The sequence below is a fragment of the Streptomyces sp. 2P-4 genome (assembly GCF_030167965.1).
GTDB lineage: Bacteria > Actinomycetota > Actinomycetes > Streptomycetales > Streptomycetaceae > Streptomyces > Streptomyces globosus_A.
In genome coordinates this window covers 6,083,125-6,137,755 of sequence record NZ_CP095011.1, presented here as the reverse complement: position 1 = coordinate 6,137,755, position 54,631 = coordinate 6,083,125, and the positions used below count along the sequence as shown (strand labels likewise).

At 75.3% G+C, this 54,631-nt stretch carries 59 protein-coding genes and 1 pseudogene (2 of these 60 running past the window's edge); 28 read left to right on the top strand and 32 right to left on the bottom strand.

Annotated features, from left to right (window positions below; all coding sequences use genetic code 11):
* On the top strand, positions 1-430 hold the final stretch of the coding sequence (locus MUK52_RS27390) for an acyl-CoA thioesterase (RefSeq protein ID WP_114056465.1). The gene continues 488 nt to the left of window position 1, outside the view; only the last 430 of its 918 coding nucleotides appear in the window; its start codon lies off the left edge, out of view; the stop codon is at positions 428-430.
* Between the two features lie 8 nt (positions 431-438).
* Positions 439-840 (top strand): YchJ family protein, encoded by a 402-nt coding sequence (locus MUK52_RS27385; RefSeq protein ID WP_114056466.1) that lies wholly within the window; start codon positions 439-441, stop codon positions 838-840.
* Here MUK52_RS27385 and MUK52_RS27380 read toward each other — a convergent pair.
* From MUK52_RS27380 to MUK52_RS27350, 7 genes are all read right to left on the bottom strand, one after another.
* Positions 804-1,655 carry a DUF6397 family protein gene (locus tag MUK52_RS27380; protein ID WP_284580934.1) on the bottom strand — a complete coding sequence of 284 codons (852 nt, stop codon included), beginning with the start codon at positions 1,653-1,655 and terminating at the stop codon, positions 804-806. The genes MUK52_RS27385 and MUK52_RS27380 overlap by 37 nt on opposite strands.
* A gap of 114 nt (positions 1,656-1,769) precedes the next feature.
* Positions 1,770-2,168 (bottom strand): roadblock/LC7 domain-containing protein, encoded by a 399-nt coding sequence (locus MUK52_RS27375; RefSeq protein ID WP_114058781.1) that lies wholly within the window; start codon positions 2,166-2,168, stop codon positions 1,770-1,772.
* Between the two features lie 156 nt (positions 2,169-2,324).
* Entirely contained in the window at positions 2,325-2,975 is a 651-nt protein-coding gene (locus MUK52_RS27370) for a GTP-binding protein (protein ID WP_281277947.1), read from the bottom strand.
* Positions 2,975-3,370: a DUF742 domain-containing protein gene (locus MUK52_RS27365; RefSeq protein ID WP_114056469.1), complete on the bottom strand. Its 396-nt coding sequence runs from the start codon at positions 3,368-3,370 to the stop codon at positions 2,975-2,977. The genes MUK52_RS27370 and MUK52_RS27365 overlap by 1 nt, the downstream gene beginning before the upstream one ends.
* Positions 3,367-3,813: a roadblock/LC7 domain-containing protein gene (locus MUK52_RS27360; RefSeq protein ID WP_114056470.1), complete on the bottom strand. Its 447-nt coding sequence runs from the start codon at positions 3,811-3,813 to the stop codon at positions 3,367-3,369. Before MUK52_RS27360 ends, MUK52_RS27365 begins: the two co-directional genes overlap by 4 nt.
* A complete protein-coding gene (locus tag MUK52_RS27355; protein WP_114056471.1) occupies positions 3,810-6,224 on the bottom strand; it encodes a sensor histidine kinase in 2,415 nt (804 codons plus the stop codon). The genes MUK52_RS27360 and MUK52_RS27355 overlap by 4 nt, the downstream gene beginning before the upstream one ends.
* A 32-nt stretch (positions 6,225-6,256) precedes the next feature.
* Positions 6,257-7,045, bottom strand: a complete 789-nt coding sequence (locus tag MUK52_RS27350; protein ID WP_284580927.1) for an MHYT domain-containing protein — start codon at positions 7,043-7,045, stop codon at positions 6,257-6,259.
* Positions 7,046-7,203: 158 nt separating this feature from the next.
* On the opposite strand from MUK52_RS27350, the gene MUK52_RS27345 reads away from it, so the two are divergent.
* Positions 7,204-7,863: a class I SAM-dependent methyltransferase gene (locus tag MUK52_RS27345; protein WP_114056473.1), complete on the top strand. Its 660-nt coding sequence runs from the start codon at positions 7,204-7,206 to the stop codon at positions 7,861-7,863.
* A gap of 46 nt (positions 7,864-7,909) precedes the next feature.
* On the opposite strand, the gene MUK52_RS27340 is transcribed toward MUK52_RS27345, so the two are convergent.
* On the bottom strand, positions 7,910-8,824 hold the full coding sequence (locus MUK52_RS27340) for an oxygenase MpaB family protein (RefSeq protein WP_114056474.1): 915 nt from the start codon (positions 8,822-8,824) through the stop codon (positions 7,910-7,912).
* Between the two features lie 138 nt (positions 8,825-8,962).
* Here MUK52_RS27340 and MUK52_RS27335 point away from each other — a divergent pair, with 138 nt between their 5' ends.
* Together MUK52_RS27335 and MUK52_RS27330 are read left to right on the top strand one after the other, a co-directional pair.
* Positions 8,963-9,769, top strand: a complete 807-nt coding sequence (locus MUK52_RS27335) for a hypothetical protein (RefSeq protein ID WP_114056475.1) — start codon at positions 8,963-8,965, stop codon at positions 9,767-9,769.
* 19 nt (positions 9,770-9,788) lie between these two features.
* Positions 9,789-10,259 carry an SAM-dependent methyltransferase gene (locus tag MUK52_RS27330; protein WP_284580924.1) on the top strand — a complete coding sequence of 157 codons (471 nt, stop codon included), beginning with the start codon at positions 9,789-9,791 and terminating at the stop codon, positions 10,257-10,259.
* Positions 10,260-10,305: 46 nt separating this feature from the next.
* On the opposite strand, the gene MUK52_RS27325 is transcribed toward MUK52_RS27330, so the two are convergent.
* Positions 10,306-10,488, bottom strand: a complete 183-nt coding sequence (locus tag MUK52_RS27325; RefSeq protein WP_114056476.1) for a tail-anchor membrane protein — start codon at positions 10,486-10,488, stop codon at positions 10,306-10,308.
* 104 nt (positions 10,489-10,592) lie between these two features.
* Positions 10,593-12,011, bottom strand: coding sequence for an amidase (locus MUK52_RS27320; RefSeq protein ID WP_284580921.1), 1,419 nt, complete (start codon positions 12,009-12,011; stop codon positions 10,593-10,595).
* A gap of 342 nt (positions 12,012-12,353) precedes the next feature.
* Between MUK52_RS27320 and MUK52_RS27315 the strand changes: the two genes are divergently transcribed.
* The 6 genes from MUK52_RS27315 (at position 12,354) to MUK52_RS27290 (ending at position 18,064) form a co-directional block, all read left to right on the top strand.
* Positions 12,354-14,813 carry a nitrate- and nitrite sensing domain-containing protein gene (locus tag MUK52_RS27315; RefSeq protein ID WP_284580919.1) on the top strand — a complete coding sequence of 820 codons (2,460 nt, stop codon included), beginning with the start codon at positions 12,354-12,356 and terminating at the stop codon, positions 14,811-14,813.
* The gene (locus MUK52_RS27310; RefSeq protein ID WP_114056478.1) at positions 14,810-15,226 is read left to right on the top strand and encodes a roadblock/LC7 domain-containing protein; all 417 of its coding nucleotides are present in this window, start codon (positions 14,810-14,812) and stop codon (positions 15,224-15,226) included. Before MUK52_RS27315 ends, MUK52_RS27310 begins: the two co-directional genes overlap by 4 nt.
* Positions 15,226-15,684, top strand: coding sequence for a DUF742 domain-containing protein (locus tag MUK52_RS27305; protein WP_114056479.1), 459 nt, complete (start codon positions 15,226-15,228; stop codon positions 15,682-15,684). Before MUK52_RS27310 ends, MUK52_RS27305 begins: the two co-directional genes overlap by 1 nt.
* Positions 15,638-16,300 (top strand): GTP-binding protein, encoded by a 663-nt coding sequence (locus MUK52_RS27300; protein WP_472913083.1) that lies wholly within the window; start codon positions 15,638-15,640, stop codon positions 16,298-16,300. Before MUK52_RS27305 ends, MUK52_RS27300 begins: the two co-directional genes overlap by 47 nt.
* Before the next feature lie 75 nt (positions 16,301-16,375).
* Positions 16,376-17,008, top strand: a complete 633-nt coding sequence (locus tag MUK52_RS27295) for an endonuclease (protein ID WP_114056481.1) — start codon at positions 16,376-16,378, stop codon at positions 17,006-17,008.
* 189 nt (positions 17,009-17,197) lie between these two features.
* On the top strand, positions 17,198-18,064 hold the full coding sequence (locus MUK52_RS27290) for a CAP domain-containing protein (RefSeq protein ID WP_114056482.1): 867 nt from the start codon (positions 17,198-17,200) through the stop codon (positions 18,062-18,064).
* A gap of 179 nt (positions 18,065-18,243) precedes the next feature.
* On the opposite strand, the gene MUK52_RS27285 is transcribed toward MUK52_RS27290, so the two are convergent.
* Positions 18,244-18,570: a hypothetical protein gene (locus MUK52_RS27285; protein WP_284580910.1), complete on the bottom strand. Its 327-nt coding sequence runs from the start codon at positions 18,568-18,570 to the stop codon at positions 18,244-18,246.
* Here MUK52_RS27285 and MUK52_RS27280 point away from each other — a divergent pair.
* The 7 genes from MUK52_RS27280 (at position 18,557) to MUK52_RS27250 (ending at position 24,059) form a co-directional block, all read left to right on the top strand.
* On the top strand, positions 18,557-18,784 hold the full coding sequence (locus MUK52_RS27280) for a hypothetical protein (protein WP_284580908.1): 228 nt from the start codon (positions 18,557-18,559) through the stop codon (positions 18,782-18,784). The genes MUK52_RS27285 and MUK52_RS27280 overlap by 14 nt on opposite strands.
* A gap of 250 nt (positions 18,785-19,034) precedes the next feature.
* Positions 19,035-19,808, top strand: a complete 774-nt coding sequence (locus MUK52_RS27275; protein ID WP_284580906.1) for a thioredoxin family protein — start codon at positions 19,035-19,037, stop codon at positions 19,806-19,808.
* Positions 19,805-20,401: a TlpA disulfide reductase family protein gene (locus tag MUK52_RS27270; protein WP_246042622.1), complete on the top strand. Its 597-nt coding sequence runs from the start codon at positions 19,805-19,807 to the stop codon at positions 20,399-20,401. The genes MUK52_RS27275 and MUK52_RS27270 overlap by 4 nt, the downstream gene beginning before the upstream one ends.
* Positions 20,398-21,195: a cytochrome c biogenesis CcdA family protein gene (locus MUK52_RS27265; protein WP_114056486.1), complete on the top strand. Its 798-nt coding sequence runs from the start codon at positions 20,398-20,400 to the stop codon at positions 21,193-21,195. Before MUK52_RS27270 ends, MUK52_RS27265 begins: the two co-directional genes overlap by 4 nt.
* Before the next feature lie 68 nt (positions 21,196-21,263).
* On the top strand, positions 21,264-21,854 hold the full coding sequence (locus MUK52_RS27260) for a hypothetical protein (RefSeq protein WP_284580903.1): 591 nt from the start codon (positions 21,264-21,266) through the stop codon (positions 21,852-21,854).
* An 88-nt stretch (positions 21,855-21,942) separates the two neighbouring features.
* A complete protein-coding gene (locus tag MUK52_RS27255) occupies positions 21,943-22,659 on the top strand; it encodes a response regulator transcription factor (RefSeq protein WP_114056488.1) in 717 nt (238 codons plus the stop codon).
* Entirely contained in the window at positions 22,656-24,059 is a 1,404-nt protein-coding gene (locus MUK52_RS27250; protein WP_284580899.1) for a HAMP domain-containing protein, read from the top strand. Before MUK52_RS27255 ends, MUK52_RS27250 begins: the two co-directional genes overlap by 4 nt.
* Positions 24,060-24,099: 40 nt before the next feature.
* Here MUK52_RS27250 and MUK52_RS27245 read toward each other — a convergent pair whose 3' ends face one another.
* From MUK52_RS27245 to MUK52_RS27180, 14 genes are all read right to left on the bottom strand, one after another.
* Entirely contained in the window at positions 24,100-25,002 is a 903-nt protein-coding gene (locus MUK52_RS27245) for an NADP-dependent oxidoreductase (protein WP_284580896.1), read from the bottom strand.
* Positions 24,999-26,165 carry an acyltransferase family protein gene (locus MUK52_RS27240; RefSeq protein ID WP_284580894.1) on the bottom strand — a complete coding sequence of 389 codons (1,167 nt, stop codon included), beginning with the start codon at positions 26,163-26,165 and terminating at the stop codon, positions 24,999-25,001. The genes MUK52_RS27245 and MUK52_RS27240 overlap by 4 nt, the downstream gene beginning before the upstream one ends.
* Positions 26,166-26,276: 111 nt before the next feature.
* Positions 26,277-27,059, bottom strand: a complete 783-nt coding sequence (locus MUK52_RS27235; RefSeq protein WP_114056492.1) for an alpha/beta fold hydrolase — start codon at positions 27,057-27,059, stop codon at positions 26,277-26,279.
* A 68-nt stretch (positions 27,060-27,127) separates the two neighbouring features.
* Positions 27,128-28,327, bottom strand: a complete 1,200-nt coding sequence (locus MUK52_RS27230) for an acyltransferase family protein (protein ID WP_284580891.1) — start codon at positions 28,325-28,327, stop codon at positions 27,128-27,130.
* Positions 28,328-28,342: 15 nt separating this feature from the next.
* Positions 28,343-29,512 carry an acyltransferase family protein gene (locus MUK52_RS27225; protein ID WP_284580888.1) on the bottom strand — a complete coding sequence of 390 codons (1,170 nt, stop codon included), beginning with the start codon at positions 29,510-29,512 and terminating at the stop codon, positions 28,343-28,345.
* A gap of 36 nt (positions 29,513-29,548) precedes the next feature.
* Entirely contained in the window at positions 29,549-30,748 is a 1,200-nt protein-coding gene (locus MUK52_RS27220; protein ID WP_162793267.1) for an MFS transporter, read from the bottom strand.
* Between the two features lie 271 nt (positions 30,749-31,019).
* Positions 31,020-32,252, bottom strand: a complete 1,233-nt coding sequence (locus tag MUK52_RS27215; RefSeq protein ID WP_284580885.1) for an MFS transporter — start codon at positions 32,250-32,252, stop codon at positions 31,020-31,022.
* Positions 32,249-33,283, bottom strand: a complete 1,035-nt coding sequence (locus MUK52_RS27210; RefSeq protein WP_284580883.1) for a zinc-dependent alcohol dehydrogenase — start codon at positions 33,281-33,283, stop codon at positions 32,249-32,251. Before MUK52_RS27210 ends, MUK52_RS27215 begins: the two co-directional genes overlap by 4 nt.
* Positions 33,280-34,071, bottom strand: coding sequence for a sugar phosphate isomerase/epimerase family protein (locus MUK52_RS27205; RefSeq protein WP_114056498.1), 792 nt, complete (start codon positions 34,069-34,071; stop codon positions 33,280-33,282). Before MUK52_RS27205 ends, MUK52_RS27210 begins: the two co-directional genes overlap by 4 nt.
* Complete coding sequence (locus MUK52_RS27200; protein ID WP_284580879.1) at positions 34,068-35,162, bottom strand: alcohol dehydrogenase catalytic domain-containing protein; 1,095 nt, start codon at positions 35,160-35,162, stop codon at positions 34,068-34,070. Before MUK52_RS27200 ends, MUK52_RS27205 begins: the two co-directional genes overlap by 4 nt.
* Positions 35,159-36,175: an ROK family protein gene (locus MUK52_RS27195; protein ID WP_284580877.1), complete on the bottom strand. Its 1,017-nt coding sequence runs from the start codon at positions 36,173-36,175 to the stop codon at positions 35,159-35,161. Before MUK52_RS27195 ends, MUK52_RS27200 begins: the two co-directional genes overlap by 4 nt.
* A complete protein-coding gene (locus MUK52_RS27190; protein WP_284580875.1) occupies positions 36,172-36,855 on the bottom strand; it encodes an HAD-IA family hydrolase in 684 nt (227 codons plus the stop codon). The genes MUK52_RS27195 and MUK52_RS27190 overlap by 4 nt, the downstream gene beginning before the upstream one ends.
* 54 nt (positions 36,856-36,909) lie before the next feature.
* A complete protein-coding gene (locus tag MUK52_RS27185; RefSeq protein ID WP_284580873.1) occupies positions 36,910-37,683 on the bottom strand; it encodes an SDR family NAD(P)-dependent oxidoreductase in 774 nt (257 codons plus the stop codon).
* The gene (locus MUK52_RS27180) at positions 37,680-38,927 is read right to left on the bottom strand and encodes a sedoheptulose 7-phosphate cyclase (protein WP_284580871.1); all 1,248 of its coding nucleotides are present in this window, start codon (positions 38,925-38,927) and stop codon (positions 37,680-37,682) included. Before MUK52_RS27180 ends, MUK52_RS27185 begins: the two co-directional genes overlap by 4 nt.
* A 219-nt stretch (positions 38,928-39,146) precedes the next feature.
* Between MUK52_RS27180 and MUK52_RS27175 the strand changes: the two genes are divergently transcribed.
* The gene (locus MUK52_RS27175) at positions 39,147-39,611 is read left to right on the top strand and encodes a hypothetical protein (RefSeq protein ID WP_114056504.1); all 465 of its coding nucleotides are present in this window, start codon (positions 39,147-39,149) and stop codon (positions 39,609-39,611) included.
* Here MUK52_RS27175 and MUK52_RS27170 read toward each other — a convergent pair.
* Positions 39,608-40,819, bottom strand: coding sequence for an MAB_1171c family putative transporter (locus tag MUK52_RS27170; protein WP_284580869.1), 1,212 nt, complete (start codon positions 40,817-40,819; stop codon positions 39,608-39,610). The genes MUK52_RS27175 and MUK52_RS27170 overlap by 4 nt on opposite strands.
* Entirely contained in the window at positions 40,816-41,319 is a 504-nt protein-coding gene (locus MUK52_RS27165; protein WP_284580867.1) for a hypothetical protein, read from the bottom strand. Before MUK52_RS27165 ends, MUK52_RS27170 begins: the two co-directional genes overlap by 4 nt.
* A 404-nt stretch (positions 41,320-41,723) precedes the next feature.
* Here MUK52_RS27165 and MUK52_RS27160 point away from each other — a divergent pair.
* The 3 genes and pseudogenes from MUK52_RS27160 to MUK52_RS27150 all read left to right on the top strand — a co-directional run.
* Positions 41,724-43,055, top strand: a pseudogene (locus tag MUK52_RS27160) (DUF6777 domain-containing protein); the annotation flags it as partial.
* Between the two features lie 500 nt (positions 43,056-43,555).
* Complete coding sequence (locus MUK52_RS27155) at positions 43,556-45,991, top strand: SpoIIE family protein phosphatase (RefSeq protein WP_114056508.1); 2,436 nt, start codon at positions 43,556-43,558, stop codon at positions 45,989-45,991.
* A gap of 168 nt (positions 45,992-46,159) precedes the next feature.
* Positions 46,160-46,396, top strand: coding sequence for a response regulator transcription factor (locus MUK52_RS27150; RefSeq protein WP_114056509.1), 237 nt, complete (start codon positions 46,160-46,162; stop codon positions 46,394-46,396).
* Between the two features lie 72 nt (positions 46,397-46,468).
* Here the strand turns inward: MUK52_RS27150 and MUK52_RS27145 are convergent, their stop codons facing one another.
* From MUK52_RS27145 to MUK52_RS27135, 3 genes are all read right to left on the bottom strand, one after another.
* Entirely contained in the window at positions 46,469-47,479 is a 1,011-nt protein-coding gene (locus tag MUK52_RS27145; protein ID WP_114056510.1) for a serine/threonine-protein kinase, read from the bottom strand.
* Positions 47,480-47,573: 94 nt separating this feature from the next.
* Positions 47,574-48,029, bottom strand: coding sequence for a helix-turn-helix domain-containing protein (locus tag MUK52_RS27140; protein ID WP_284580858.1), 456 nt, complete (start codon positions 48,027-48,029; stop codon positions 47,574-47,576).
* Between the two features lie 106 nt (positions 48,030-48,135).
* Positions 48,136-48,651 carry a hypothetical protein gene (locus MUK52_RS27135; RefSeq protein WP_284580856.1) on the bottom strand — a complete coding sequence of 172 codons (516 nt, stop codon included), beginning with the start codon at positions 48,649-48,651 and terminating at the stop codon, positions 48,136-48,138.
* Between the two features lie 248 nt (positions 48,652-48,899).
* Here MUK52_RS27135 and MUK52_RS27130 point away from each other — a divergent pair, with 248 nt between their 5' ends.
* The 4 genes from MUK52_RS27130 to MUK52_RS27115 are packed head-to-tail and all read left to right on the top strand — an operon-like array spanning position 48,900 to position 51,975.
* Positions 48,900-49,547 carry a HemK2/MTQ2 family protein methyltransferase gene (locus tag MUK52_RS27130; protein WP_114056512.1) on the top strand — a complete coding sequence of 216 codons (648 nt, stop codon included), beginning with the start codon at positions 48,900-48,902 and terminating at the stop codon, positions 49,545-49,547.
* Positions 49,531-49,737, top strand: a complete 207-nt coding sequence (locus MUK52_RS27125; protein WP_114056513.1) for a CDGSH iron-sulfur domain-containing protein — start codon at positions 49,531-49,533, stop codon at positions 49,735-49,737. Before MUK52_RS27130 ends, MUK52_RS27125 begins: the two co-directional genes overlap by 17 nt.
* Complete coding sequence (locus MUK52_RS27120; RefSeq protein WP_502963602.1) at positions 49,734-50,762, top strand: iron-containing redox enzyme family protein; 1,029 nt, start codon at positions 49,734-49,736, stop codon at positions 50,760-50,762. Before MUK52_RS27125 ends, MUK52_RS27120 begins: the two co-directional genes overlap by 4 nt.
* A gap of 25 nt (positions 50,763-50,787) precedes the next feature.
* Entirely contained in the window at positions 50,788-51,975 is a 1,188-nt protein-coding gene (locus MUK52_RS27115) for a zinc-dependent alcohol dehydrogenase (RefSeq protein WP_284580851.1), read from the top strand.
* Here MUK52_RS27115 and MUK52_RS27110 read toward each other — a convergent pair.
* Positions 51,965-52,969 carry a saccharopine dehydrogenase family protein gene (locus tag MUK52_RS27110; RefSeq protein WP_284580849.1) on the bottom strand — a complete coding sequence of 335 codons (1,005 nt, stop codon included), beginning with the start codon at positions 52,967-52,969 and terminating at the stop codon, positions 51,965-51,967. The genes MUK52_RS27115 and MUK52_RS27110 overlap by 11 nt on opposite strands.
* 150 nt (positions 52,970-53,119) lie before the next feature.
* A complete protein-coding gene (locus MUK52_RS27105; protein ID WP_502963601.1) occupies positions 53,120-53,323 on the bottom strand; it encodes a CBS domain-containing protein in 204 nt (67 codons plus the stop codon).
* 111 nt (positions 53,324-53,434) lie between these two features.
* Between MUK52_RS27105 and MUK52_RS27100 the strand changes: the two genes are divergently transcribed.
* Positions 53,435-53,659: a hypothetical protein gene (locus MUK52_RS27100; RefSeq protein WP_162793080.1), complete on the top strand. Its 225-nt coding sequence runs from the start codon at positions 53,435-53,437 to the stop codon at positions 53,657-53,659.
* Between the two features lie 450 nt (positions 53,660-54,109).
* Positions 54,110-54,631, top strand: partial view of an amino acid permease gene (locus MUK52_RS27095; RefSeq protein ID WP_114056517.1) — the 5' end (the start) only. It continues 942 nt past the right edge of the window; the window shows 522 of its 1,464 coding nt (coding positions 1-522); the start codon lies at positions 54,110-54,112; its stop codon lies off the right edge, out of view.

The following is a 54,631-nucleotide window of genomic DNA, read 5'->3' as shown; positions in this document are numbered from 1 at the left end:
CGCGGACCGGCTCCGCTGGACGCCCGAGGAGCTCAAGGGCGCCGATCCGCGCAGCGCGGTGTGGATGCGCGCCGTCGGCCCGCTGGGCGACGACCCGCTGGTGCACACCTGCGCCCTCACCTACGCCAGTGACATGACCCTCCTCGACGCCGTGCGCCTCCCCGTGGAGCCCCTGTGGGGCACCCGCGGCTTCGACATGGCGTCCCTGGACCACGCCATGTGGTTCCACCGGCCCTTCCGCGCGGACGAGTGGTTCCTCTACGACCAGGAGTCGCCGATCGCGCACGGCGGACGCGGCCTGGCCCGCGGCCGCATCTACGACCTGGAGGGCAGGCTGCTGGTCTCCGTCGTCCAGGAAGGGCTCTTCCGCCCCTACCCGTCCGGGCGGCCGCAGCCGGCCGCTTCCGCCGAACCGACCCCGAAGAGCTGAGCACACCCATGCCGACCCCGGCCCACCCCTGCCCCTGCGGGCTGCCCGCCGCCTATGCGGACTGCTGCGGCCGCTTCCACTCCGGCGCGGGGCAGGCCCCGACCGCCGAGCTGCTGATGCGCTCCCGCTTCAGCGCCTTCGCCGTCGGCGACACCTCCTACCTGATGCGCTCCTGGCACCCTGCCACCCGCCCCGACCGGCTCGACCTCGACCCGGAGCAGCGCTGGGTGAAGCTGGACATCCTGGGTACCGACCGCGGCGGGCTGTTCGAGACGGAGGGCTCGGTGGAGTTCCGGGCGCACTACCGCGAGGGCCGGCACACCGGCTCGCTGCACGAGAACAGCGCGTTCAGCCGGGAGGGCGGGGCCTGGGTCTACGTCGGCCCCCTCTCCCCGGTCGCGTTCGACTGAGCCCGCGCCCCGGTGAGGGCGAAGTCCAGACTGGTGCGGTACCACCGGACCTCGTCCGGCTGGTCCGCCGGCAGCAGCCGCTGCGCCACGGCCGCGGCCGCCGGGATCTGCGGGTGCCCGTACGGCGGGGGCGGGCCGAGCGCGGCGAGCACCATCCGCTCCGCCGGGTCGGGGACGGCCCGCGCCAGCTCCTCCTCCGGGAGGACGGAGGCCAGGACGGCGGCCCGCTCCCAGGGGTCGGCGGTCCGGCCCAGCAGCAGCTCCACATGCCTTCCCCGCCAGCGGCGGGGCCGCAGGTCCGCCCCTCGGGCCATCAGCTCCCGGTCCTCCGGGGTGACGCCGCCGTGCAGCAGGGCCGGTCGGCGCTCGCCGAACTCCCGCAGCTCCGCGGCGAGGTAGAGCCACACCACCGCCCGGTACCGGTTGATGCGGTAGCCGACGGGGGTCAGGTGCCCGCACCGGGCGAGCCGCGTGAACCGGGTCGGTCCGATACCGAGCACGGCGGACGCGGCGCCCGCCCCGGCCACCGTCTCGACCTGCGCCCGAAGCGTCTCCGGGAACCCCTCGGCCGCCCGGACGCGCTCCAGCTCCGCCCGCGCGTACCGCGCCGCACCGCCCGGCGCGGGCGGTCCGGCCCGTACGATGCCGAGCTGTACGGCGCGGGCGAACTCGCTCCTGTTGAGGCCGAGTTCACCGGCGGCGCGCACTCCGCCGACCGCCGCTCCCGGCGGCAGGGGCCCCGCCGCTGCGGCCCCGCCGTCCTCCGGGCCTGCGGCTTCCCCGCCCCTCGGGTGCTCCTGCGTCGCGAGCTTCATGGCCGTCCCCCTCACACATCGCGATTACTCTGTGTGACGAAGGTAGTCTGCCGCCGCCCCTCCGCGCGAGGCCTGTGGACAACCCGCCCCGCACCGCCGCGGCCTGGCCTCCCGTCAGCCCCCGGTGATCCGCCGCTCGGCCACCCCGAGGTGCTCCCCCACCCGGTTGACCAGCAGCGTCATCTCGTACGCGACCTGGCCGACGTCCGACTCCGCCGTGCTCAGCACGCACAGCGAGCTGCCCGCCCCGGCCGCCATGACGAAGAGGACCCCTTCGTCGAACTCGACCATCGTCTGCCGTACCTCGCCCGCCCCGAAGTGCCGGCCCGACCCCTTGGCCAGGCTCTGGAGCCCCGCCGCGACGGCGGCCAGGTACTCGGCGTCCTCGCGGACCAGGCCTGCGCTTGCGCCCGTGACCAGGCCGTCGTTGGAGAGCACCACCGCGTGCCGCACCTGCCGGACCCTGCGGGACAGGTCGTCCAGCAGCCAGTCGAGCTGCTTGTCCCATGCCATGTCGAGCCCCTCCCCGTCGGCGCCGCCGCGGCCGCGCCACACCCCGCGTACCAGTGCCGCAAGCCTTCCCCACCAGTGGCTCCCCGGCAAGGAGGACACCGCGCGGAGAAGGGGAGGACTCGAAACGCCGCCCTGCCCGGCGGGACGGGCCTGCCCTCAGCCGGCGCCGGGCCCCGCCTCCACGGCCTCCAGCAGCCGCGCCGTGTGCACGCGCCCGGCGTACTCGACGAGCCTGATCAGCACTTCCTTCCCCGAGTCGCGGTCCCGCGCGTCGCACAGCACCACCGGAGTCCCCCGCTCCAGGTCCAGGGCGCGCGCCACCTCGTCCGCCGCGTAGCGCCCGGAGTCGCTGAAGCAGTTGACGGCCACGACGAACGGGATGCGCCGGTGCTCGAAGTAGTCCACCGCGGGGAAGCAGTCCTGCAGCCGCCGCGTGTCCGCCAGCACCACCGCCCCGAGTGCGCCCTGCGCCAGCTCGTCCCACAGGAACCAGAACCGGTCCTGGCCGGGTGTCCCGAACAGGTACAGGGAAAGCCCGGACCGGATGGTGATCCGCCCGAAGTCCATCGCCACCGTCGTGGTGGTCTTGCGCTCCACCCCTCCGGTGTCGTCGACCAGCTCGCCGGCCTCGCTGAGCCGCTCCTCCGTCCGGAGCGGCCTGATCTCGCTGACCGCGCCGACCATCGTGGTCTTGCCGACCCCGAAGCCGCCCGCGACGAGGATCTTCAGCGCCAGCGCAGCGGGGTCCGGGCCCTCGTCCGCCCCGGCGGCCGTCTCCGGCCCTGCGGCCACATCGTGTCGTCCCATCACAGTGCTCTCAATCCCTCGATGACTTCCCGCAGGATCCGCATCTCCGGCAGCCGGGCCGGCGGCACCGGCCGGCCGACCCGGACGTGTCCCGCCTCCAACAGGTCGCCCAGCAGCACCCGCACCACCCCGACGGGCAGGTCGGCGTCGGCGGCGAGTTCCGCCACCGACTGCGTCCCCGCCCGGCACAGGCGCAGCAGGGCCTCGTGCTCCGGCCCCGGCAGGGTGCCCGCGGCGGCGCCGGCCTCCACCGCGACCAGGGCGATCAGGTCGAAGCGGACGCCGTGCGGTCCCGGTTCCGTACGCCCGCCCGTCACGGCGTACGGCCGCACGAGCGGGCCCGCGTCGGCGTCGTACCAGCGGCCGTCGTCCGCCGGCCCGGCCGTGCCGCTCACCCTGCGGCCGGCGGACGGGCGGCGGACCGCGGCCGGGTCTGCAGGTGCTCGCCGACGCGCTTCACCAGCCGGGCCATCTCGTACGCGACCAGCCCGACGTCGGTGCCGGCGCCGCTGAGGACGGCCAGGCACGAGCCGTCGCCGGCGGCCGCGACGAAGAGGAACGCCTCGTCCATCTCCACCAGCGTCTGGCGCACGCCCCCGGCGTGGAAGTGCCGGCCCGCGCCCTTGGCGAGGCTGTGGAAGCCGGAGGCGACGGCCGCCAGGTGGTCCGCGTCCTCGCGGTCCAGTGCGCTGGACGCGCCCACCGCCAGCCCGTCGTGGGAGAGGACCACGGCGTGGCGGACTTCCCGGACCCGGACCACCAGCTCGTCCAGCAGCCAGTCGAGGCCGACCCTCCCGGGGATGCCGGCGACGCCGCCGTGTGCCTGGTGCTCGCTCATCGTGTGTCTCCTTCGCCGCCCGGGCGGGCGGGCTTCTCCTGTGCACCCCGGACCCAGCCGGCCCGGTAGGCCGCCATCCGGTCCCTGGCCTGTTCCGGGCTGGGCCCCTCGGCCTCTTCGGCGGGGCGGGCCGCGGCCTGCGGCTCCTGCGGCAGCCGGCGCAGCTGCGGCGCCAGGCCGGCCTGGCGCGTCCGGCGCGGCAGGCCGCCCCTCGAGGCTGCCGGCGCGGCGGCCGCCGCCGGGCAGGGTGAGGGCGGGCGCACGGACGGTCCCGTACGCGGCTGCGGCAGGACCGGCGGCGCCGCGCCCACTGCGGCGCCCTCCTCCGGCAGGCCGCCGGCCCCGGTGGAGCCGGGCCCCGCGGCGGACGGCACGGCCGGCTCCGGCGCGGGCTCCTCCTCCGGTGCGCCCCGGAGGAGGGGCTGCGGCAGCAGCACCACCGCGGTGGTGCCGCCGTACGGAGAGGGGCGCAGGTGGACGCGTACGCCGTGCCGGGCCGCGAGGCGGCTCACGACGAAGAGCCCGAGCCGGTCGCTGTCGAAGAGGTCCAGGGCGCCCGACTGCGCGATCCGCCGGTTGGCCTCGTCAAGGGTCTCCCGGCCCATGCCGAGTCCGCGGTCCTCGACCTCCAGGACGTACCCGGCGCCGACGGGCTCGCCGCTGACCCGGACCGCGGTGTGGGGCGGGGAGAACTGGGCCGCGTTCTCGATCAGTTCGGCGAGGAGGTGGGTGAGGTCGGCGACGGCCGCGCCCGCGACGGCGGCGTCGGCGAGCCCCCGCACCTCGACGCGTTGGTACTCCTCGATCTCGGAGACCGCGGCCCGCACCACCGCGGACAGCGGGACCGGCATGCGCCAGGCCCTCCCCGGGGCAGCGCCCGACAGGATGATCAGGCTCTCGGCGTGCCGCCGCATACGGGTGGTGAGGTGGTCGAGGCGGAAGAGGTCGCCCAGCTCGGCGGGGTCGTCCGCGCGGCGCTCCATCGAGTCGAGCAGGGTGAGCTGCTTGTGGACGAGGACCTGGCTGCGGCGGGCGAGGTTGACGAAGACGCCGCCGATGCCGCCGGCGAGCTCGGCCCGCTCCGCGGCGGCTCCGAGCGCGGCCCGGTGCACGGTGGCCAGCGCCTCCCCCACCTGGGCGATCTCGCCCTCCGCGGTCGGCCCGGGCGGGGCCTCGGCGTCGATGTCGATGTCCTGCCCGGCGCGGAGGCGTTCCATGGCGTGGGGCAGTCGGCGGCGGGCGATGTCCAGCGCGGTGTCGCGGAGGGCGGCGAGTTCGACGACAAGGCCCCGGCCGATGCGCACGGAGATCGCGAGCGCGGCGCCGACGGCGAGCAGTCCGAGCAGGACGGCCGCGCCGGCGGGGCCGCGGACACTACGGGCGACGGGGTCGCCGCGGTCCGCGGCGGCGGCGTGTGCGGCGGCTTCGGCGTCGCGCAGGGATGCGCTGACGGAGGCGTACGCGGCGTCCCAGCCGGCGGGCGGCTGCTGCGCGGTCTCCCTGGCTGCCTGCTTGGCCGCGGCCTTCACGGTGTCCTTGGCCGGGCCCCCGGACGGCTCCGGCTCCGCCGCCAGGGCGCGGTCCTCGGCGGCAGTGAGTTCGGCGTACGCGGAGCTCCCGGCAGCGGACTGCCAGGCGGCCTGCCCGGCGGCGGGGAGGTCGCCGGTTGCGACGGCGGTGAGGGTGCGGCGGGCCTCGACGAGGCCGGCGAGACGGCGAACCGATTCGGCGGTGCGCGGGCCGGGCGCCGCCATCAGCGCGTCCTCGCGGGAGAGGAGCTCCCCCGCCCGGGTGAACTCCAGCAGGACCCGGGCTTCGGTGCCGAGGTCGGGCCGGTCGCCGCCGGCGAGGGCGCCGAGGACGCCGAGGGCGGCGTCGACCACGCGGTTGTACGCCTCGTAGGCGGCATCCGGGGTGGCCCGGCGGTCGGCGGTGTCCCTGCGGACGGCGGCGAGCCCTTCGGCGCCCGCGACGAACTCCCGCAGCCGGACGGCGACCGCGGTGCGCTGCCCGCCGGATTCGGCCACGGTGTGCCGGTCGCCGAGGCGGAGCCGCCGGACCGCGGCGTCGGTGCGGCGCATCTGCTTCTCCAGGTCGGCAGCGCGCTCGCCGGCCGGTGCGGCGGCCGCGAGGAGGCGCACGGCGGCGCGCCGTTCGGCCTGGAGCTCCGTCACGGCTGCGGCGACGGGCGTGCGGATCTGCCGGTCGATGTCCTGGACGCGGCTCATGCGGGCGATGTCCCGGGCGGTGCCGACGGTGGTGAGGCCCCAGAGGGCGAGCAGCGCGACGACCGGGACCATCAGGAGCGAGACGACCTTCGCGCGGACGGTCGCCGGACGGGGGAGCCGGCGGGTGCGGGGCGCGGACTGCGGCGGCGCTGCTGCGTCCGGTTGTCTCCGGGGTGTGGGCATCTGCTCCTCGTTCCGGGGCGGGTCGGGTCTGGTCAGCGGGCAGCCGCGGCCGGGGACGCGGCGGGCGCGGAGGCGGAGGCGGAGGGGGCGCCCGCCCGCCCGGCGGCGGTCGGGGAGAGCGCGACGAACGCCGCGGTGAGGAAGAGGTACGAGCCGAGCCCCACGGCGAGCGGGAAGACGAACTGCATCGCGGTCGCCCCGGGGAGTGCCCGGTCGGAGGGGACGACCCGGACCGCGACGGCCGCCATCCCCGTGTAGTGCATGCTGCTGACGGCGGCGCCCATGACGAGCGAGGCGACCGCGTCGGCCGCGGGCGTCCTGGTGTGGAGCGCCGCCCACAGGGCGGCGGTGGCCGCGGCGACGGCGACGGCGACGGACAGCGCGACGGCGGCGGGGTCGTAGGAGACGCTGCCGTGCAGGCGCAGGGCGGCCATCCCCAGGTAGTGCATGCCGGCGACGCCGAGGCCGGTAGTGAGGCCGCCGGCCGCCAGGGCCCGGCCGCGGCCCTGCCCGTACCCGACGGCGAACACCCCGGCGCCGACGACCACGACGGCGACGACCAGCCCGAGGACGGTCAGCGGCACGTCGTAGTGGATCTCGGTGCCGGTGACGTGGAAGCCGAGCATCGCGGTGAAGTGCATGGTCCAGATGCCGGTGCCGATGGCGGAGGCCGCGGTGAGGAGCCAGTTGCGGCGGGCGGCTCCCGTCGCGGCGAGCGCGCGGACCGTGCAGCGCAGGCCGAGGGCGGCGCCCACGGATGCCATCACGTATGACAGGACGGGCGTCAGCCAGCCGTACGCCGCGTGGTCGAGGTGTCCCATGGCCCCGGGACGCTAGTCCGGGTGAGGGCGCGAACAGGGGACGCATTTCGAAAGCCGCTGGAACTGCTGGAATATGACAGAGAAACGTCAGGGTCCGACCGCAGTGCGCGACAGCCTGCCCGGCGGACCGGGGCGGGACGGTGCGGGATCATGTGCCCATGACCGAGGACCGCACGCACCCTTCCGAACCCGCAGCCCGTCCGGCTCCCGCCCCGGACGTCCCGCACACGCATACGCACGTACAGGAGTTCTTCGGTGCGCGGGCCGCCGCCTGGGACGCGAAGTTCCCCGACGACGGCCCCGCCTTCGCCGCGGCCGTGGCCGAGTTCGGGCTGCGGCCCGGCGACCGCGTGCTCGACGCGGGCTGCGGCACCGGGCGGGCGCTGCCCGCACTCCGGGCCGCCGTCGGCCCGGCGGGGACCGTCCTCGGTGTCGACCTCACGCCGCAGATGCTGGACGCCGCACGGCAGGCCGGCCGGGACGCCCAGGGGGCGCTGCTGCTCGCGGACGCGGCGCGGCTGCCGCTGCGGGCCGCGGCGCTGGACGCGGTGTTCGCGTCCGGGCTGGTCGCGCACCTGCCCGAGCCGGCCGCGGGCCTGCGCGAGCTGGCCCGCGTGGTGCGCCCCGGCGGCCGGCTGGCCCTGTTCCATCCGATCGGGCGGGCGGCGCTGGCAGCGCGGCAGGGCCGCGAGCTCACCCCGGACGATCTGCGGGCCGAGCACAACCTGCGCCCGCTGCTGGCCGGTTCGGGCTGGGAGCTGGTCTCGTACGCGGACCTCGACAGCCGCTTCCTGGCCGTCGCCGTGCGCTGCCGCTGAGGACGTACGAAGGCCCCGGGCGCGGGGTCCGCGGAGCCGCCCGGGATCACGCCGTGGGGTGGGTCCCGGCTCCGCTGGACCGGCGCTGGTGCGGTACGGGGCAGCCGCCGGAGCCGGGCAGCGGGAAGGTTCCGAGCTCGCCCACGTCGTAGCCGTCGCGGTAGCCCTTGATCTCCGGGTTCTGGCGGGCGTAGTGCGGGGCCCTGCGCGGGGGCAGCAGCCGGACGGCCCGCCCCCGCAGCCGCAGCGCGCCCCGGACGAGGCCGCGCACCCGCGGATGGGGCCGTGCGAAGCGGAAGGCGTCCAGCAGGGCGTCGTCCAGGAGTGCGAGGCTGGCACCGCGCACGGCGGGGGCGAGCCGGGCGGGGTACCAGGAGGCCAGCAGGTCCAGGGTGGCGTCGGCGACCCGGCGGCCGCCCTCGTCCCAGGCGAAGTGCTCCGCCTCGTAGGCGTCGAGGACGGCCTCGAACTCCTCGAAGGAGCCGGGGATGTCCTGGATGCCCATGTGGCGGCCGAGGGTGGCGTAGTAGTTGGCGGAGGCCCGGCGCTCGTGGTGGGTCATCTTCCGCCAGCCGTAGGCGTCCAGCCAGCGGGCCGGGATCACCACGAACGTGCACAGCACGTAGCGCATCTCGTCGTTGGGGATGTCGTAGCTGCGGTGCATCTGGTTGATGCGGCGGATCGCGGTGCGGGCCGTCTCGTGCGCGAAGCCGTGCTCGACGACGGCGTCGAGGAGCAGCGCCGTGTCGTCGTACCGCTTCTGTGCGCGCTCGGTGAACTCCGCCGTCTCGGCCAGCAGCCGGCCGATGCCGGGGACTGCGTAGGTCCGGAAGAGGGCGAGCTCCAGGGCGCGGGTGAAGTCCCAGGGGAACTCGTAGGTGGCGGTGAGCCGGTAGATGGCGAGGAAGTCCTTGTCCGGATCCAGCCGGAGGATCTCCCTCAGCCGGTCGTAGCGCTGCACCGGATGCCCCTTTCTGTGGCGGGCTCCCAACTCTACGTGCAGGTGGGGACCTTGGAAATCGGCGCCGACGGGCTCTCGACGGGGAGGTTACCGGCTGGTTAGGGTGCGCCGACGGGCGGCAAGAGACCGGGAGGCCAGGTGTCCGAGGACGAGGGCGGCGGTTCCCTGTGGGTGCTGACCGCGGTGCTGCTGACCCCGGCCGGGTTTCCGAGCGTGCTGGGCGACGACTTCCCCGAGGCGTGCGCGCTGCTCGGGGTGGCTCCCGACCCTCAGGGGTACGGGCTGGTGCTCGGGCAGGACGAGGAGGGCGCCCGCTGGACGGTCGTCGTGGACGACGTCTCGCTGGTCGCCGCCGCCGTCGCGGCCTGGGACTGCGGCATGGAGTACGACCTCTCGCCCGACGAGCGGACGGTCGTCGCCTCGCTGGCCGGGTGGCCGCTGGAGCTGACGGTGGCCGCGTCGGGACTGCCGGAGCCGCATGATCCGGAGCAGGGTGCGGACGGCACCGGGCGGGTGCCGCTGGCCCCGCCGTCCGCGGACGGCTGGGGGCCGGTGCAGCGCCGGCTGGGGGCCGACCAGGTCGCCCGGGAGTGGGCCGAGTGGAGCGGGCGCGCCGCCGCGGACGGCGGCGCGGCGGCAGCGGCGCACCCCGGGCTGGCGCGGGCGCTGGCGGAGGCCGGGGCGTACACGCGGACGCCGCCGCCGGCGGGCCGGGTGCGGTCGGCGTTCGCGGGCGAGGGCGCCCGCACCCTCCGGGCGGACGGCCCCGGCTGGTCGCTGGTCGCCCGGACGGGCGGGACCGGCGGAACCGGCGGAAGCGCCTTCGTCCTGCTGGACGAGGAGCCGGGCGAGGTCCTCCCGGTTCCGGACGGCGGGCCCGGCGGGCTCCCGGACCTGCCGGGGCTGTTGGAGGCGCTGGACCGAGTGGCTGTACGCCCCGTGTGACGGGGCGCCTGGAGGAGGGGTGAACGCCGTGCCGGTGGAATGGGAGCCGGTCGCCGTGGTGGTCGGCGGCCGGACGGACGTGGTGGACGACGACTGGGGGTGCGAGACGGCCGTGATCCGGCTGGACGCCGCGCGGTTCGGCCCCGAGGCGCTGTACGGACTGGACGCCTTCTCGCATGCGGAGGTCGTCTACCACTTCGACCGGGTCCCGCCCGAGAAGGTCGAGTCGGGCGCCCGGCGGCCGCGGGGCAACCCGGACTGGCCGCTGGTCGGGATCTTCGCCCAGCGCGGCAAGAACCGACCGAACCGGCTGGGTGTCTCCCGCTGCCGGATCGTCGCGGTCGACGGCCTGGACATCCGCGTCGAGGGTCTCGACGCGGTGGACGGCACGCCGGTCCTGGACATCAAGCCGTACATGGCGGAGTTCGGTCCCCGCGGGGAGGTCAGCCAGCCCGCGTGGGCCACCGAGCTGATGCGCGGCTACTACTGAGGGGCCTGAGGCCCGGCCCGGTCCGGCCCCGTCGGGACCGCGCCGGTCAGCGGCCCAGCTCCCTGCGGGAGACGTCCCGCACGCGGCGCCGCTGGGAGGGGTCCAGCAGCAGGTACGCCGCCGCCGGCACACCGATCAGCACCAGCAGCCCCGCCCAGAACCCGACCAGGCCGAACAACACGATCGCCGCCAGGACACCGGCAGCCGCGACTCCCGCGCGCTTGGACATGGGACACCTCCACCCGTCACCGGGGGACGGCCGCTCGCCGTCCCGCCGTCACCCCTACAACGCCCGGCCCCGCCGCCGCGTTCCCGCCCGCCCGCGCCGCCGCCTCACAGGTCCTGGATACGGCGGAAGGGCCGGTCCGCCTCCAGCTCGAACGCGATCTCCAGGAGCGTGCGCTCCGCCCCGGGCCGGCCGGCGAACATGACGCCGACGGGCAGGCCGTCGTCCGTCGCGTGCGCCGACGGGAGGGAGATCGACGGCGTCCCGACGACGTTGTCGACGGGCGTGAACGCCACGTACGTGAGGATCCGCTCGATGAGCTGCGGGTAGGGGACGGTCGGGCTGAGGTGCCCGAGCCGCGGGGTGGTGTGCGCGAGCACGGGCGACAGCAGGAGGTCGAAGCCGCGGAAGGCGGCCGCGTACGCCACGGCCGTGCTCCGCAGCCGGCGCAGCACGCCCGGGGTCTGCCGCCAGACGGCCAGGTACGACTCGCGGAGCCCGCGGCTGAGGGGGTCCATGCGGCGCCAGTCGAAGTCCGAGCCGAGGCTCCGGCCGGTGGCTCCGATCAGGAAGGACAGCATCCCCCAGTAGGCGAGGAAGTCGTCGGTGAAGCGCGGGTCGACGGCGACGACCGCCGGCTCCACGGTGTGCCCGAGCCGTTCGAGCGCTTCCCCGGTGGCGAGGACGGCGGCCCGGGTGGCGGTGTCGGTGCGCACCCCGTTCGGCGAGTCGGGCAGCAGCCCGATCCGCAGCCGGCGCTTCGCGGGGCCCTCCACGGAGCCGACGGGCGGCAGCTTCGGATGGGGCCGGTACGCCTCCGCGGCGGCGAGGAACGCGGCAGCGTCGCGCACCGAGCGGCTGACGACGCCGTCGGCGACGATGTCGAGGGGCAGCATGCGGCTCTGCGCGTTCGCGACGACCCGGCCGCGGGTCGGCTTGAGGCCGACGAGCCCGCAGCAGGCGGCGGGGATGCGGATGGAGCCGCCGCCGTCGTTGGCGTGCGCGAGGGGGACGGCTCCTGCGGCGACGAGGGCGGCGCTGCCGCCGGAGGAGCCGCCCGCCGAGTACCCGGTGTGCCAGGGGTTGCGGACCGGCTCGGCGCCCTCGTACTCCGTGGTCGGGCTGAAGCCGAACTCGGGGAGGCGGGTCTTGCCCAGCACGGTGACGCCGGTGCTGAGGAACTGCCGGGCGAACGGGGCGTGGTTGCGGGCGGGCCGCGGGCGGAAGGCGGAACTCCCGTGCCCGGTGGGCAGTCCGCGGTAGTCGGTGTTGTCCTTGACGAAGGTCGGCACCCCGGCGAAGACGCCGCCGCCCGGCGCACCGCCGGAGGCCGGAGGGCTGCTGTGCACCTCGACCGCGCGGAGCCGGGCGTCGACCGCGCGGACGCGCTCGGCCGCGTCGCGGGCGGCTTCGGCGGCGCCGACCTCGCCCCGCCGGATCGCGTCGGCGAGGCCCACGGCGTCGTGCTCGCCGAGGGCGTCGTCCCGGAAGGCGTGCACACCGGTCCGTATCTCGAATGCCGTCACCGCTACCCCCGCCCAGCCGCGTGTGTGGTCGGCCGCCATCATTCCCTACCACCGGGTAACACGCGAGGGGGCGGATGCGCCGGCCTGAAGGGCGCACGTCGGCACCCGTTGGCCGGATGACACCGGGCAACGGCCGCACGGCCGGCGCCCCGAAGGCCCCCGCGGCGCATCGCGATCGGGTTCCGATCAGGACTCCGGTTGGCAACGGGCGCGCCGCTCATAACATGCTCCGATTATCGAAACAACGTATCGGTTTCGACCGTGTGGCTGGTTATGATCAGCCCCTTCCGACTGGCTGTCGTCCCCCGCTCCCCTCCCCTGCCCAGCCGCCCCCGAGGAACGATGACTTCGACAGAACCCGAAGGCCCACCGGCGGCCATGACGGCCCGGCAGCAGGGGCCGCGGCGGCGGACCGTGCGGCTGCGCACGCTCCTGGTGTGCCTCGCGGTCGTGCCCACGGTGGCCATGGGAACGCAGACGGTGGTCACCGCCGAACGGCTCCTGGACCAATCCGCCCACCTGCGCGCCGATGTGGCGGCCAGTGAGCACACGGGCGTCCCCCTGTACACGCTCCTCGTCGACCTCCAGGCCGAGCGCACCGCCTCGGCGGCCCTGTGGGCGGGCAGCCCCGGAGCCGAGCAGGAGCTCCGGCAGCGGCGGCAGGCGACGGACCGCGCGGCGGCCGAGTTCCGCCGGGCGGCCGCCGAGGCGGGCGTGTCCGTCGGGGAAGTGGTGCGCCAGCTCGGCGACCTGGCGGTCTACCGCGGGCGCGCGGACGCCCGCACCGGCACCCCCGACAGCCTGCTCGCCTACTACACCGCGCTGGTCAACGAGATCATCCGCGTGTACCAGCACGAGTTCAGCCACTCCGAGGACGCCGAACTCACCCAGGCGAGCCGCCCCGTGGTGTCCCTGCTCTCCGCCTCCGAGATGGTGGCGCGCCAGGATGCCCTGCTGGCCCTGGCCGGGCCCTCCCGCGAGCTGGGCGCCAGCGCCTTCGACCAGTTCACCAGTGCCGTGGGCGCGCAGCGCTACCTGTACGAGACCTGGGTCGTGCCGTACCTCCCGGAGCGGGACAGGCGGTTCTACGAGCGCATCACCACCTCCCCGGCCTGGGAGACGAAGACCCGCATCGAGAACGCGATCATCTTCGAGAACAAGGACTCCGACACCGGCATCCGGCTCCCCTCCGACGTCGGCGAATGGCGCGCGGCGCACGGCAACTTCTCGATGCAGATGGCCACCCTCAACATCGACCGGGCCCGGCAGGTCCTCGCCCTGGGCGAGGCGAAGGCGGACCGGCTGCAGACCGAGGTGGCCTGGCTGATCGGCGGCAGCGGCGCCGGGCTGCTGCTCGTCGTCGCGATCGTGGTGGCGAGCACCCGGTCGGTACTGCGCCGCCTGGACGGCCTGCACCGGCGCACCGTGGCGGTCGCCGAGCGCATCCTCCCGGACGTGGTGGCGCAGCTCGGCAGCGGCCGGCCCGTCGACGAGTCCGTGCTGCCCAGGGTGACCGGGCACCGGGACGAGGTCGGCCGCATCAACGACGCGTTCGCGCGGGTCGTCGCGGTGTCCGTGGACGGGCACCGGCAGCTCGCGGCGGAGCGCCACGGCTTCGGCATGTTCGCCTCCGGCATCGCCTCGCGCACCGGGAACCTGGTGAGCCGCCAACTGGCCCTGACCGAGGACATCCAGGACGCGTTCGGCCACGACGAGTCACTGCTCGCGCAGTTGATGCGGTCCGACCAGCTCACGGTCGGCATGCGGCGGCAGATCGAGAACCTGCTCATCCTCGCGGGCGGCGAGATCCCCGACCCGCACACCGAGCCCATGCGCATCGCCGACCTGCTGCGCGAAGCCGCCGCCGAGGTCGAGGACTTCCGGCGGATCGAGCGGCAGGCGCTGGACGAGGCGAGCGTGCAGCCGCATGTGATCAGCCAGACCAGCCACCTGCTGGCGGAGCTTCTGGACAACGCCACCCGCTTCTCCCCGCCGCGCTCCAAGGTGGTGATCCGCGCCGAACTCGTCGCCGACGGCCTGTCGGTGGAGATCGAGGACCGCGGGCCGCGGGTCGCGTCGGCCACGTACGAGGAGATGAACCGGCGCCTGCACAGTGCACCGCCGTACGCCGTCCTCGCCGAGAACGCGCACCGGCTGGGCCTGTTCGTGGTCGGCCACCTCGCCGAGCAGCTCGGCGCGACGGTCACGCTGCGGCGCTCGGTGTACGGGGGCACCTCGGCGGTGGTCGTGCTGCCGGGCGGGCTCCTGGCCCCCGCGGACCGGCCCGCGGCGCAGCCCGCGCAGCCCGCGCAGCCCGGCCCGGCCGCGGAGGACACCGCCGACGCACCGGAGGCCGTGGCCTCCGCCGCCCCGGTGCGGAAGGCCGCACGCACACCCGCGCTCACGCCGGAGCCCGCCCTCACGGCGGAGCCCGTGCCCGCGCCGTCCGCCGCGGACCCCGGGGAGCCCGTACCGGCGCGCGTGACGGGGCCGCGGGCCGTGGAGCCTGCGCCGGTGCCGACCCCGGCCGGGCTGCCGAGCCGGCGCCGCACCGACCCCTCGCCGCCCGCCCGCGCAGAGGGCGTCCCGCGCCCCGCGCTCCCGGCCCGGGAGGCCGCCCGGCCGGCCCTGCCCGAACGCGTACCGCAGACGCACATGTCGCAGCAGCTGCGCGGTCCGCGGACGCCCGAGACGACCGACCGCCAGGATCCGGCCACGCCCGAAGAGGTGGCCGACGCCTGGGCGGACTACGAACAGGGGACCCGGAAAGTGGAAGAAGAGCTCCGACAGGATCAGCCATGACGACGACATCGAACGACATGATCTACAGCGTTCTGGACAACAACCTGAGCAGGATCGCCGGCATCCAGGGCGCCGTGCTCCTGTCCAACGACGGGATCGGGCTGAGCGCCTACCTGCTGGAGCGGGACCAGGCGGAGCGCATCGCCGCCGCCTGTTCCGGGGTCGCCTCCACCATGAAGGCGATATCGCGCGAGGTGGACGGCGGCCGGGTGATCCGCCAGCTCGTCGAGATGGACGAGCGCTACCTCTGCATCGTGGGATGCGGCGAGGGCAGCACCCTCATCGTGGTGACCTCCCGCAAGGCGCGCCTGGGAGAGCTGGGCGGCGAGGCCGTCCGGACGGCGCAGGCGCTCGGCGAGTGGCTGGGCACCCCTGAGCGCACGCAGGCGCAGCCTCCCGCCTCCCCCGCGTAATGCCGCAGGACGACGCGGACGCCGTACCCGACCCCGGACCGGAGCCGGAGCAGGCCGCGGACGCCGCAGCGGACCCGGCGCCGGACGGCGGCGGGCCGCTCGCGCCGCGGTCCGGCGGACGCCGCCGGACCCGCCTGTACGCCCTCACCGACGGCCGGACCGCCGCCCCCTGCACCGTCATGACCATGGACACGACGATCACGGCGGCGGTCCCGGAGGACGCCTGGAGCGGGCTGCCCAGCGAGTGGCGGGCCGTCCTCGCCATGTGCCCGGCGCCGGACGGCCGCGCGGTCGCCGAGATCGCGGCCCGCATGCACATCCGCCTGACCCCGATGGCGCTGCTCCTCGGCGAACTCGCCGACCGCGGGCTGATCCACCACCGGCCGCCCCTGGACGGGGCGGAGGCCGCCGATGTCCACCTGCTCAGGAGAATCAGGGACAACCTTGCCCGCATATGAGAACGCCGCCCGGCAGGCGGCCCCCGTCAAGATCCTCGTGGCCGGCGGCTTCGGGGTCGGGAAGACCACCCTCGTCGAGACGGTCTCGGAGATCGAGCCGCTGCGCACCGAGGAGCGGCTGACGGCCGCCGGGGTCGGCGTCGACGACCTGGACGGCATCGAGTCCAAGGCCGTCACCACCGTGGCCATGGACTTCGGCCGGATCACCCTCACCGACGCCGGGGTCGCGCTGTACCTGTTCGGCACCCCCGGCCAGGAGCGGTTCTGGTTCATGTGGGACGACCTGTTGAACGGCGCCCTCGGGGCCGTCGTCCTGGTCGACACCCGCCGCCTGGACCGCAGCTTCCCGGCCGTCGACTTCTTCGAGAGCCGCGGGCTGCCGTTCGTGGTGGGCGCCAACTGCTTCCACGGCGAACAGGCTTACACGGCCCAGGAGATCGCCGCCGCCCTGCACCTGCGCGATCCCGCGACGCCCGTCCTGATGCTGGACGCCCGCGAGCGGGAGGACGTCCGCGGCGTGCTGCTCGCCCTGCTGGACCTGCTCATCGCCAGGGCCGCGGAATCGGGCGCGGAGTCCGGGGCGGCGGTTCGGGGGGCCTCCGCGGCGAGCCGCTGACGCCCGGCCCGCGGGAGGGGTACGCGCGGGGCGTGCGGGGTAGGCGCTCCCCGCGTACGAGGAAGGAGCGCCGCGATGGGAACCGCCGAGGTGGCCGCCGCACTCCTGCGCGACCACGGCAGGACCTACGCCGACGAGGCCGGCATCCGGCTCCGCGACAAGCCGTCCCCGCTGTACCGGCTTCTGGTGCTCGCGGTCCTGTGCTCGACCCGGATCCGGGCCGACATCGCCACCGCGGCCGCCCGCGAGCTCTTCTCGGCGGGCCTGCGCACGCCCCGGGCGATGGCGGACTCCGCCTGGCAGGACCGGGTGGACGCGCTCGGGCGCGCCCACTACGTACGCTACGACGAAAGCACCGCGACCGCGCTCGGCGAGGGGGCGCGGCTGCTGCTGGACCGCTGGCGCGGCGACCTGCGCAGGCTCCGGGAGGAGGCAGGGGGCGACACCGGCGCGCTGCGGGCACGGCTCATGGATGTGCCCCGGATCGGCCCGGTCGGCGCGGACATCTTCTGCCGTGAGGCGCAGGCCGTCTGGCCGGAGCTGCGGCCGTTCTTCGACGAGCGGTCCCGCGCCGCCGCCGCAGAGCTCGGGCTGCCCCGCTCGGCGGAGGGACTCGCCGCGCTGGTAGCTGCGGAGGACCTGGCCCGCTTCGCCGCGGCCCTGGTGCGCGCCTCGCTGTCGAAGGGGTCCGCGCGCGGGTCCGGATGACGGTCGGCCGCGGCCTCCGACTCGCTGCCCGCCGGGGCGAGTTGGGCGGAATGCCCGGCTGGTCCCTGTGTTGATCCTGAGGGCTTCCTTAAGGGACCTTGAAGAACCCTTCCCGGGGGCTTTTTTCGCTGGTCACACGCCTAGGCTCGGGCGGACTCCCATCCGTCCCCCCAGTGAGGTGTCACCGGCATGAGCCGCAGCCGTACCCCCGAAACCGTGTCCCGCGCCGAGGCGCGACGCCGGAAGGCCGTGCGTTCGCGCATCGTGCTGTCCGTCACCGCGGCGGCCGCGGTCGTGGCGGTCGGCGTCGCGGTGGCCGACTCCGACGGCGACGCGCGCACCGAGCGCCGGGCGGGCGGCGCGGCGGGTGCCGCGTCCGGGTCGGCCGCCGCCGGGGCCGGGGCGGAGTCGGCCACCCCGCCGGCCCCGGGCGCCGACGCGTCGGCCTCGGCGAGCCCGAGCCCGTCCGCCACGCCCGAGGCGTCCGCGTCCGCGTCGGCGTCGGCGTCGCCCGCCGAGCCGTCGGCGGAGGGCAGCACCGAGGCCAAGGCGGCGCCCGCCTCCCCGGCGGCGCCGGCCCGCAAGCCCGCGACGGGCGGCGGCTCGGGCGGCTCCGGCGGTTCGGGCGGCTCCGGCGGTTCGGGCGGCTCCGGCGGTTCGGGCACGGTGAACACCGATGCCGAATCCGCGGTCCTCGCCATCGTCAACAAGGAGCGCGCCGCGGCCGGATGCGGCCCGCTGTCCTCCAACGCGAAGCTGAGCGCCGCGGCCCGGGCCTACAGCGACACCATGGCGCGCAGCGGTGTCATGTCGCACACCGGCCCCGACGGGTCGACCATGACCAGCCGGGTGGAGGCCGCGGGCTACGCCTGGTCCCGTCTCGGCGAGAACATAGCCCGCGGGCAGGCGGACGCCGACGCGGTCATGAAGGCGTGGATGAACAGCCCCGGCCACCGGGCCAACATCCTCAACTGCGCCTTCAAGGAGATCGGCATAGGCGTCCACAAGGGCGACGGCGGCCCCTGGTGGACCCAGAACTTCGGCGCGCCGAGGTAACCCCTGCCCCCCATGGCCGGCGTCCCCCGCACCCGTCCCCGGGTGCGGGGGACGCCGGCTTTCGGGGGGAGGCGGCTTTCGGGGGGAGGCGGCTCTCGGGGGGAGGCGGCTCTCGGGGGGAGGCGGTGACGGGCCGGGCGGCGCGTCGGCCACTATGGGGCCGTGCCTCGAACTTCGCGCTACCTGCTGATATGGCTGTCGTGCACGGCCGCCAGTGTGACTGCCGTGCTCGGCACGGTCCAGTTCGTGGTGGGTTCGACCAGGCAGACGCCCCCGGTCGCACGGTCCGCCCCCGTCGTCGTCAACACGCCGCCCGCGTGGCTGGCGGTGACGAACCCGTCGGCGAGCCCCTCGCCGTCGCCCTCCCCCGGTTCCTCCGCCGCCACGCCGCGGCCGTCCCCGTCGGCGGGCACCCCGACCCCGGCCAAGCCCTCGGCGGGCGCCTCCCGGTCCGCCGCCGTGAAGTCCTCTCCGGACTGCGAGGAGGGCGGGGTGGGGCTGCACACGGTCCCCTCCCAGGGCGGCCGGGCCACGGTGCGCTACGGCAGCCGGGGGGTGTGCCTGATCTCCGCGGTTCCGAACCGGGGCTTCAAGACCAGCACGTCACAGCCCTCGGCCGACACTCTCACCGTGACGTTCACCAGCGACGACCACCGCTCCACCATCACCGCGACGATCGAGCCCCGGGCGAAGGCCAGCGTCCGCGAAAGCTCCTTCTGAGCAACCCCGGGCGGCCCCGGGCGGCCGCAGGCGAAGCGGAAGGTGAGCTGTTCCTTAGGGCAACCTCAAGATCCGGCCGCGGGGGTTCCGGCCGCCCGGGGCGGTCCTATGCTCGCGTCAGCAGAGCGGCCGCAGGTGCCGGGGCATGCCGCCCCGACCGGTCCGGCCGCCGCTTCCACCGCGCCGGAAGGGTGTCCGGCCCTTCCGCAGTCCGACCGTGCCCTGGGGTGACTTCACCATGACTTCTCGCATGCTCCGATCCGTCCGCGCCGACCTCCGGACGGCGTCGGCCCGCTCCGCCCGGGCGCGCGGGAGGCGGCTGCCGGCGGTCGCAGCGGCGGTGCTCGCGGCCGGGCTGACCGCCGCCTGCGGACCGTCCTCCCAGCCCGCCGGGGCCGCCTTCCCGTCCGCGGCCCGGCAGTCCGCCGGATCCCTGCCTGCCGACGGCCTCCCCGCCGGGGCGGAGTCCGCGAGCGGCTCGCCCGAGGTCTCCGCGACCGCGTCGACGGCCCCCTCCGCCTCCGCGTCCGCCAGTGCGCAGCCCTCGGCCGCGCCCTCCAAGTCCGCCTCGGCGGCCGCCTCCAGGAAGCCGTCCGCGCCGCGCACCTCGGCTCCGCCCGCCCCGGCCCGGGTGCCCGGTCCCGGCTACGACGCCTCCGCCGACGCGCAGAAGCAGGTGGACGCGGCCCTGCGCGCGGCCAAGGCCGACGGGCGGATGGTGCTCCTCGACTTCGGTGCCAACTGGTGCGGCAACTGCAAGGCGGCCGACAAGGTGTTCGCCCAGCCGCCGACCACGGCGCTCCTCGGGGCCTCGTACCACCTGGTCAAGGTCGACATCGGTGGCAGCAGCTCCGCCAACTCGGCGCTGCTGGGCAAGTACAGCCCGTCCGGGGGCACGTACAAGATGCCCGTGCTGGTCGTCGTCTCCCCCTCCGGGTCGGTGCGCACCGACACCCACGTCACCGGGAACCCGCCGCTGACCGCGGACGGCATCAACGCCTTCCTGCGCCAGTGGGCGTCGTGAGACGGCCGGTCGCCGCCGTCGCAGCAGCCGCTGTGGCGGCGGCGGGCCTCGCGTTGGCAGCCGCGTGGGCCCCCGGCGGCGGGCCCGCGGAAGGGCGGGGCGGCGCCGGCGGTACGGGCACCGGGGCGGCGCCCGCGGTCGCGGATCCGGGCGCCCGGCCGGCGGCCCCCGAGCTGGCCGGAGCGGACCTCGACGGGCGGCAGGTCGACCTCGCGGGCCTGCGCGGCCAGGTCGTCGTCGTGAACGTGTGGGGCTCCTGGTGCGCGCCGTGCCGGGCGGAGGCCGACGACCTGGAGCGCGTCAGCCGGCAGACCCGCGGCGACGGCGTCCGCTTCCTCGGGATCAACATCCGCGACCGGGACCGCGAGGCGGCCCGCTCCTTCGTCCGCGCGCACGGCCTGGGCTTCCCGAGCCTGCACGATCCGGAGGGCGCGCTGCTGCTCCGCTTCCCGCCGTCCGTGCTGAACCCGCAGACCGTCCCCTCGACGCTGGTGGTCGACCGCCGGGGCCGCGTCGCGGCGGCGATCGGCGGCTCCGTCACCGAGGAGCAGCTGCGGCCGCTGGTGGCGCGGGTCGCCGGGGAGGCCTCGTGACGGCCGCCGCCGGCCTCGGGGCCGGCGCCGCCGCCCTCGCCTTGGCGGATGCGCCGTCGCTGGTCAACGGCACGCTGCTGATCGCGGCTCCCGTCGCCTTCGCCGCGGGGCTCGTCTCGTTCCTCTCGCCGTGTGTGCTGCCGCTCGTCCCCGGCTACCTCAGCTACGTGACGAGCCTGTCGGTCGCCGATCTGGCAGACGCGCGAGGCGGGCACCGCAGCCGGATGGCCGCAGGCGCGCTGCTGTTCGTCCTCGGCTTCACGGCGGTTTTCGTCTCCGGCGGCGCCCTGTTCGGCTACTTCGGCCGGACGCTGCTGGCGCACCAGGAGGCGCTCACCCAGGTGCTCGGCGTCTTCACCGTCGTCATGGGCCTGTCGTTCACGGGCTTCCTGCCGGGCGTCACGCAGCGGGAGTTCCGCAGCCGCCGGCGCCCCGCGCTGGGTCTCTCCGGGGCCCCTCTGCTGGGCGCGGTGTTCGCGGTGGGCTGGACGCCGTGCATCGGGCCGACGCTGGGGGCCGTGCAGGCCCTCGCGTGGACGGAGGCCAGTGCCGCGCGCGGGGCGCTGCTGATGGCCGCCTACTGTCTGGGGCTGGGGTTGCCGTTCGTCCTGGCCGCGCTCGCCTTCCGGCGTGCGCTGGGGGCGTTCGGGCTGGTCAAGCGGCACTACCGGTGGGTGCTGCGGATCGGCGGGGGCATGCTGGTGCTCGTCGGCGTCCTGCTGGTCACCGGCGTGTGGAACGACCTGGTGTACCGCCTGCAGTTGTGGAGCGCGGACTCCGCAGCGGCGTTCTGACCCCTCTCCCGGACCGGACCACACGACACAAAAACGCACACATGGCACACACGACACAGGTGACACACATGCCCCAGACCACCCGCTCGAACGCCGCCGCCTGGACGGGCCGTTCACGCCCGGCGCGCCTCGCCGCCGCCCTCCTCTGCCTGGCCGGGCTCACCGCCTGCGGCGGCCAGGACGCCGGGCAGGCGGACGGCGCCGCCTCTGCGCCCACGGCGAGCTTCACCGACAAGGGCGTCACCGTCACGCTCTCGATCGCCGACTGGCGCGACGCGAAGGGCACCCTCAAAGCCGTCTTCACCCCCGAGGAGAAGGGGTTCCACCTGTACAGCACCGACCTGCCGGCCACCGGCGTCGAGGGCGTCGGCCGGCCCACCGCGGTCTCCGTCACCGGAGTGCTCCGCGCCGAGGGGAAGCTGACCGCGGCCGCGGACGTGCGCACGATCAGCGTGCCCGGTGTCGGCGCCCCGGTCCCCGTCTACCCGGACGGCCCGGTCACCACGACCCTGCCGGTCCGCGCCGACGGCACCGGAGAGGCCACCGTGCTGCTCGGCTACGCCAGCTGCAGCACCGAGGAAGGCTGCACGATCCCGGTCTCCGACCGGCCCGTCCACCTGCGCATCACCGCCGACGGCCCGGTGTTCGGGCCCCGCTAGCCGTGGCCGGAAGGGCCTGCCCCGCCCGCCCCGGCCGGCGGGCGGCCTCCCCTCGGACCGCTCCGGCCCAACCCCTAAGGTGTCCCCCATGCCCAGCGTCCTGGTCGTGGAAGACGACCCCAGCATCCGCCAGTCACTGATCGAGGTCCTGGCGGAGCACGGGTACGCCGTGCGCAGCGCGGCCGACGGCTTCGGCGGCCTGCGGGAGCTCACCCAGACGCCGGTCGACGCGGTGGTCCTCGACCTGGGGCTGCCGGACCTCGACGGCGGCGACGCCCTGCGCATGATCCGCGGAATATCCTCGGTGCCCGTGCTGGTGGCCACCGCACGGGACGACGAGGCGGAGATCATCAAGCTTCTCAACGCGGGCGCCGACGACTACCTGGTCAAACCGTTCTCCGGCGGGCAGCTCATCGCACGCCTCGCCGCCGTTCTGCGGCGCACCAGCCACGTCCCGCCCGCCGGCGCCGGCGCGGCCCCGGCGGCCGCATCGGCCGCGCCGCGGCCGGCCACCGTCGGCGAGCTCGTCGTCGACCCCGGCGCCCGCACCGCCTTCCTCGCCGGCCGCGAGCTGCGGCTCACCCGCAGGGAGTTCGACCTGCTGGCGTTCCTGGCCCGGCACGCCGGCCAGGTCGTCTCCAAGCGACGCCTGCTGACCGAGGTGTGGCGCGAGCCGTACGTGGACGACCAGACCGTCGACGTGCACCTGTCGTCCCTGCGCCGCAAGCTCGGCGAACGCGCGGCGGCCCCCCGCTACCTGAGGACCGTCCGCGGCGTCGGCATCAAGCTGGTGGCCCCCCGTTGAGGCGCTCGCTGGCCGGAGTGGCGCTCGCCGTGACCTCCATGGTCGCGCTGTCCTTCCTCATACCGCTGGCCCTCCTCGTGATGTCGCTCGTCAAGGAGCAGGGGGTCAACGAGGCCGAGCAGCGCGCCGCCGCGCTCGCACCGGTCCTCGCGCTGACCACGGAGCCGGCCGCCCTGCGCGAATCGGCCGCCAGCCTGGACGGGGGCGAGCACCTCGTCGTCCACCTCCCCGACGCCGGCGCGCTCGGCAGGTCGAAGGCGCCCGCCGCGCTCCTCGAACGGGCCCGCAGGGGAAGGGAGTCGATCTCCCAGGAGGTGCCGGGCGGCTGGATGTGCCTCCAGCCGGTGGTGCTGCCCGGCGACCGGGTCGCCGTCGTGGAGAACTTCGTCCCCGAGGAGGAGCTGACCCGCGGGGTCGCGGAGTCCTGGGCGGTCATGGCGTTCCTCGCGGTCGGGCTGATCGCCGGCTCGGTCCTCGTCGCCGACCGCCTGGGCGCGAAGGTCGTACGGTCCTCGAAGCGGCTCGCGCAGGCCTCGCGCGCGCTCGGCGAGGGCGACCTGGACACCCGCGTGGCCCCGATGGGCCCGAAGGAGCTCCGCGAGGCGGGCGTCGCGTTCAACGCGATGGCGCACCGCATGACCGAGCTGCTGGCGGTGGAGCGCGAGCTGGTCGCCGACCTGTCGCACCGGCTGCGGACCCCGCTGACCGCCCTCCACCTGGCGTCGGAGCGGATGGCGGGCACACCGGAGTCCGCGCGGGTCGAGACGGCCGTCGGCGAACTGGAGGCGGAGCTGCAGGCCATCATCGCCGCGGCGCGCACCCCGCTCGCGGTGGGCCCCATGGGCCAGGGCCTCCTCGGCGCCGAGCCCGCCGCCGGGCGGGGGCCGGCCGGTGCGGCGGGGGCCGGGCCGCGCTGCGAGGCGGCCGAGGCGGTGCGCGGGCGGACGGCGTTCTGGACGGTGCTGGCGGGGCACCAGGACCGGGAGTGCTTGCTGGACCTCACCCCAGAGCCCACGCCGGTGGCGCTCTCCGAGGACGACGTCGCGGCGGTGGCCGACGCCCTGATCGGCAACGTCTTCCGGCACACCCCGCCCGGCACGCCGCTCGGCGTGCGCGTCGTGCGGTCGGCGCTGGCCGTCGAACTGGTCGTGGAGGACGGCGGGCCCGGCATCCCGGATCCCGACCGGGCCCTGTCCCGCGGCAGCAGCACCGGCTCCACCGGTCTGGGGCTCGACATCGCGCACCGGGCGGCCACCGCCACGGGCGGCTCCGTGCGCATCGGCCGGAGCCCCCTGGGCGGCGCGCACATCGCGGTCTCGTTCGCCCTGGCCCCCGCCCCGCTGCCGGGGCGGGGCCCGCGCACCTCCCGGCGCCGCCCGGCCTGGCCGCGCAGGCGCTGAGGCCCGCCCCGGCCGCGGCCGGGGTGGTTCCCGCAGGGCGTCAGGGCGCCGGGGCCAGCAGGATCTTCCCGCGGGTCCCGCCCGCCTCCAGCAGGGCGTGCGCCCGGGGCGCCTCCTCGAACGGCAGCACGCGGGCGATCCGCAGCGCCAGCTGCCCTTGCTCGACGCGGCGCGCCAGGGTGTCGAGCACGGCGGGGTCGGTCCGCACCCCGTACACCTCGACGTCGACGGACCGCTCGGGCTCCGGAACGGCGAACGGCGTCAGGGACACGAAGCGCCCCCCGTCGCGGACGGCCTCGACCGTCCGCGGCCGCCCCGCCGCGTCGATGACGGCGTCGTACGCGCCTGCCGGCGGGGGCGCGGCCCCGGTGAACACCTCGGCGGCACCCAGCCCGCGTACGGTGTCCGCGTCGTCGGGGCGGGCGAGGGCGGCCGGGTGCAGGCCGCGCAGGGCGGCGAGCTGCACGAGGTATCCGCCGACCGCGCCGGCGGCGCCGCAGACGAGGAGCCGGCCCGCGAAGCCGGGGCCGAGCCGGTCGAGGGCCTGCTCGGCCGTGAGCGCGGCCAGCGGCAGGGCTGCCGCGTGCTCCAGCGGGGCGCCGGCCGGCGCCGGGACCGCGAGCCGCTCGTCGAGGGCGACGTACTCGGCCGACACGCCGGCCCCGTCGGCCAGTGAGGGGCGCAGGGCGACGACGCGGTCGCCGGGCCGGAAGCGGCCTGCCGCGGGGCCGGTGGCGGCCACGGTGCCGGAGACGTCCCAGCCGACGACGGCGGGCAGCACCGGGGAGGGGATGTCGCCGCGGCGCACGGCCAGGTCGACCGGGTTCACGGCGGCCGCGGCGACCCGGAGGAGGATCTCCCCGCGGCCCGGCTGCGGGATGTCCCGCTCGGTGACGGCGAGGACTTCCGGCGGGCCGTGGGAACCGAAGGTGACTGCTTTCAAGGCTGTGCCTTTCGTGTGCGTCCCAGGTGGCGCATCGCGGGCTTCTCGACGGCCGCGTACAGCAGCCAGGCCACGGCGAGCGTCGCGAGGGCCTCCAGCACCAGCACGCCGATGCCGGCGGCGGTACCGAAGAACGTGTCGGGGCCGAGGAGGTGTTCGCGGACGACGTTCAGGAGGATGAGGTGGACCATGTAGAAGGCGAAGGAGACCTCGCCGAGCCAGACCGCCGCCCGGCCGCGCAGCGGCGAGGGCCGGCCCGAGACGTCCTGCAGGGCGACGGCCGGGATCAGCAGCGCCATCGGGATGACGAACACCGCGTCCAGGGCGTACAGCCAGGGCACGTACAGGGACAGGGCGTACGCGGCGAGGCACGCGGCCGCGGCGGGCAGCGGGCGGACGCCGAACCGGCGGCCGGTGACGACGATCCGCGCCATCAGCATGCCGAGCACGAAGTCCAGGGCGCGCACCGGCGGCAGCATGTACACGCTCCAGTACTGCCAGACGGAGGCCGGGGAGCCCTCGGGCATGGGCGGGTCGCCCGGGAGCAGCAGGTAGGCCAGGGTCGGCACGGCGACGACCGCGGCGGCGGTCCCGGCGGCCCAGCGCCACAGGTGCGCGGGCGGGATGCGCTTGATCCCGTGCAGGAACAGCGGGAAGCAGAGGTAGAAGAACAGCTCGCAGGCGAGCGACCAGCTGGGCGGGTTGACCCCGAGGAAGACGGAGAACTCGGGGATCCAGGCGTGGACGAGGAAGAGGTTCGGCACGGCCTGCCACCACTGGGTGGTGGCCCCGGACAGCAGCGCCAGGGCGAGCACCCAGGTGACCAGGTGGTTGGGGTAGATCTTGAAGAAGCGGCGGCGCCAGAAGTGCCGCGGCGCGTCGCCGGGCCGGACCGACCAGGTCAGGACGAAGCCGCTGAGGATGAAGAAGAAGCTGACCCCGGCCCAGCCCGCGTTGCCGAACAGCCACCGGTATCCGTCGGCGACGTCCTTCGAGGCGAACGGGTTGAGGGCGGGCAGTGCGAGCGAGGAGTGGTAGCAGAACACCAGCAGGGCGGCGATGAACCGCAGGCCGGTCAGTGAGGGGAGCCGGCCGTGCACGGCCTGTCGGTGCTCGGCGGCGCGCTCCGTCGGTGTCGCGGCGGGTTCCGCGGTGGTGGACACGGGCTCTCTCCGGAGGGTGCGTGGATGGGCGGGGCCGGCCCGCCGGGGCGGGCGGGCGCCGGCCGGTGGTGCGGCCGGGCCCGCTCCGGTCCCGCGGGGCGTGCTGCCGGGTCAGTCCCGGTCGAGGAAGCCGCCGAGGAGTTCGACGACCTCGGCCGTCTTCTCGAAGATGACCATGTGGCCGCTCTCCAGCTCGGCGTACTCGCTGCCCGCGACGGCGGCGTGGATCTCGCGTGCGTGCTCGACGGGGATCAGGGCGTCCCGGGTGGAGCCGATGACGAGGGTCGGCGCGGTGATGGCGGGGAGGCGGTCGCTGATGTCGACGCGGTGGTCCAGCTCGATCTGCCGCAGCGTGTGCGCCTCGGCCTTGATCCCGGCGACGGTCGCCTTGACGCCGTCGCCGCCGAAGCCGGCGAGGAAGGCCGGCGAGAAGATCAGCAGGGCGCTGTAGGCGGCGAAGGCCTCTCCGTCGATGTCGGGGAGGCGGCGCCACAGGTCGACGGCGAGCTGCTGGCGCGGGTCGTCGTTGCGTGCCCAGCCGTTGATGACGACGAGGCGGCGGACGAGCTCCGGGTGCCGGGCGGCGGCGGCCGCCGCGACGACCGCGCCGAGGGAGAACCCGACGATGTCGAAGGGCCCGTCGGTGACCGCCCGGGCGGTGCCGACGACCTGTTCGACGAGCTCGTCCAGGCTCAGCTCGTCGGCGTGGAGCGGGGTGCGGCCGCTGCCGGAGCAGTCCGGGGTGACGACCGTGTAGCGGTCGCTGAAGTGCTCCCGGATGTGGCCGAACTGGGCTTCGCCGTCACCGCCGGTGCCGTGGACGAAGAGCAGGGCGGGACCGCTGCCCTGCACCGTGTAGTGGACGGGGGTGCCGTTGACGTCGATCGTGGGCACGGGAGGCTCCTCACTGTCGAAGGGGGCGCGGACGGGATGCCGTCCGCGAGGGGGTCGGTGGGCGGGGTTCAGCGCAGCGCCGGGGCGGGCTCGCGCTCTTCGGCAGGTGCCCCGGGGGCCTGGGGCAGCCGCGGCCGCGGCCGGGACCAGCGCCGCATGACGGGGCGTTCGACGCACACCAGCAGCAGCCAGCCGACGAGCAGCGTCGCGAGGAAGAAGCCCAGGAGGACCAGGACGCCGGGGAGCGGTGCGAAGAGCCGCTCGTCCATCAGCGCGGTGCGGCCGTAGTACATCACCACGTACTGGGCGAGGTAGAAGCCGAAGGAGACCTCGCCGAGCCACTGCATGGTGCGGCCGCGCAGCACCGTCGGGGCGCCGTCCACGTCGGCCCGGGCCACGGCGCAGATCAGCAGCGACACCGGGATGATGGTGGCGACGTTGAGGCCGTACAGGAACGGCACGGCCATGGCTGCGGCGTAGCCCGCCAGGCAGAGCAGGGCCGCCGGGAGGATCCGCACGCGGGGGAAGGCCCCGGCGAGGACGAGCCGGGCGAGCAGCATGCCGAGGACGAACTCGAACATGCGGACCGGCGGGAAGTTGTAGCCGAACCAGAACTCCCACAGGGAGATGCCGAAGCCCTCGGGGGTGGGCGGGTTCTGCGGCAGCAGGAAGTCGGTGGCGAGCTGGACGGCGACCATGCAGGCGACCATGGCGGCGGCCCAGCCCCACAGCGCCCGCTCCCTGATCCGCAGCACGGGCCCGATCAGGAAGGGGAAGAGCAGGTAGAAGAGCAGCTCGCTGCAGAGCGACCAGCTGGGCGGGTTGACGCTGATGAAGGTCTCGTGCTGCGGGAACCAGGAGTGGACGAGGAAGAGGTTCGGCAGCCAGGCGGACAGCGGTGTCATCGCTCCGGCGAACAGCACCATGGCGAGCGCCCACATCACGATGTGGTTGGGGAAGATCTTCAGCAGGCGGCGGCGCCAGAACCCGGTGGCGGTGTCGCCGGGCTTGGCCGACCAGGTCAGGACGAAGCCGCTGAGGACGAAGAAGAACGACACGCCCATCCAGCCGGCCTTGCTGAACAGCCAGCGGAAACCCTCCTCCCAGGCCTGGTCGGCGAAGGGGTTCATGGGCGGGTCGCTGAAGGTCGCGTGGAAGAAGAAGACCAGGGCGGCAGCGATGAAGCGCAGACCCGTCAGCGAGGGCAGTTTGGCTCTGGACGGCCCGGGGGCGGTGCCGGGGGCGGCAATCGGGGACGGCGGGGTCATGGGCGGTCGGCCCTTTCAGGAGGCGTGGGTCAGGGAGCGCTGCGACGGGGCTTCGGCGGGGGCGGCCGGCTGCTTCCTCCGGGGCCGCGCCCAGCGCTGCATCAGGGGGCGCTCCACGCACACCAGGAGCAGCCGGCCGAGGACGAGGGAGGCGGCGAACTCCGCGGCGATGACGGCGATCCCGACGGGGACGGAGTACGTGCGGTGGTCCATCAGCGTGGTGCGGGTGAAGGACAGCACGATCTGCTGGACGAGGTAGAAGCCGAAGGATGCCTCGCCGAGCCACTGCATGGTGCGGCTGCGCAGCCCGGTCGGGGTGCCGTCGGCGTCGGCGCGGGCGACCGCGCAGATCAGCAGGGAGATCGGGACGATGTTGGTGAGGGTGAGGCCGTACAGGAACGGCACTTCGAGGGCGGCGGCGTAGCCGGCCACGCAGAGCAGGGCGGCGGGGAGGACCCGTACGCGGGGGAAGGCCCCGGCGAGGACGAGCCGGGCGAGCAGCATGCCGAGGACGAACTCGAACATGCGCATCGGGGGGAAGTTGTAGCCGAACCAGAACTGCCAGACGGTCACGTCGGTGCCCGGGGCGGGCGGGCTCGCGGGTGCGAGGAAGTCGGTGGCGAGCTGTACGAGGGCCATGCAGGCGGCCATGGCGGCGGCCCAGCCCCACAGCGCCCGCTCCCTGATCCGCAGCACGGGCCCGATCAGCAGGGGGAAGAGCAGGTAGAAGAGCAGCTCGCTGCAGAGCGACCAGGCGGGGGTGTTGAGGCCCATGTGGACGGCCGGGTCGGGGAACCAGGACTGGATCAGGAAGAGGTTCGGCAGCCACACGTGCGCGGGGACGGCCGTACCGGCGAAGAGGACGATCGTGGCGGCCCAGGTGACGATGTGGTTGGGGAAGATCTTCAGCAGGCGGCGGCGCCAGAACCCGGTGGCGGTGTCGCCGGGCTTGGCCGACCAGGTCAGGACGAAGCCGCTGAGGACGAAGAAGAACGACACGCCCATCCAGCCGGCCTTGCTGAACAGCCAGCGGAAGCCGTCGGCGACGTCCTCGTCGGCGAAGGGGTTCATGGAGATGAACACCAGCGAGGCGTGGAAGAAGAAGACCAGGGCGGCGGCGACGAACCGCAGGCCCGTCAGCGAGGGGAGCGGGGGTCTGGCGGGAGGCACGGGGCTGCTGGGCATGGGCGGTGCTGCCTTCCTCGTTCGGTGGGCGCGGTTTCAGGAGGCCGGCGCGGCGGTGGCGGCGGTGGCGGTGGCGGGTTCGGCTGCCGCGGCGGTGGCGGCGGCCCGGCGCCGGCCGGCGTACACGGTCTGGGCGATCAGCAGGGCTCCGAGGGCGGTGAACGCGGCGGCGCCGAGCGTGACGGCGCGGGTTCCGAGGCCCTGGTCGATGAGCCGGCCGCCGGCCCAGGAGCCGAGGGCGGCGCCGAGCCCGAAGGCGGACATGTTGGCGGTCAGGGACAGCGTCGGGGCGTCCGCCGCCGCGGAGAGGACCTTCGTCTGGAGGCCGGGGATCAGGGCGAAGGTGGCCATGGAGAACAGGAGCAGGAAGACGGCGCCGCCGGCGGCGTACGGCGCGGCGGCCCAGTACAGGAGGCAGACGGCGGCGAGCGTCCAGGACAGGCGGAGTACGGCCCGGTCCGCGGACCGGTCGGCGTACCTGCCGCCGAGGGCGTTGCCGGCGACGGAGCCGATGCCGTAGGCCACGAGGACGGCCGGCACCCAGGCGGCGGGGAAGCCGCCGACGTCGGTCAGCAGCGGCACCATGTAGGTGATCAGGGTGAACATGCCGGCCGAGCACAGGACGGTGGCGAGGACGGTGCCGACCACCTGCCACTCCTTGAAGACCCGCAGTTCGTGCGCGGCGGAGGAGCCGGCCGTGCGGCCGTCGTCCGGGATGACCAGCAGGATCAGGGCTGCGGCGGCCAGGGCGAGCACGGCGACGCTCCCGAAGGTGGCGCGCCAGTGCAGCTGTTGGGCGACGAGGGTGCCGAGGGGGACGCCGAGCACGGTCGCCAGGTTCACGCCGAGCTGCGTGGCGGCGACCGCGGATCCCTCCTTGCCCTCGGCGGCCATGCCGCCCGCGGTGACCACGCAGACGGCGAGGAAGGTGCCGTGGATGACGGCGGTCAGCATGCGGCCGGCGACCAGCAGGGCGAAGGTGGGCGCCAGGCTGGAGAGGACGTTGCCGGCAACGGACACCAGCAGCAGCGCCACCAGCAGGTACTTGCGGCGGATCCGGGTGGACGCCGCGGTGACGAGCGGTCCTGCGACGACCACGGTCAGCGCGTAGACGGTGACGAGCAGGCCCGCGGTGGGGATCGTCACCGACAGGTCCTCGGCCAGGTCGCCCAGCATGCCGCTGGGGGCGAGTTCGGCGGTGCCGACGCAGAAGATGGCCAGGATCAGTACAGCCATACGGGACCGCATGGAATGCCTCTCGTGTGCAGCGGGGCGGCGGGCGGTGGACGGGCGCGCGGGCGGTGCGCGGGCGGGCCGCCGGACTTCGACCGGTGGGGCGGCGCGGGCAGTTCGCGCTGCGCACCGCCTGTCGCCGCTACCGGTATCGGAGTCTCTATCGAAACCCAATGATCAGCTTAATGGCGACTTGGCCACTATACAAGCATTTGGGACGATGGAGGGCTCGTGCTGTCGTTGTCGCGAGCTCGTTCGCCTGTGCAGGCGGCAGCTACGTGAGGCGCGCCGAGGGAATCGGCCGCCTCAGCAGCACCACGGCCAGCACCGCCGCCGCAAGCACGGCGGAGACGGCCGGCAGCAGGGCCGTGGGGCCGCCCAACAGGGCGGCTCCGAGGGCCGATCCGCCGGCGATGCCCACCTGGAAGCCGGTGACGTACACCGAGGACGCACGGTCGGCGTCCCCCGCGGCCAGCCTCATGACTCCCGTCTGGAAGACGGGCCCGGCCGCAGCGAAGGCACCGCCCCACACCGCCACGGCGACGGCGGCCGCGGCGAGGCGCGCTGCGGGCGGCACCGGTGCGAACGCCAGCGCGAGCAGGGCCACTCCGGCCGTGAAAGCCGCCATGGTCACGGCCGCCGCGCGCTGCGGCGCCCGGTCGCCGTGCCGGCCGATCAGGTACGTCCCGACGGCCCCCGCGACACCGAAGGCCGCAAGCAGGGCGGTGACCGGTCCCGCACCGCCGCCCGCGGCGTCGGCCACGATGACGGCGAAGTAGGTGTAGCTGAGGAAGTGCGCGGTCACGAGGACGACCGCGGTGCCGCACAGCCGCAGCACCGCGGGCCAGTCCACCTGCCCGCGCGCGTCGCCCCCGGCCGCGGCCCGAGCGGTGTCCTCCGGGACCGCGGCGGCCGCTCCCGGCCGGACGGCCCACACGAGCGCGCAGGTGACGGCCGCCGTGGCGGCCGCCAGCAGCAGGGCGGTGGCCCGCCAGCCGATGAGACCGCCGACCAGGGTCGTGCCCGGGCTCCCGACGATCGCCGCGAGCGACGCGCCGCCGAACACGGCGGCGGTGGCGCTCCCCACCTGCCCGCGGGGCACCATGGCCGCGGCCGCCGGGGCGACGAGCGACCAGAGCACCCCGTGTGTCAGGGCCGCGGCGACCCGGCTGACGGCCATCATCGCGAACCCGGTCGAGGCGGCGGCCAGCACCTCGGCGGCGAACAGCACGACCAGGGAGGCCGCCAGCGCCGTGCCGCGCGACATGCGCGAGGCGAGCGCCACCGCGGGGACGGTGACGACCGCGGCGACCACCGCGTATCCGCTGATCAGCAGGCCGACCCGGCCCTCGGAGACGTCGAGGTCCCGGGCGATGTCGCGGATCAGCCCGACGGGGAAGACCTCGAAGGTGACATACACGAAGGTGGCCGCGGCGAGCACCGCCAGCCGGGCCGCGGTGGCGCCGGCCGGCCGGCGCGCCGCCGCCGTGGCCGCCGCAGGGCTCATCGGCCCGCACCGGCCGCGGCGGCGTCCATCCGTACGAGGATCTTCGGGCGGGTCCGCGCGCCGTCCGCGAGGCGGGCGAAGGCGGCGTCCGGTGCGGTGAGCGGGAAGACGCGGTCGACGAGGGCGTCCAGGTCCACGGCCCCTTCCTCGACGAGGGCCACGAGCCGGTCCCAGTGGCCGATGCCGGACAGGACGCCGTGGACGGTGGCGTCCCGGATGACCAGGGCGGCCGCGTCGAAGCCGTCGACGGCGTGGTGCGGGGTGCCCAGTTGGGCCATCCGGCCGCCCGCGGCGACGAGGCGGACGGCCGCGCGGACCGCCGCGGTGCTGCCGGAGGCCTCCACCACGGCGTCGTAGCGCTCCTCGTCAGGGCCCGCGGGTGCGGCGGAGGCGCGCAGTCCCAGCCGCCGCGCCAGGTCGCGGGCCGCGGGCTGCGGGTCGAAGACGACGGGGTCGGCGCCGAGTGCCCGGGCCACCTGGGCGGCCGCGAGCCCGAGCGTGCCGCCGCCGAGGACCGCGACGCGGTCGCGGGCGCCGACGGCGAGCCGGTCGATGGCGTGGACGGCGGCGGCGGTCGGCTCCAGCAGGGCCCCCGCCTCGTCGGAGAGGGCGTCGGGGATGCGGGTCAGGGTGTCCGCGGGCGCGGTGATCAGTTCGGCGCCGGCTCCGGGGCAGTCGCCGAGCACGCCGATCTCGCTGCGGTCGGGGCAGTAGCGGATGCGGCCGGCGCGGCAGTGCGGGCAGGTGCCGCAGGGCCGGAAGTTGTGCCCGGAGACGCGCTGTCCGGCCAGCTCCGGGTCGGCGCCGGGGCCGAGGCCGACGACGGTGCCGATCCACTCGTGGCCGGGGACGAACGGGTAGCTCTTCCAGCCGTCGCGGAGGTAGTTGCTCGTGCCGTCGTAGAAACCGAGGTCGGTTCCGCACAGGCCGAGCAGGGCCACCCGGACCAGCACCTCCCCGGGGCCGGGTGCGGGCGGCTCGACCTCGGCGACGGACACCGCGCGGGGGCCGGTGAGCTGAATGGCTTTCATCGTGGATCCTCGGGTCGGGTGGGTTCGGCCGCGGCGCGGCACAGTCTGATGTCCTCGGGCAGGCGGGCGGCCCCCGCGCCCCGGTAGTCGTTCTCCACGAGCACGGAGCGGGCCGCGGACCGCGCCAGCAGTGCGGGCAGTTCCGCGAAGGCCGAGCCGGGGGCCGCCGGGCCGGCCGCGGGGTCCTTCACGTGCAGGTCGGGCAGGAGCAGCCCGGCCGCCCCGGCCTCGCGGGCGAAGGCCAGGGGGTCCTCGCCTGCGTCGCGGAGGTTGCCGGTGTCGAGCACCAGGCGCAGGGCCGGGTGGTCGACGCGGCGGGCCAGGGCGAGGAGGTCGCGGTGGCCGAGGGGGGACTCGTAGGCGAGGACGAGGCCCGCCGACGCGGCGCGTTCGCACAGCGTGCGCAGGGCATCGGCGGTGCCGGCGCGCAGTCCTGCGGTGGCGGGCGTGCTGCGCCGGAAGCCGGGGACGTGCAGCACCCCGGCGCCGAGGCGGAGCGCGCAGTCCTGGGCGCGCTCCAGGAGGGCGAGCGCCGCCGGGTTGGCGGTGCCCCGCTCCTCGGCGAGGCCGAGGTCGTTGACGTGGTTGACGGCGAGGACCGGCACCGGGATGTCCCCGGCGATCGCCGCGGCTTCGCGCAGTGCGGCGGGTTCGCCGAGCGGGGTGCCGCGGTGGGCGCCGCCGTAGTCCAGGTGCAGCAGGTCCGCCCCGGCGGCGAGTGCGGTGCGGGCGGCGCGGCGCCGGTCGGTGCCGATCCGCCACTGGGGTGCGGCGACGGCCGGGGTCATGCCGGCCCGCCGATCAGGATGGCGGCCTTGAGGACCCGCCGGCCGCCTGCGGACCGGTCGTCCGCGTCGAGGACGGAGTTGACGAGGCCGGCGGCGCCTTCCAGGTCCACGGTGTGGGTGAGGACGCCGGCCCCCGCCGGTGCGGAGCCGCCGGCCAGGAGGAGGTCGAAGGCCTGCCGCAGGTGCTCTCCGCCCACCCCGCGGTGCCCGTACAGCAGCAGGGGGCCGGCCGGGCGGTCGAGGCGGTGCACCCGGGGCGGCCAGGGCCGGCCCCCGCAGTTGTCCGCACGCAGCGCCGCGACGTCGACGGGCCCGGCGGTCAGTGGGACGGGGCCCTCCGGCAGGCCGGCGTGCACGTCCACGAGGAGGGTGCCCCGGACGTGGCGGTCGAGGGCGGCCAGCGCCTGCCGCGTTCCGGTGCGCGGGGTGGCGATCACGGCGGCGACCGGCCCCGGGAGCCCGGCCAGCATGTGCGGCAGGCCGGGGTCGAGCGGGTGGACGGCGTCGGCGCCGTGCCCCACGAGCAGGGTGCGCAGGCCGGGGAGTTCGCGCTGCCAGGCCTCGCGGGCGAGCCGGCCGACGGTTCCGTCGCCCCAGACGGCCAGGGCGGCGGGCCGCACTGTGTGCCGGGCGATCCGCAGCCCGTACAGGACGGACGCGAGGGGCTCGGCGAGGGCGGCGGCCCGGGGCGCTGCGGCGCCGTCCGGGACGGGAAGGACCAGCCCGGCGCGGACGGCGGCGGCGGGGATGCGGGTGCGCTCGGCCCACAGGCCGGGCAGGTTGTGCCCGAGGAGGAAGGACGGGTCGCCGGGGTGGGTGGGGTTGACGGTGACGAGCCGGCCGGCGGGCAGCCCGGAGTCGCCGGGCTCGACGACGCGGGCCACGCCCTCGTGGCCGGGGACGGGGCTGGGGTCGCGGCGCAGGCCGCGCAGGATCTGCCAGTCGGTGCCGCAGATGCCGGCGGTCAGCGGGGCCAGCAGCATGTCGCCGGGCGCGGGGGTCGGCGTCGGCACCTCGGCCACTTCGACGCGGGTACGGCCGCGGGCGTCCGGGGGCAGGCGCCGCAGGGCGCGGTGGGTCGCCGCGCTCATCGGACGATCCCCGGCAGCCAGCGCCCGATCCGCTCGGCGCCCTGGAGCGGGTCCACGGCGCCGGGCCCGCAGAAGACGAGCCGCTCGGCGAGCCAGGCGCCGTCCCTGCCCGGGTCGGCGTACGAGGTGGGGGCGGCGAGTTGGCGGCGCAGCTCGTCGGCGTAGCGGGCGCCGAGCCCTTCGACGACTCCCCCGCCGAGGCCGAGCAGGTCGAGGTGGGGGTCTAGGCACCACAGGGTGCGCAGCAGGTTCGCGACGGGTTCGACGCAGAGTTCGAGGAGGCGGCGCGCGGCGGGGTCGCCGTCGGCGAGTGCCGCGGGCAGCCAGGCGGGGAGGCCGGGGCCCGCGTCGATGCCGAGGCGGGCGGCGACGCGGGCGATGCCGGGTCCGGAGGCGACGGAGGCGAGGTGGTCGGGTGCCCCGCATTCGCACAGCAGGCCCGTCCGCTCCGGCGCAGCGCCGGTGACCATGGCGGGGAGGTGGCCGACCTCGCCCTGGAGGCCGCGGTCGTCGACGGGTATCCGGCGGCTGTCCAGGTCGGCGACGCGCAGGGCGATGCCGCTGCTGATCGTCAGGTAGCCGATGCGGCGGGTGCCGTGCCGGGCGTGTTCGACGACGAAGTCGGCGAGGGCGGCGGTGACGTCGTTGACGAGGCTCCAGGCGACGTCGGGGCGGCGGCGGCGCAGTTCCGCCCCGAGGTCGTAGGGCTCGGCCTCGGCTCCCCACAGGGGGGCCGATCCGTAGACGGTGCCGGTGAGGTGGTCGATGGCCGCCCCGAAGGAGAGTGCGGCGGCGGCGCCTCGGGGGGCGGCCGCGCACAGCATGTCGACCATGTCGGCGCGGAGTTCGGTGACGGGCCGGCCGGGGTGGTTGAGCCGGCTCGGGGAGCGGAGCCGTTCGACGGGGGCTCCGGGCCCGCCGGTCCGCAGCCGCGTCCAGGTGCCGCCGATGTCGGCCGCGAGGGTCGCGCGTGCGGCCGTGGTCCCGGGGGGCGCAGCCGGGGGCGCGGTCACCGGCCCTCCCCCGTACGGGCGGCGGCCGGCTCGGGGGTGGTCAGGACCAGGCGGGCGGGGCCGGCCGGGGAGGCGGCGGCCCGGAAGCCGCGGAAGTCTGGGTACCGCTCGGCTTCGCCGTCGTGGGCGGTGAGGCCGCCGATGACGATGGTGCGTGCGCCGCTGTCCAGGCCGGCCCGGACTCCGGCGGGCGAGTCCTCGAAGACGAGGGTGGAGGCCGGGTCCGCCCCGAGGGCTGCGGCGGCGCGCAGGAAGCCCTCGGGGTGGGGCTTGCCGTGCTCGACGTCGTCCGCCGTGACCATGAGCGCGGGCAGCGGCAGTCCGGCGGCGGCCATGCGGACCTCGGCCAGCCTGCGGCCGGCCGAGGTCACGACGGCCCAGGAGCCGGGCGGCAGGGCGGCGAGGAGTTCGGCGGCGCCCGGGACGGCGGTGATGCCGGCGGTCTCGGACTCCTCGTGCGCGACGAGCCGCCGCGTCTCGGATTCGGCGAGCGGTGGGTCGGCGAGGAAGCGGCCGACGGTCTCCCGGGTGGGGCGGCCGTGGGCGTAGGACAGTACCTCGGCGAGGTCCAGTCCGTGGCGTGTGCAGAAGCCGGCCCAGGTGGACTCCACGAGTCCGGTCGAGTCGACCAGCGTGCCGTCCATGTCGAACAGCAGCGCCGAGGTGGGTATGTCTGACAAGGGTCCTCCTGGGTCGTGGTCGCCGGGCTGCCCGGCCGTGCTGGGGGTGGCGCCCTACTGGCGCGGGGCGTCCAGGGGCTGCGACTGGGACGCCGGGAGTCCTTCGCGGACCGGCGACCAGCTGCCGTCGGGCTGCACCACGAGTGCCTCGCCGTGCTCGGCCGCTCCGCGGGTGCGGGCGAGCCGGTCGGCGAGCGGGGCGAAGGCGGCCGGGGCCATGTAGCCGCTGTAGTCGAAGTCCTGGGGGCGGCGGGCCCGGATACCGGGGGTGTCGACCATGCCGGCGGGCAGCGCCTGGACGAACCGGACCTCGGCGGGGTCGGTCTCCTGCGCGAGGGAGCGGACGAGGGAGTCGGCTGCGGCCTTGGTCGCGGCGTAACCGGCGCGCCCGGGGCCGGCGTTGTAGACCACCTCGGACGAGACGTGCAGGAACAGGCCGGGGGCGGCGGCCCGCAGCAGGGGCATGGCGGCCCTCAGCGTGCGGGCCAGGCCGTGGACGTTGACGGCGAACTGGTCGAGCCAGTCGGCCTCGCCGGTCTCCAGGAACGGCTCGCGCCGGGAGGTGAAGTAGACGGCCGAGTAGCAGACGAGGTCGGCGCGGGCGGGCAGGCCGGAGCGGAGCGCCTCGGCGGAGGCACCGGCGTCCCTGAAGTCCAGGGGGTGCCAGACCAGGGCGTCGCCGCCCGGGCCGGCCGGGCGGCTGCGGCTGAAGACGTGGGTCTCGATGCCGCGGGCGGCCCAGGCGTCGGCGATGCCTCGGCCGATGCCCGTGGACCCGCCGACGACGACCGCGGTGGCCGGGGGTGCGGTGCGGTCGGGGGAGGTCATGCGCCCACCTGCTCGGGGACGCGGGCCGGCGCCGCGGCGGCGGGCTCGGCGGGGCGGTGGTGCTCCCACAGCAGGGCGGCGGCGTCGCGGAGTTCGCCGGGGGTGACGTCGTTGACGAAGCGGTGGCGGCCGATGCCCATCGGCAGCGGGAGCCGCTGCCGGCCGTCGCGGTGGCGGACGGTGTCGCGCAGCGCGTCCTCCAGCAGGGCGGTGTCGTGCAGGACGTCGTTCCAGGCGGGCAGGCCGAGGCCGCGGATCGCGGAGTGGATGCGGTCGGCCTGGGCGGCGGTGACGTCTCCCCGCAGTGTGGCCATGGCGGTGGTCAGCGCCATGTCGATGACGACGGCCTCGCCGTGGAGCAGCTCGGGCAGGGCGTGCATTTCCAGGGTGGGGCTGAAGGTGTGGCCGTAGTCGACGCAGCGCTCCAGCTCCGACTCCCACAGGTTGGGCTGGAGTTCTTCGAGCATGAGGTGGATGGCCTCGGCGACGATGGCGTCGGAGGCGGCGGCGAGTTCCGGGGTCGTGCCCTGGAACCGGTCGGCGCGGACGGCCGGGCCGTGCTCCTCCAGCAGGCGGAACAGGTCCTCGGAGCGGATGAGGGCCATCTTCAGGATCTCGGCGAGGCCGTTGCTGACGTGCCGGTACGGCAGGCTGCGCAGGAAGGTCCGGTCGAGGAAGGTCGCCGTGGCCGGCGCGTAGGTGCCGAGCCGGTTCTTCCCGCGCTCGTAGTTGACGCCGGTCTTGACGCCGACTCCGGCGTCGACCAGGCCGATCAGGGTGGTGGGGATCCGGATGTAGGGCGTTCCGCGCCGGTAGAGGCTGGCGGCGAAGCCGACGATGTCGGTGAGCACGCCGCCGCCGATCGCGAGGACGGGCTCGCGGCGGCGGTCGATCCCGAAGTCGTTCATCGCGTCGACGACGCGGGAGACGGCGTCCCACTGCTTGACGGTCTCGTCGGCGCGCAGCGGGACGACGGCGGCCTCGATGCCGTGGGCGGCGAACCAGTCGCGCACCCGGGCCCCGTAGAGCACGTCGACGTTCTCGTCGATGACGACGAGGCGCCGCTCGCCCCGCTTCATGGGCACGTCGGGGCACCCGTCGAGCAGCGCCGTGTTGCCGGGTTCGAAGAGGCCGTCGGAGCTGACGACGTGGTAACGCACCTGGCGGACGGCCTCGACCGTCCATGCCGGGCCGTCGCCGACGGCCTGGCGGAGCCCCTGAGTGAAAGCAGTACCGCTGCGCATGTCCCCTCCAGTTCGAGCGCCATATGACAGGGCAAGAGAAGTTTCCATCGGCGCCTCGTCGAGTATAGTAGCAGCAACGCTTGCAGGGCGTCATGTGTGCTATACTTTCCGCAAGCGCCGCTGTGACAAGCGAGAGTGCGCGTGCACGGGAAGACGGTCGAGCGTGAAGGCCTCTGTGCTCACTGACGAAACCCGACGAAAGCACCGGAGGTCGGTCGCATGGCAACGCTGGCGGAACGCCTGAACGCATGGTTCGCCGATGCCGCCACGGCGGACGCCGTGGGCCGGCTGCGCGAGCCGTCGACCGCCGAGGTCGCCCAGGCCATCTCGGAGGACCCCCGGCACAACGTGACGATCTCCCGGAGCTACCTGACGGCCCTCCGCAACGGCTCGCAGACCAACCCCACGGTCAGCGTCCTGTCGGCGATCGTGACGTACTTCCAGGGACGGGACATGACCCTGCCCGTCTCGGTCAGCGCCCTCATCGACGAGGAGCCTCCCGCGCGCACCTCCGAACTGCCCGAGGAGTGGGCGGCCCTGGCCGACCGGCAGGTCCGCTCGATCGCCCTGCGCGCCGGGCAGTTCACGCCGGAGCTGCGCGACCAGCTGCTCTCGATCATGGACGTGCTGGACGCCTCGCGGAAGCAGCAGCCGTCCGGGCGCGACGGCGCACCGGACTCCTAGACCGTATCGGGCGCAGGCCCGCCCATGCCCCCGCAGAGGCCCGCCGGGCGCGGCGCCGCCCGCATCGTGCGCAGTTCGAGGGAGAGCCTGACCAGGGCGCCCAGGTCCTCCTCGTAGTCGGTGCCGCCCGCGCGGCCCCCGGAGCCGGGGGCGAGGACGAAGACGGACGCCGACGACGGCGCGCCGCCCGCGCCGTCCTGCTCGCGGAGCCGGCGCAGGGCGCGGTCCACGAGGCAGGCCGAGGTGCGCGGGTCGTCCTCCCGCACCGCCCCCTGCGACTCCTCGGCGACGAGCCGCAGGTAGGGGCCGAGACGGGTGAGCCCGTCGCGGCACTCCACGTACCGGCGGTAGACCGCCGAAGCGCTGACGAGCAGGCGGTTCCGCCGCCGCCGGTGGTGGTCGAGGACCAGCTCCGGGTGGATCTCGACCAGCCGGTTCCACAGCTCCTCCAGGCCGAGGAACTGCGCGCGGTGGTCCAGCCGCTCGCGCACGATCTGCACGACGCTGACGAAGCAGGGCAGGCTGAGCCCCGCGCACACCACGATCGTCGCGACCTGGCCGAAGACGAAGTCGTCGGCGTACGTGATCGCCCGACCCGGCTCGCGCAGGGTCGGCAGGTTCACCCACAGGAAGCGGAACACGCAGGTGAGGGCGAGCGCTGTCAGACCGCCGGAGATGACACTCAGCGAGAGCCGGCGCAGCGAGCGGCCCTTGCGGGCGTGCCGGGCGGCGAGCAGTGCGCAGGCGGCGTACCCGAAGAAGAGGTAGAAGTTGCCGAAGTTGTAGAAGGTGCGCACCCGCCAGTCGACAAGGTACTCCGAGGTCAGGACGTGGTTGCGCAAGTGCGGCGGGAGGGCCGCGGTCATGGCGGTCATCACGGACAGGCAGATCGCGCAGGCGACGGCCTCCCAGGGCCATGGCCCCCGCCAGCCGGTCAGCGGGCACTCCCGGAGGAACCCGACCATGAGGCCGAGACCGATCAGGATGGCCACGTTGAAGGTGATCTTCGTGAAGCCGGGGAACGTGTGCTCGTCGACCCGGGCAAGGACCGGCGGCTGGGCCAGCACGTTCCCGATCCCCATGAGGAACAGCGAGAGGAACAGGTGCAGCCTCATGGGGTCGCGGAAGCGGTGCTGGACCAGTGCGGGCATCATCCAGGCCGCCCCGCCGAGCAGCGTGACGATGGCGACCAGGTTGAGAACGCTCACGTCGGCCCGTCGGCGAGGACCAGGCTGTTGTAGACCGAGGGCCGCCACGGCTCGTCGAGCCCGTAGCGGCGCGCACGCCGGCTCATGGAGATGGCCTGGTTCATGATCGTCGAGGCGATGATCTCGGCGTCCCGCTCGTCCCTGTCGGAGTAGCAGGTGCGCAGCTGCACCTGCTCCGGCCGTTCGCCTGCGAGGTCGTAGGCGATGATGTGGCCGACCTCGTGCAGGATGATGTGCGCCTGGTGCGCCTTGGTGGTCTTCGCCTGGTAGGCGATGACGTCCTCGTGCCGGCGCGAGATCAGGATGCCGAACGGGCCGTCCGCCGGCAGGTCCCACTCCAGCAGGCTGATCGGCGTCCCCCGCATCTCGCCGAGCCGCTCGCACAGCGCGGTGACGCTGAGCGGCAGCTGCGGCTCCAGCCGCCTCATCAGGCAGCGGCTGTGGGCGCGCAGTTGCGCGTCGCGCAGCCGGTCCCTCCGCGTGCGCGGTGATTGTTCCACACCCCGCCCGAACCGACCGAACACAAGGCCCCCTCCCCGTTCGCTCACCGGCCGGGGACCCGGGGGCGCGACGCGTGGTCGCTTCCGGGCCGGCCGGCCACGGGGCAAATCTACGCCACCTGCACGGCCCCGGACGCTCCGGGAGAGGAAGATCACGATGGGTCAGCGGCGGGGAATGCGCTGGTCAGGCTCGTTCCGCGCGCTCGGACGGGTGGTGGTCGGTGAAGTGCGCGGCGGGGCGGGACAGGTCGCGCCTTGATCGGTTGGGGATTCCGCGGGACCGGGGCGCACAATGTGTGCTAGCAGACAAACCCACACCAAGGGCAGGGCAGGCGGCACGGGTGCGGCCGGGACGACCGGTCGGGCGCGCGGCGCCGGTGCCGGTGCCGGGTGGGAGGGAAACGGTGAGTTCCGAACCGCGCTCCGAGCGCCCCACCGGCCCGCCCTCAGGCCCGCTCTCCGGACGCCCGTCCGGCGATGCGACGAGGCCGATCCCCCCGCCTCCCCCGCCGACGGCCGGCGGCGGGGGAGGCGGGGGCGGGGGCGGGCCCGATGAGCCGGGAGGGCCCGGGGGTCCGGGCGGTCCCGGCGGTCCGGAGCAGCAGCCGGGCGGCGGCGGGCGGCCGTGGTGGCGCTCGGTGCCGCGGATCGCGACCGTGACCGGGGCGGCGGTGGTCGCCGGGGTCCTGGCGGTCGTCTTCACCCGGCCCGACGGCGGGGGCGGCGGACAGCAGACGGCGGCGGGAGAGGTGATCCTGGAGCCCACCGGGTCCACCGGCGAAGAGCCGTTCACCCCGTCGACCGCGAACGCGACGACCGCGCTGCCGGCCGCGGCGCCCCGCACTGCCCCGACGGCCGCCCGGACCCTCACGAGCGTGGCGGGCTCGGAGCCCGGCCTGTACGGCGGCAGCCGAAACCTCGCCAGCTGCGACGTGGAGAAGCAGATCCGCTACCTCGGCTCGGACCCCGCGAAGAACAGGGCCTTCGCCTCCGCGCTGAAGGTGGAGGAGTCCGCCGTACCCGGCTACCTGCGCTCGCTGACGCCCGTACAGCTCCGCTCGGACACCCGCGTCACCAACCACGGCTACCGCAACGGCGCGGCCACCGGCTACCAGGCGGTGCTCCAGTCCGGCACGGCCGTCCTGGTCGACAGCCACGGCGAGCCGAAGGTGCGCTGCGCCTGCGGCAACCCGCTGAGCCGCGCGGTCCCGCAGGCCGGCACCCCCGAGCAGAAGGGGAAGAGCTGGCCCGGTTACCGGCCGCAGAACGTCGTCGTGGTCAACCGCTCGGAGACGGCGGTCAAGGTCTTCGTCATCTTCGACCAGAAGGACCGGCAGTGGGTGAGCCGGTACTCGGGCGACCACGGCAAGCGCGACAGGAAGGCGGAGCCGCCGCCGAAGCACTGGCCGCTGCCTCCGACGGCCCCGCCGGCGACCGAGCCGCCCGCGACGAAGTCCCCCCACGGGACCCGCGACCCCCACTCCCCCGGGCACGAGACCCGCGACCCGCGCTCGCCGGGGAAGGAGACCCGCGACCCGCAGACCCCGGGCCGCGAGACCGGGAAGCCCGAGAGCCCGGCCCCGGAGTCGCCGGCCTCCGAGCGCCCCGGTGTACGGGAGAGCCGGCCGCCCGCGCCCGAGTCCCCCGACCGGGAGTCGCCGTCCGCGCCCGCGTCGCCCGAGCGTCCGAACCTCCGGGACGCCGAGACCGAGCGCCCGGACGCGCCCTCCGGGGAGAGCCCCGCACCGGAGCCGACCGCACCCCCCTCGCAGGAGCGCCCGAACCTGCGGGAGACGCAGTCCGAGCCCCCCGCCCCCGAGCCCTCCCCGGTGCAGCCGTCGGCCCCCGCAGAGCAGGAGAGCCCCGCTCAGCAGTCGCCCGCCCCGGAGGGCCCCGGCGAACAGCAGCAGCCCGGCGAGCAGCAGCCCGAGCAGCAGCAGCCCGGCGACCAGCAGCAGAACTCCTGACGGCACCGGGGGCCACGGCACGCAGCACCGCAGTCGGCCGGCGGTCCCGACAGGCCGTGTCGGAGGAGGCCGCCGCGGGGCGGACCGGGGCCGCGTCTTCGGAGCCGCCCGGCGCCGCACCCCGCTGCTCGGCGGCCGGGCGGCGACCGGCGGTGGCACTGCGTTGGTGCTCCCTGCCGCGCTGGATCATGCTGGTGTGTGGAGCCCCTGGCCGTGCAGGTTCCCGTGGGACAGCGGCAGGGGAACGAACGAGGGCGAGATGAGCGGCGATGGAGCGACTTCCCACCTCTCCTGGTGACCGGCCTGCGGGTACGGAGGCGCCGTCCGGGCCGGCGTACACGGCCGCGGCGACCGTCAACGAGCAGGGCGTCGTCACCGAGTGGAGCGAGGGCGCGCGCCGGCTGCTCGGCTATGAGGCCTCCGAGACGGTGGGCCGGCCGGCCGCCGGGCTGCTCGCGGACGATCCGGCCGAGTCGGCGCGGAGGTTGGCGCCCTGGCAGGACCGGTGGAGCGGCACCGTCGCGCTGCGGCACCGGGACGGCCACCGGCTGGAGGCGGGGCTGCTCGCGCACCGCTGGACCTCGAGCGGCGGAACGGCGAAGTGGTTCGTGGTGTCCGCAGTGACGGGCGCGCCGGGCCTCGGCTGGGGCGAGCCGCTGCGGGAGTGGGCCTTCGCCCAGTCGCCCTGCTTCCTCGCGGTCTTCGACCAGGACCTGCGGCTGGTGCGGGCGAACGCCGGAATGGAGCGGACCCTGTCCCTGACGGAGCCGGAGATGCTGGGACTGCGCCTGCCGGAGATCGCGCCGGACCCGGTGAGCGACGAGACGGAGCGGCGGATGCGGCAGGTGCTGGAGACCGGGGAGCCGCAGGTCGTGGACGCCTTCATCCGGCCGGCCGGGGCGAGCACCGAGCACGGCTGGGTGACCTCGCTGGCCCCGCTGCGGGACCCGGAGGGCCGCGTGCACGCCGTGTGCCTCGCCGCGCACGACAGGACGGGCATCGAGGGGACCCGGCAGCAGGTGCTCGTCCCGCAGGACGACGCCGCCACGCGCATCGGCACCACGCTGGACAGCTCGCGCACGGCGCAGGAGCTGGCCGACGTCGCGGTGCCCCGGCTCGCGGACTTCGCCGTCGTCGACCTGCTGGACCCCCCGCCGCGCGGCGACGAGCCGTCGTCCGGGCTGTCGGCCGGGCCGGTCGCGGTGTGCCGGATGGCGGTGCAGTCGATCCTGGAGGGCAGCCCGGAGTCACGGGTGTCGGTCGGGGAGACGACGGTGTACCCGCCGCTGTCCCCGGCGGCCGAGTGCCTGGCGGCCGGGCGCGGCGCCGTGTACGCGACGTCGGACCCGGCGATCGCCGCGTGGGCGGCCGAGGACCCCGGCGCGTCCTGGATCAGCGAGTACGGGACGCACTCGACGATGGTCGTCCCGATGCGCGCCGACGGGATCACGCTGGGCGTGGCGGTGTTCGGCCGGCACCAGCACCGGGAGCCGTTCCAGTCGGAGGACCTGTGGGCGGCCGAGGAGCTGGCGACGCGCGCCGCCGTCAGCATCCACAACGCGCGCCGGTACACCCGCGAGCACACGACCACGATGACACTCCAGCGCAGCCTGCTCCCGCAGACGCTGCCGGACCAGGCCGCCCTGGACATCTCCTCGCGCTACCTGCCCGCCGGCGGGGAGGCCGGGGTGGGCGGCGACTGGTTCGACGTGATCCCGCTGTCCGGGGCGCGTGTCGCCCTGGTGGTGGGCGACGTCGTGGGGCACGGCATCCGGGCCACGGCGACGATGGGCCGGCTGCGGACCGCGGTGCGCACCCTGGCCGACGTGGACCTGCCGCCCGACGAGCTGCTGACCTACCTCGACGACCTCGTCCTGCACCTGTCCGCCGACGACGGCGACCGGCAGGGCACCGGGGAGGCGGCGCTCGGCATCGGCACCACCTGCCTGTACGTGGTCTACGACCCGGTGACCCGGGGCTGCACCGTCGCCCGGGCCGGGCACCCGCCGCCGGCCGTGGTCTCGCCGGAGGGGTCGGTGTACCTGCTGGACGTGCCGGCCGGGCCGCCGCTGGGCCTGGGCGGCCTGCCGTTCGAGACGGTGGAGACGGAGCTGCCGGAGGGCAGCCTGCTCGCCCTCTACACCGACGGCCTGCTCCAGGCGCGCGACCACGACATCGACGAGGCGCTGGACAGCATGTTCGGGGCGCTCGCCCGGCCGGCCTCGACGCTGGACACGGTGTGCGACAGGGTGCTGACGGCGATGCTCTCGCACCAGCCCGACGACGACGTGGCGCTGCTCGTGGCGCGGACGCGGGCGCTGCACGCGGACCAGGTCGTGGTGTGGGACCTCTCCTCCGATCCGTCCGTGGTGGGGCAGGCCCGCCGGAACGCCGCCGAGCAGCTGGCGGCGTGGGGGCTGGAGGAGGCGTCGTTCGTCACGGAGCTGCTGGTCAGCGAGCTGGTGACGAACGCGATCCGGTACGGGGAGCCGCCGATCCAGCTGCGCCTGATCCACGAGGGGAAGACGCTGATCTGCGAGGTCTCCGACGCGAGCAGCACGGCCCCGCACATGCGGCGGGCCCGGACCTTCGACGAGGGCGGGCGGGGTCTGCTGCTGGTCGCGCAGCTCGCCCGGCGCTGGGGCACGCGGCACGCCGCGGTGGGCAAGACGATCTGGGCTGAGCAGTCCCTCCTGGGGTTCTGACCAGCGGACGGGGCGCCTGTGACGCGCCTGTGACAGTCGGGGGACACGGCGGTGAAGGTCCCGAGCCAGGCTTTTCCATAAGAGACAAAAGGGACATTCGGTAACGAGTCCCTCTGCTTCCGAGGACGTGAGCAGTGACGGCCGAGCCCATTCGGCGGAGGAAAAGCCATGAGCCTCACACTCACCACCCCCACCGTGCACGACGAGACCACCGCCGCCGCCCTGGCCCCGCGTGAGCAGGAGACGCTGCGGCACATCGCCGCCGGGCGCACCTACCTCCAGACCGCCCGCCACATGGGCCTCTCCAAGCACACGGTCGACGCCTACCTGCGGCGGATCCGCGCCAAGCTGGGCGTCAACAGCACGGCGGAGCTGACCCGGCTGGCCATCGCCCTGGGGCTGTGACGGCGGGGCGAGGGCGGCCCGCCGGCTGAAGCGGGAAGGGGTGAGGAGGAGGGGGCGGGGGCGGGGGAAAGGTCACGTCCCTCCGGGCGTGCCGCCGAAGACCGGCCGGGCCCACTCCGGCGGCTCCGGCGGCGGCCCGGGGGGCTCTTCCGTTCCGGCGGACTGCCCGTCATCGTGCCGGGGCCGTACGGGCGTCCCGGCGCCGGCGGTGGCGGCGCGCAGGGCCGCGACAAACTCCAGGCACGACCCGTACCGGTCCTCGGGCACCTTCGCGAGCCCCCTGGACAGCACCTCGTCGGCGGCGTCCGGGATCTCCGGCCGCCGCTCCGTCAGCGGCGGCGGCTGGTCGAACTGGTGGGCCCACAGCAGCGCGGCGTCCTCCTCGCGCTCGAACGGCGGCCCGCCCGCGAGGGTTTCGTAGACGACGCAGGCGAGGCTGTACTGGTCGCACCGGCCGTCCACAGGCCGTCCCGAGATCTGCTCCGGCGCCATGTAGTCGAGCGTCCCGACGAACTCCCCCTCCGTCGTGAAGCCGGTGAGCGACAGCGCCTTCTTCGTCAGGCCGAAGTCCGTCAGGTAGACGTGCTCGGGGTGCTCGCTGTCGGGGCCTGCGGCGACCAGGATGTTGCCCGGCTTGACGTCCCGGTGCACCAGGTCGTGCTCGTGGGCGGCGTCGAGCGCCGACGCCACCTGGGCGGCGATGCGCAGGGCCGTCGCGACGGGCAGCGGCCCCTCCCGGTCCAGCAGGGCCCGCAGGTCGGCCCCCGGGACGTACCTCATGGCGATGTACAGGACGCCGTCCGTCTCGCCGGCCTCGAAGATCGGCACGATGTGCGGGTGCTCGATCGACGCCGCCACGCGCGACTCGTGCGTGAACCGGCGCCGGAAGGTGTCGTCCCGGGCGCGCTCGGGGGCGATCAGCTTGAGCGCGACCGTGCGGTCCAGGCGCAGGTCCTTGGCGCAGTAGACGACCGCCATGCCGCCGCGGCCGAGCATCCGCTCGACCCGGTAGCCGGCGATCTGCTTCCCGATCAGGCCGGAGGGCTGACCCGCGTACACGCTCAGGCTCGACGGCGTGCCCATACGGAAGAGTCTATGCGGCACCTGTCGGGGGTGCCCCCGCGCGCGGGGGCGCCCCGGCCGGTGGGGGCCGGGGCGCCTGCATGAGGCGGCTCCTTCAGGAGCAGCGGAGGCTGCTGCCGTTCATCAGGGCGATCCAGTTGCCTTCGAGGTAGTGCTTCTTCCAGGTGTCGAGCTGCTGGACGGGGATGTCGTACTGCCGGGCGATGTCCTTCTTGCGGGTGTCGGTGCCGTCGGCGAGGAGGGCCATGACGATGTGGACCTTGTCGGCGGGGTTGAGCTGGTCGGCGGGCTTGTCGGGGAGGGCTTCGAAGCGGAGGCAGCCGGGCTGTCCGGGCTTGCCGGGCTCGCCCGGCTGTCCGGGGGCGCCGCCCTTGCCGCCTTCGCCGCCCTTGCCGCCTTCGCCGCCGGCGGCGCAGTACGGGGGGAGCTGTCCGGCGGTGGCGGGTGTGGCGGGGGGCGGGGCGGCGTGGGCGGAGCAGGCCGTGCCGGTGAGGAAGGCCAGGGAGGCCGCCGCGAGGATGAGGGGGCGGTGCCAGGAGCTGGTGGACATGGGGTTCTCCGCCTCGGGGAAACGGGTGGGTGGGTGGGGGTGGGGCGGGGTGGAGGCCGGGAGGCCTGCACCCCGCGGATCGGGTCGGGCTCGGTTCGGGCGTGGGTCAGAAGATGCTGCCGCCTCCCTTGCCGCCGGCGCCGCCGAGGCCGCCGAAGATGCCGAAGCCGCCGGAGCCGCCCTTGCCGCCGTCGCCGCCCTGGAAGACACCGAAGCCGCCGTTGCCGCCCTTGCCGCCGTTGCCGCCGATGACGCCGCTGCCGCCCGCACCGCCGACGCCGCCGGCGCCGCCGAGGAGGCCGCTGCCGCCGTCGCCGCCGCTGCCGCCCGCACCGCCGACGCCGGTGACGCTGCCGCCGCCGGCGCCGCCGGCGCCTCCACCGCCGCCGACCAGGCCGGACCCTCCGGCCCCGCCGTCACCTCCGGCGCCTCCGGCGGCCGGGAGCGCGGACGCCACCTGGGCGGGCATCGGGGCGGCCGAAGCGGTGGCCGCGGGCAGGAGGACCCCGCCGGTGACGACCGCGGCCGAGGCGGCCAGCGTCGCGAGGCGGAGGCCGCGCCGCCTGGGGCGCACGGAGCCGGTGGCGGTGGCGGTGGTGGCGTTCTGCATGGTGCGGTTCATGGGATTCTCCTGCCGTGTTCCGGGGATGGGTGCTCTCTCGGTGCGGCCCTTGCGGGGAATCAGGGAGGGTCCCGGTCCTTCGGGGGCTTCCCTCGCTCCGGTGGGGGCGCACAACCAGTAGGCCCGAGACGCCCCGCCCCGGACACGTTCCGGAAACTCGGGGCTTGACAGCCCGGGAAGGGCCCCGCTCGACGAAACCGCACTGCGGTGCGGGGCATACCGGTCCGGCCGCCGGGCAGCCGCAGCGTATGACCGCACTCGTCCTGCTGCCCGGGGTCTACCGCCCCCAGGCCGACACCCGGCTCCTGGCCCAGGCCCTGGACGCCGAACCGATAGCGCCGGGGAGCCGCGTCCTCGAAGTGGGCACCGGCAGCGGCGTCCTCGCCCTGCTGGCCGCCGCCCGCGGGGCCGCCGTCACCGCCGTCGACGTGTCGTGGCCGGCCGTGCGGACCGCCCGCCTCAACGCCCACCGGGCCCGGCTGCCCGTTCGCGTGGAGCTGGCCGACGCCGCGACGTGCGCGCCCAGCCGCCGCTTCGACCTCGTCGTCAGCAACCCCCCGTACGTGCCCGCGCGCAGCAGCCGCGGCTCCGGCCCGGCGCTGGCCTGGGACGCCGGCGCCGACGGCCGCGCGGTCGTCGACCGGATCTGCGCGCGGGCCGCTCGGCTGCTGCGGCCCGGCGGCGTCCTGCTGCTGGTGCACTCGGCGCTGTGCGGGGCGGCCACCACCGTGGCGAAGCTCCGGTCGGAGGGCCTGGCGGCCCGCATCGTGCTGCGGGCGGACGTCCCCTGGGGGCCCGTCCTGTCGTCCCGCAGGTCGTGGCTGCACGAGCGCGGCCTGGCGCCCGCAACGGCAACGAGGGAGAAACTGGTGGTGATCCGTGCCGAACGCCCCTGAGCCCCGCACCCCCCGGCGCGTCCTGGTCGACCCGCACGGGCCGGTCCTCGTCGAGGGCCCCGTCGAGGTCGAGACGCCCGACGGGATCCGGCGCAGCGACCGCTTCATGGTCGCCCTGTGCACCTGCCGGCGCAGCCGGACCCTCCCGTGGTGCGACACCAGCCACCGGCCCCGGGAGCGGCGCCGGTGAGCGCCGTCGGACCCGCGGAGGCCGCCTGGTACGCCGAACCCCGCGGCGAGGTGTCGGCGGCGCTGGCGGACTGCCTGCGCCACGGGCGGGAGGCGCCGCCCGGCCTGGAGCGGGCCGCCGGCGGCCCGGCCGTCGACCCGTGGGGCGACGACCTCCACTTCGCCCTGTACCTGCTGTACGAGCTGCACTACCGGGGACTTGACGGGGTGTCGGACGACAGGGAGTGGGATCCGGGGCTGCTGCGCGTGCGCGCCGCCCTCGAACAGTGCTTCCTGGCCGCCCTCCGGGAAGCGGTGCCGTCCCCGCGGACCGTCGAGGAGTCGTTCGGCCCGCTGCTGACGACACCCTCCGACCGGGCCGGCGGGGTCAGCGGCCGCATCGCGGAGACAGACGGGCTGTGGCGGGCCCGCGAGTACGCCGTCCTCCGCTCCCCGTACCACCTGAAGGAGGCCGACCCGCACGCCTGGGCCATCCCTCGGCTGACCGGGCGGGCCAAGGCCGCGTTCGTCGCCATCGAGTACGACGAGTTCGGCGCGGGCCGTGCCGAGGCCGTCCACGCCCGGCTGTTCGCCGACCTGATGGAGGACCTCGGCCTGGACGCCGGCTACAACCGCTACCTGCCGGCCGTTCCCGCCGCCGCGCTGGCCACCGTCAACCTGATGTCCCTGTTCGGGCTGCACCGGGCCTGGCGGGCCGCGCTCGTCGGCCACTTCGCCTGCGTGGAGACCACGTCGTCCCCGGGGTCCGCCCGCATGGCCGACGCCCTCGCCGCCTGCGGGGCCGGTCCGGCCGCGATCCGCTTCTACACCGAGCACGTCACCGCGGACGCCGTGCACGAGCAGATCGTCCGCCGGGAGGTCATCGGCGGGCTCCTGGAGGACGATCCGGCGCTGGAGCCGCGGATCGCGTTCGGCTGCGACGCGACGGTCCTGTTGGAGGACCGCCTCGCCCACCACATCCTGACCGCCTGGACGAACGGGCGCAGCGCGCTGCGGCACCCGCTGCCGCAGCCGGTCGCCGCCTGAGGGCCAGCCCCCGAGGAGGAACGTCATGCGCGCACTGACCTGGCAGGGCCGGGAGGACGTCCGGATCGCGGACGTCCCCGACCCCCGCATCGAGGACCCCTCCGACATCGTGGTCAAGGTGACGTCGACCGGGATCTGCGGCTCCGACCTGCACCTGTACGCGGTCCTCGGCGCGTACATCGACCGCGGTGACGTCCTCGGCCACGAGGCGATGGGCGTCGTCGAGGAGACCGGTCCCGAGGTGGGCACCCTGCGCCGCGGGGACCGGGTGGTGGTGCCGTTCAACATCTCCTGCGGCGCCTGCTTCATGTGCGACCAGGGCCTCCAGTCGCAGTGCGAGACCACGCAGGTCCGCGAGTACGGCAAGGGCGCGGCGCTGTTCGGCTACACCAAGCTGTACGGGCAGGTCCCGGGCGGGCAGGCCGAGTACCTGCGGGTGCCGTTCGGGGACACCCTGCCGGTGAAGGTCCCGCACGGGCCGCCGGACGAGCGGTTCGTGTACCTCTCCGACGTCCTGCCGACCGCATGGCAGGCCGTGGAGTACGCCGGGGTGCCGAACGCGGGGACCGTCGCGGTGCTCGGGCTGGGCCCCATCGGCCAGATGTGCTGCCGGATCGCCCGGCACCGCGGGGCCCGCCTCGTCATCGGGATCGACCTGGTCGACGAGCGCCTGCAGCGGGCCCGCGAGCACGGCGCCCACACCCTGGACCTGCGGCAGCACTCGGGAGACGCCCTCGTCGAGGCGGTCCGCGACCTGACCGACGGGCGGGGCGCGGACGCCGTCATCGACGCCGTCGGCATGGAGGCCCACGGCAGCAGCGTCGCCGCCCTCGCCCAGAAGGCCACCGCCGTCCTCCCCGACGCGCTGGCCCGGCCGCTGCTGGAACACGCGGGCATCGACCGGCTGGAAGCCCTGCACACCGCCATCGAACTGGTGCGGCGCGGCGGCACGATCTCGGTGTCCGGGGTCTACGGGGGCGCGGTCGACCCGATGCCGATGCTCACCCTGTTCGACAAGCAGATCCAGCTGCGCATGGGACAGGCCAACGTCCGCGCGTGGACCGACGACATCCTGCCGCTGCTCACCGACGCCGACCCGCTGGGCGTCGAGGGCTTCGCCACGCACGTCCTGCCCTTGGAGGAGGGGCCCGACGCGTACGCCCGCTTCCAGGCGAAGAAGGACGGCATGGTCAAGACCCTCCTCACCCCCTGAGGGAGCCGCCGCCGGGCGCCGGCCGGTGCAGGGTGACGCCGTGCTCGGCGAGGGACTCGGGGAGGCGGGCGAACACGGGCAGCTCCTCGATGTGGTGCACGCCGGCCGGCAGGGCCCCGCCGAGGAGTTCCGCGGTGACGTGGGCGGCGACCAGGCCCGTGACCCGGCTCTGCGCCCGGCCGGTGAGCGCGTACGCGCAGTGGCGGCTTCCGCGGTGGGCGTCGGCCCGTACCGCGAAACCGTCGCCTCCGAGGTGGATGCGGCGGAACGCCGCGTTCAGTGCGCGGCGCACTGCGGGCCGGCGGGCGGCCCGCCTCAGCCCGAACAGGGCGGCGGTCAGCGGCCGCGAGTCGAGGCAGAGGCGGGTGGCCACGCGGGGCGTGCCGAGGGTGCGGGGCAGCGTGTACTGGTCGGAGAAGGGGAAGGCGTACGCGGTGCGCGACCCGAACCCGGGCAGGGCGGTGCGCAGCGGGCCGGCGGCCGGGGGTGCGGCGAGGTGGTCGACCGTCCAGCGGACGGCGTCGGCGCCGTGGCGTTCGCCGCTGCCCAGCAGGACCGTCAGGTCGATGCGTTCGGCACCGCCGACATCCTCGTGCGCGCGCCGGGCGAGCAGGTTCGTCAGTCCGGGGGCCACGCCGACGCTGAGCACGGCCGTCGCGCCCGACGCTGCCGCCAGGGGGTGCAGGCCGGCCACGTCGTCGAGGAGCCGGCGGGTGGCGCCCACGTCGACGAGGCCGGTGCCGCGCTCCAGGCAGGCGCGGGCGGCGGCACCGTCGGGGGGCTCCACGCACATCACGACAGCGGCCACGTCGCCGAGGCCGTCCAGCGTGCGCCCGAATCCGGCCGGGTCGCCGACGTCGGCGCGGACGCCGCCCAGCCGTGCCGCCTTCGCGGCGTCGCGGCCGGCGATGACGACGCGGCCGGGGAAACGGCTTTCCAGGGCGGAGGCGGCCGCGCTGCCGACGGCGCGGGCGGGGGCCTGCGCGGCGGCCACGACGCGGACTCCGCGGCGGACGCCGCCCTGGCCGTCCTCGGCCCGGAGACCTACGGCCTGCTCGTCGGACGGCGCGGCTGGACGCCGGACCGCTGGGAGCGGTGGGCGGCGGACAGCCTGGTCCGCCAGCTCCTCCCCTGAGTCGGCGGCTCAGGTGTTCGGCGGCGCCTGGCTGATGTCCGCCAGGGCGGAGGAGCCGTCTCTGTCGATGGCCAGGTCGCCCAGGGACACGACGCCCACGGGGCGGCCGCCCTCCGTCACGGGCAGGCGGCGCAGCGCGCGGGAGCGCATCAGGTCGACGGCCTTGTCGATGTCGCCGTCGGGGCCGACGGTGACCAGGTCCGGGCTGCACACGTCGGCCGGATGCGGTTTGGGGGGGCGCGTACGGGGACAGCCGCCTGGTGGCCACCGGACCGGCACGGGCCGGAGCAAGCCGGGTGGAGCCGGGGCGAGGAGCGTGCGGCGATGAACGGCGACAGGCGGGGCGGCGGCATGGGCGACAAGGAGCAGGCGCCGGGCAAGGGGCGCGAGGAGCAGGTCGGCGACCGCTCGCCGGACGCGGACCCGCCGCATCCGGCCGGGACGCCGCGCGACTCCGGCGACACGGCCCTGGACCGGAGGCGCAGGGACGACGCGACCTCCGGACAGGACCCGGACCGGCAGGGCCCGGACCGGCACGGCGGCCGCTGAGGCCCTGGAGGAGGGGAAGGAGCCATCGCGCAATCACCGGGCCCGGGAGCCGAAGTGCGCCGCTCCGGGCCCCGTTCACAGCCCACCACCGGTCACGTTGTGCAGCCGAACAGGAATGGTGCGTGTCCAACCTGGCACGGTCTGCCCCGATGTCATGCGGTGTTCGCTCAGAGGACGCTCAGATCCCGATAACGATCATGTCACCACACAAGGGTCTTTCGACCCGGTTACAGGTGAATGACCGAAATGCCCGTGATGCTCGCCCCGATGGCGCGCCGATCTCCGTGGTACATCTTCACGACCGCCTGCCGGACACCACCCACGTCCGAGCAGGGGCGCTGGAGCCGGCCGATCGCCGGCATGCAACTCCATCAGCATCCGGGGGATCGGAACCCGGTCTGCGGCCGAGCGCGGCGCGGATCGGCATGGAGCGGAAAGGCGCACCACAGCATGACCTCGACGCAGGTCGACAAGCACCACGGCGACGGCTCGACCCAGGGCGACACGCCCGAGGAGGGCTACGAGCGGGGACTCGGCAGCCGCCAGGTCCAGATGATCGCCATCGGCGGCGCCATCGGCGTCGGCCTCTTCCTCGGCGCGGGCGCGAACATCGCGAAGGCCGGGCCCAGCCTCATCCTGATGTACGCCCTCGCCGGCGTCATCGTCTTCTTCATCATGCGGGCGCTCGGCGAGCTGCTCCTCTACCGGCCCGTGTCCGGTTCCTTCGCGGAGTACGCCCGCGAGTTCCTCGGCCCGTTCTTCGGGTTCGCGACGGGCTGGACGTACTGGCTCATGTGGGTGGTCACCGGCATGGCCGAGCTGACCGCCGCGGCGATCTACGTGCACTACTGGTTCCCGCAGGTGCCCCAGTGGGTGACCGCCCTCGTCTTCCTGGTGGTCCTTTACCTCGCCAACCTGATCTCCGTGAAGATCTTCGGCGAGATCGAGTTCTGGTTCTCGATGGTCAAGGTC

Bases quoted from the DNA above. Each gene is read 5' to 3' on its own strand.
- MUK52_RS27140 (WP_284580858.1), bottom strand. From the start codon at position 48,029: ATGTCCACCAGCTCCTGGCACCGCCCCCTCATCCTCGCGGCGGCCTCC.
- MUK52_RS27260 (WP_284580903.1), top strand. From the start codon at position 21,264: ATGCCCCAGACCACCCGCTCGAACGCCGCCGCCTGGACGGGCCGTTCA.
- MUK52_RS27220 (WP_162793267.1), bottom strand. From the start codon at position 30,748: ATGGCTGTACTGATCCTGGCCATCTTCTGCGTCGGCACCGCCGAACTC.
- MUK52_RS27315 (WP_284580919.1), top strand. From the start codon at position 12,354: ATGACTTCGACAGAACCCGAAGGCCCACCGGCGGCCATGACGGCCCGG.
- MUK52_RS27290 (WP_114056482.1), top strand. From the start codon at position 17,198: ATGAGCCGCAGCCGTACCCCCGAAACCGTGTCCCGCGCCGAGGCGCGA.
- MUK52_RS27185 (WP_284580873.1), bottom strand. From the start codon at position 37,683: ATGACCTCCCCCGACCGCACCGCACCCCCGGCCACCGCGGTCGTCGTC.
- MUK52_RS27305 (WP_114056479.1), top strand. From the start codon at position 15,226: ATGCCGCAGGACGACGCGGACGCCGTACCCGACCCCGGACCGGAGCCG.
- MUK52_RS27295 (WP_114056481.1), top strand. From the start codon at position 16,376: ATGGGAACCGCCGAGGTGGCCGCCGCACTCCTGCGCGACCACGGCAGG.
- MUK52_RS27225 (WP_284580888.1), bottom strand. From the start codon at position 29,512: ATGCCCAGCAGCCCCGTGCCTCCCGCCAGACCCCCGCTCCCCTCGCTG.
- MUK52_RS27310 (WP_114056478.1), top strand. From the start codon at position 14,810: ATGACGACGACATCGAACGACATGATCTACAGCGTTCTGGACAACAAC.
- MUK52_RS27385 (WP_114056466.1), top strand. From the start codon at position 439: ATGCCGACCCCGGCCCACCCCTGCCCCTGCGGGCTGCCCGCCGCCTAT.
- MUK52_RS27180 (WP_284580871.1), bottom strand. From the start codon at position 38,927: ATGCGCAGCGGTACTGCTTTCACTCAGGGGCTCCGCCAGGCCGTCGGC.
- MUK52_RS27230 (WP_284580891.1), bottom strand. From the start codon at position 28,327: ATGACCCCGCCGTCCCCGATTGCCGCCCCCGGCACCGCCCCCGGGCCG.
- MUK52_RS27175 (WP_114056504.1), top strand. From the start codon at position 39,147: ATGGCAACGCTGGCGGAACGCCTGAACGCATGGTTCGCCGATGCCGCC.
- MUK52_RS27255 (WP_114056488.1), top strand. From the start codon at position 21,943: ATGCCCAGCGTCCTGGTCGTGGAAGACGACCCCAGCATCCGCCAGTCA.
- MUK52_RS27145 (WP_114056510.1), bottom strand. From the start codon at position 47,479: ATGGGCACGCCGTCGAGCCTGAGCGTGTACGCGGGTCAGCCCTCCGGC.
- MUK52_RS27325 (WP_114056476.1), bottom strand. From the start codon at position 10,488: ATGTCCAAGCGCGCGGGAGTCGCGGCTGCCGGTGTCCTGGCGGCGATC.
- MUK52_RS27200 (WP_284580879.1), bottom strand. From the start codon at position 35,162: ATGAGCGCGGCGACCCACCGCGCCCTGCGGCGCCTGCCCCCGGACGCC.
- MUK52_RS27135 (WP_284580856.1), bottom strand. From the start codon at position 48,651: ATGAACCGCACCATGCAGAACGCCACCACCGCCACCGCCACCGGCTCC.
- MUK52_RS27100 (WP_162793080.1), top strand. From the start codon at position 53,435: ATGAACGGCGACAGGCGGGGCGGCGGCATGGGCGACAAGGAGCAGGCG.
- MUK52_RS27205 (WP_114056498.1), bottom strand. From the start codon at position 34,071: ATGACCCCGGCCGTCGCCGCACCCCAGTGGCGGATCGGCACCGACCGG.
- MUK52_RS27215 (WP_284580885.1), bottom strand. From the start codon at position 32,252: ATGAGCCCTGCGGCGGCCACGGCGGCGGCGCGCCGGCCGGCCGGCGCC.
- MUK52_RS27350 (WP_284580927.1), bottom strand. From the start codon at position 7,045: ATGGGACACCTCGACCACGCGGCGTACGGCTGGCTGACGCCCGTCCTG.
- MUK52_RS27150 (WP_114056509.1), top strand. From the start codon at position 46,160: ATGAGCCTCACACTCACCACCCCCACCGTGCACGACGAGACCACCGCC.
- MUK52_RS27345 (WP_114056473.1), top strand. From the start codon at position 7,204: ATGACCGAGGACCGCACGCACCCTTCCGAACCCGCAGCCCGTCCGGCT.
- MUK52_RS27130 (WP_114056512.1), top strand. From the start codon at position 48,900: ATGACCGCACTCGTCCTGCTGCCCGGGGTCTACCGCCCCCAGGCCGAC.
- MUK52_RS27115 (WP_284580851.1), top strand. From the start codon at position 50,788: ATGCGCGCACTGACCTGGCAGGGCCGGGAGGACGTCCGGATCGCGGAC.
- MUK52_RS27300 (WP_472913083.1), top strand. From the start codon at position 15,638: ATGTCCACCTGCTCAGGAGAATCAGGGACAACCTTGCCCGCATATGAG.
- MUK52_RS27370 (WP_281277947.1), bottom strand. From the start codon at position 2,975: ATGGGACGACACGATGTGGCCGCAGGGCCGGAGACGGCCGCCGGGGCG.
- MUK52_RS27375 (WP_114058781.1), bottom strand. From the start codon at position 2,168: ATGGCATGGGACAAGCAGCTCGACTGGCTGCTGGACGACCTGTCCCGC.
- MUK52_RS27155 (WP_114056508.1), top strand. From the start codon at position 43,556: ATGGAGCGACTTCCCACCTCTCCTGGTGACCGGCCTGCGGGTACGGAG.
- MUK52_RS27380 (WP_284580934.1), bottom strand. From the start codon at position 1,655: ATGAAGCTCGCGACGCAGGAGCACCCGAGGGGCGGGGAAGCCGCAGGC.
- MUK52_RS27210 (WP_284580883.1), bottom strand. From the start codon at position 33,283: ATGAAAGCCATTCAGCTCACCGGCCCCCGCGCGGTGTCCGTCGCCGAG.
- MUK52_RS27275 (WP_284580906.1), top strand. From the start codon at position 19,035: ATGCTCCGATCCGTCCGCGCCGACCTCCGGACGGCGTCGGCCCGCTCC.
- MUK52_RS27355 (WP_114056471.1), bottom strand. From the start codon at position 6,224: ATGCCCACACCCCGGAGACAACCGGACGCAGCAGCGCCGCCGCAGTCC.
- MUK52_RS27360 (WP_114056470.1), bottom strand. From the start codon at position 3,813: ATGAGCGAGCACCAGGCACACGGCGGCGTCGCCGGCATCCCCGGGAGG.